The organism is endosymbiont of Galathealinum brachiosum, assembly GCA_003349885.1.
In the GTDB taxonomy this organism is placed as follows: domain Bacteria; phylum Pseudomonadota; class Gammaproteobacteria; order SZUA-229; family SZUA-229; genus SZUA-229.
This window is the reverse complement of sequence record QFXC01000002.1, coordinates 173,015-230,685: the sequence shown is the minus strand read 5'-3', so window position 1 is coordinate 230,685 and position 57,671 is coordinate 173,015. Positions and strand designations below refer to the sequence as shown.

The following is a 57,671-nucleotide window of genomic DNA, read 5'->3' as shown; positions in this document are numbered from 1 at the left end:
GAAACCCCAGCACTGGGCATTTGGTGGCGCTACGTTTTTACCTGTAATGGTGAGCGTACTGGGTTTGATTATCTTTGAGTCAGAATCATTACATCAGGCAAAAAATGCGATGTTGCCTGACTGGGTAAGTGAACGTTTTCCTGAAAATGCACCGACGCCTATTTCAGAATAAATATAAAACCAGAGTAAATATATAATATGAGCAAACATGCTTTCTTAAGTGTACTGGGTTTTACTGTTGTGGCTCTGGTTCTGGGTATATACCTGTCCTCTCTTAGTGAAAGAGAAGTGAGTTCTACCGGTTTTCCGTGGCAAATAGAAAATATGGAATCGGGGCATACCCGTGTGTTTAATTTAGTTATTGGTCAATCTACATTGAACGATGCAGAACAGTTATATAAAGAAAGAGCAAAAATAACCCTGTTTTCATCTTCTGAATCTGATGCAGTGATTGAAGCTTTTTTCAGTCAGCTTAAAATAGCCGGTCTTAAATCTAAAATGGTTATATCATTTGATCTTCCTGCAGATGAAATTCAGGCGATATACAATCGTGGTGCGCGTATTGCTACTTTAGATAGTGGTATACGTCAGGTTACTCTTCTGGATGAGGATGCAGAGCTTGTACGTCAATCAGCCATTGCATCAATTACCTATTTACCGGCTATTCACCTGGATGCTGAGTTAATTGAAAAACGCTTTGGTCAGCCAGCTGAAAAAATTCAGGATACTGAAAGTGATGCAGTGCACTGGTTATACCCGAATAAAGGCGTAGATATAGCGCTTAGCGAAACAGAAAAAGAAGTTATACAATATGTATTACCCAAAGATTTTGATGATCTTGTAAAACCTCTAAAGGCCGTTGTAAACAAAGATTAAAAAATCTTCTGTGGAGGACGAATTTTAGTTCGTGAACAATCCTTCAGAGTTACATAATAATAAAATAGCATAGGAGCCTCTCACGTGAGCGCAACAAATACTCCCCCTGATATTGAAGCCGTTAAAACCTACCTGTTACAACTACAGAAAAATATCTGTACTGCACTCGCAGAAGAAGATGGTGGAAAATCTTTTGAAGTAGATGAATGGCAGCGTGAGCAGGGCGGTGGCGGAAAAAGTTGTGTTATGGCTGATGGTGATGTTTTTGAAAGTGCAGGCATTAATTTTTCTCATGTGTTTGGTGGTAAGTTACCCGCATCTGCAACAGCGCATCGCCCCGAGTTGGCTGGCAGGTCATTTCAGGCGATGGGTGTCTCATTAGTTATACATCCTAAAAATCCTTACATTCCTACATCACATGCCAATGTGCGTTTCTTTGTAGCTGAAAAAGAAGGTGAAAATCCGGTATGGTGGTTTGGTGGCGGTTTTGATTTAACGCCGTATTATGGCAATGAAGAAGATGTTAAACATTGGCATCAAACTTCTAAAGACGCTTGTGATTCATTTGGTGAAGAAGTCTTTCCTAAATATAAAAAATGGTGTGATGAATATTTTTATTTAAAACATAGAGATGAACCACGGGGTGTGGGCGGTCTGTTTTTTGATGATTTAAATGAATGGGGTTTTGAGAAAAGTTTTGCTTTTATGCAAAGTGTTGGTGATAGTTATATTAAGGCTTATCGACCCATTGTACAAAAACGTAAAGATATGGAATATGGCGAACGCGAGCGTGATTTTCAGCTATATCGCCGAGGTCGTTATGTAGAATTTAATCTGGTTTATGATCGGGGTACATTGTTTGGCCTGCAATCGGGTGGTCGTACCGAGTCTATTTTAATGTCGATGCCACCGAATGTTCGCTGGCGTTATAACTGGCAGCCGGAAGCGGGTAGTGCAGAGGCTGAGTTATATGAAAAGTACCTTAAGTCGCAGGACTGGATTTAATGTAGTTATCCAGTACTTTAATTTTATTTTTAAAGAGAAAGGGTTTTTTCTGGTTTTCCGAGGAAATATCCCTGAGAATAATCAATTCCAATTTCTATCACTTTATCCATTACTTCCTGAGAGTCTACAAATTCAGCTATGGTCTCAATGCCGAGTTGATTCGAAAATTCTACCAGCGTTTTAGCGACAATTTCTGCATTTTTATCACTGGTTATATTTTGAATAATTGAACCATCTATCTTCAGATAATCTACATTCAGATGAATTAAATGTGTGAAGTTTGAATAACCTGTACCAAAGTCATCGATGGCTATTTTGCAGCCAAGTTTTTTTATCTCGAATATAAAATCCGCAATTTCAGAATAATTTTCTATGCCTTCGCTTTCTGTTAACTCAAGAATGACATTGTTGCCAACATTGTACTGGTTTACTTTTGATTTAAAGAAGTCGATTGTTTCCTTGTCTCTAATATCGTCAACGGTAAAATTTATTGAGATAGTTATATCCCGGTTCTTTATCATCTGAAATGATTTCTCAATCATTTGCATGGTTAATGCGGTGTATTGGCGTGTATATTTTGCAGCTTCTAGAAAGTAATAGGGCGTTATAGCTTTGTTATTATCATCTATTAGTCTAACGAGGGCTTCAAACTTATCTTTTTTTCCTGTCTTGTTATGTATTATGGGTTGAAAGTAGGGGACGATATGGTCAGTTGATAAAGCGTTGTTCAGTTTTTGAGCCCATAGAAGATTTTTCTGGTAATGCTCGGTTTCATCTTCAATACGATCAATAATAAACAGGTCTTTATTTAATTCTTTGGCCTTTTGTAACGCCTGCTCTGCTCTGGGTATTAATAACTCGCGTTCATTTTTACTAATGCCAGCAGTTATTGTCAGGCAAATTTCAAGATTTTTTATATTGTAACTGTTGTTTTGAATGTCTTTTAATAACTCAACTATATAACTATCAAATTTATCGGGTGATATCAGGTTTCGATTCAGGATGCCGAACTGATTTCCTCCAACCCGATAAAGTTTATAGTTTTTTGACAGGTTTTCGCTTACTTTAAGTCCGAAGCTGGCTAATAAATTATCACCTATTTTCATTCCATAAATATTGTTAATGGATTTAAAGTTTTTAATATCAATAATGCAAAGATTGGGGTCGATTGAGTGATTTATGTCGCGTATTAGCTTGATTCGATTTTCCAGACCAGTGCAATTGTCCCTGTATTGTGCCTTTAATAAATGACTTTTTCTTCGCACATTATATGTTACTCCGGTCAGGGTAATCAGTAATAGAGTAATTGATAACAGTAACCACTGAAGGATCTCAGGGTGCTGTTCAAGAAAAGGAGGGGGGCGATTGATGATGGTTGCCGTTTTAAGTAAATCCTGGTCCAGATTTAGTTCGAAATTATTGATTTCCGGCCAGCTTAATATGAATTCACTATTATTCTGTTTGTTTGTTTTTATATTTTCAGTTAACTCACCTCTTAATATCCTCTGTGCAATTTTCGCCGCAGATTTTCCCTGACTTTTTCCGCTTGTAATATATCCGCCCAGTATTCCCGGGAATAAATAGGCGTCTTCCATTACTATGATTTTACGGCCAGTGCTCGTTAATGCATTAATTGTTTTTTTCAGACTGAGGAGGTTGTTATTACGGTCGTGAATGCCTCCAATGGTTGTTAAGATGACAACCCCGGGCTCCATAGTGTTTAACCTGTTAAGTAATGTGTCCAGACTTGTATCGTTCAATTGACTTATATTGTAATCGTCAGAACTGTATTCTCCACTTTCTATTATTCTTCTTATGGCTTTGTCAGTTGTGCCGCCATCACCGAGGAAGGTGATATTTGATGTGTTTGTACTGATTGTTTTTGCCAGACTAATTGATGACTTAATATCTTTGTATTCAAATATACCGGCAACAGGTCTTTTTGTATCTGATGTGTCGAACTTGGTGTTGTTTATGCCTGAAAATACGATAGGTATAGTCCAGGGTAAGTCGTGATTATCTAAATATATAAATTTCAGTGCATTGTCGTCAGTGACATAAACCAGATCGGGTATGTTATGTTTGTATTTTGAGCTAAGGTAAAGTAAAAAATTATTTTTATAATTTTCAGAAGGTGAAATGTGTTTTGTATCGAGATATTCTGTTGAGTAATTTATATTGTATTCAGGTAAACCGCTGGTAAGTTGATTTTTAAATGCTTCATACTGTGACAGTGTCCATGGGTATTCCTGATGATAAGAGTGTATAACCAGTATGTTTAATTGCTGAGAATTATAATTTGCATATACTGGTGAAGAAATTAGTGTGAATATAATTAAAATAATAATATATTTGATATTTAAAGGATGCATGATTATGTTTAAAGCTCGTTATTTTTAAATATAATTTAAATTGCTAAAGTTATATAGCTGTTAAATTACAATAACCTTATCTTTCCCCGTGTTTTTAGCGGTATAACAGGCTTTATCTGCACGCTCTATAAGACTCTCATGGGAGTCGTCTTTTAAAGCATTAGTAACACCTATACTCATCGAAATTTTAAATTTTTTCCCTTTAAATAATGAAGACAGTTCATGAACACTTATTATTATTTTTTCAGCAATGTGCTGAGCTTCTACAAGGTCACAGTTACGTAATAAAATGATAAATTCATCACCACCCCAGCGTGCCACAATGTCGCGACTACGTACCTGCTTGACTAATAATTTTGCTGTTGAGACTAACAGTCTATCACCTTCTTTATGGCCAAGTTGATCATTAACTGATTTTAACTGATCAAGATCGATAAACAACAGGCATAAACCCTGATCCATACGGCGCATACCCTGAAGTGCATGAATTGTTTCCTGTTCCAGTACATTACGATTAGCAAGTTGAGTCAATGTGTCATGATGGGCAAGCCATTTCATTTGTGACTGGGATGAACGATCATGAAAGGCACCCGCCATTATTAACCCTGAAATGCTGACAAACCATAACTCAACAAGAATCAGGTAAAGGTATCCAAACGGTGCATGTTCAAATAAGTTATCGGGTAAGTTGCTGGATATAGAAAGCAGTACAATGGTGGCAATTAGAGGTGAAGAAAACGCCCCAAAAGAGCCAAAACGTATGGCACCGATCATTGTTAATGGAATGATGAATTTAATAAAAAGAGTCGATTCGATACCGCTGGACTGTAAAAAAGCAAGAGTGCAAATCAGCAGAGCAGCTAGTATAAGAGATATTTTTTCCCAGAAATGATTGAAGAAAAGTCCATTAGATACACCTGTACAGATGCTTAATATCATCCCACCAAATAATAAAATACCGATACTGTTGCCTAACCACCATAACATCATCACAGACAGTGAAGGCAGGGTTGCTGCTTCACTGAAGAAATACATTGATGTTGAGCCAATGAGAGCACTTATTATGGGCCCCAGAGTTACTATTGTTGCGAAAATAAGCGCTTCATGAAGAGAATCAAGTCGTCCGGTAAAACCAAATTTTCTGGCGATACTAAGTGGTATAACCGTTTCTAATATTGCCGCTATACCTGAAATTATCGCAACCTGGAATGGTAAACCGGTATAAAAACCTAATAACAGCATGCCAGCTAAAACACCTGGCCATAACCTGAAACCAAATATTAATAGACAGGCGAAAGTCAGACCAGATGCTGGCCAGATAGATGATACACCTGTTTGTGCTGATTGAAGTTGCAGGCCTGATACACCCATTAAGAAGAATAAAAGGGAAAAAATTACTATCAGACTCAGATTTTTGATGGTGAAAGGGACTGCAAATTCTTTTAGAAAGCCGGGGGTCTTAGTCATTTCCATATACATACTCTCTACATATAAAATAAGACTAGTTCAATATATGGAAATTTCCAGTATTAATAATATGAGTATAGGGTGGTGATTGCCTTATATTTAGCTTAATTCTGAGTTGGTATATGCATTGAATTATTTTTTAAAGCATTGAAATATAGATTACCTTTTCAGATAAAAGAAAATACATTCTGGTTATCTATATGAATAACAAGAGCATATGTTCTTCTGGAGTAATATGCAGTTAATAATTACTGATATATGAGTGAAGGTCTTTTGATTGTGCAGGTGAATTATTGCTATTACAGTAAATCTTCATGAAAGATAAGATCCTGTTTATCCTGGCAGTATTGGCCGCTGCTCATTGCTATTGTTGTTAAGTGTGAACTCAATGTACCCCATACCGATTAAGAGTATGGGATACATTATGCCGAGGTACATTATATTTTTTGTAAGGTATTTTGATCTGTGTGGTGAAATATAGCTTCATTGATGGGAATCCATAAACGGGTATCTTCTTTATAACTAAAACTACCTTCATCATGAATCTCTACATCCAGTACATATTCTTTAGTTTTATAGGTTTCATCTAAATACTTATTGGATAATATGCCATAGGTTTCAGAGCCAACTTTAGCTTCCAGATGAAAACTTTTGCTATTTTCTTCTGCATCGCCACCTGCATTAATTAATACGCCACGCGGCACCATAAAACAACGTAAAACCTGTTTGTTGCCAGCATCCCATAACCAGTAACCAACTTCTTCATGAAAGGCGTCTTCCTCTCCCAGGCGCCAGGCAGTCATTGAGTAACGCAGACCATATAACTGCTGCGGACCGTTATTTACTGGACCAAGAGGGGCAAAGATAACCCTTTCACGATATTTTGTCTCTGTTTCCTTACTTTTGATTCTGGAAATATCAATGCCTTTATCGCCTTCCCATGTGCCGGCAAGGGTAGCCAGTGGACCAAGATTTTTAATGATTTCATCACTCATGTCTTTTCCTTATGATCATATTATTGGTGTATTTTACTAGATTATTAAACATAGACGATAGACAGGGGAATTTCAAATTAAGCGTTTTAATGGAATGGCAATTTCTGCCACAGTACCACCATTTTTTCTTCCATATAATTTTATTTTAATGTTATTAATTTCAGCAAGTTGCAATGCAATACTGAGGCCGAGGCCGGTACCGCCGGTTTCTAAATTCCGTGATTGTTCAAGTCGGTAAAAAGGCCTGAATACGGCTTCAATTTCATCCGCTGGAATACCCGGGCCTCTATCTTTTATTTTTATAATTGCGAAGTTATCTTTTAATGAATAGTTAATATTAACCGGATGTTCTTCTCCATAACGTACGGCATTTTCTAATAGATTAACAATGATGCGTCTTATCGCCATGGGGTTATTTATCAGAGTGCAGGGCTCAGCGATTTTCCATTGTATCTCTGCGCCACCACGTCTTGCGCAATTAACCAGGTCATCGAGTGTCTCGACTATGTCAATATTCTGTTGCTCGCCTTTTTCAAGCGTTTTGCTTAATTCAAGAAACTGTCCAATCAGACAGTTCATCTGTTCTACATCGCCTCGTATACCATCCACCAGAACAGGGTCGGCATTCGCAGGTAACATTTCAAGTGCCAGTTGAATACGTGCAAGGGGGGTTCGTAGATCATGAGATATGCCCGCCAATAGTGTCGTGCGATTACTTAATAACTCCTTTACCTGTACGGCCATTTTATTAAAGCTTTTTGCCAGAGTTGCCATCTCTTCAGCTCCGGTTTCCGGAACCAGTTCAGGTTGTTCACCACTACCTATACGTAATGCATTTTGTGATAAACACTCTAGAGGAGTAGTTAAGTGACGAACGATTACAGCCGCAGTAACTAATATTGCCAAACCACCTACAGAAAGTAATAATATCAAAACTAATGGTGGTTGAGCATTTATATGAGAGCTGGAAAAACCTATACGTATATCCTGTTTATTAACTCTGAAATTAGCCCAGTACCAGTCAATATCGTTATCATCTTTTGAAATTTTAAGATGTACTTCCTGCCCCGTTAATGACTCAAGTGAAGATTCAAGAAAATAATAATAAGGTAGAGGTTTAAAGTTTACAGATCTTAGTTGCTGGCTTCCGGCAATATTTAGTTTATATTTTTCAAATAAATGGTGTTCAAATTCAATTCGTTCTTCCATGGATATTTCTGACCATCTATTTGCACTGAAAACCATTAATGCAGCAAGATCATTTGCAGATTGTTTACCCACGGGTACTAACATGAAATAGCCAATAATACTAAATGCAAATAATAAATAGGCAACTGCGACAGTTGCAATCATTGCTAATGTTCTGGCAAACAGGGTTTTTGGTAACATTATAAATTAGTGTTCTTCGGGGTTAGGTGTGAACAGGTAACCCTTACCCCATACTGTACGTATGTAAACAGGTTTTGTAGGGTCGGCTTCTATCTTTCTGCGCAGTCGTGTTATGCGTACATCAATGCTACGATCAAAGGGCTGATGTTCATAACCTTTAAGTAACTGTAGTAATAAATCACGGTTTAGTAATCGATTCGGGTTGTTAACAAAGACTTCTAATAAGGTAAATTCACCGCTTGTTAATATCACTTCTTCATCATTGAGAAATAATTGCCGACTTTGGCTGAGCATGCGGTAATGATCAAATTTCTTTCCATTAGTATCTGGTGCTGGTTTATCCTTACCAGTGTTACTGCGCCTTAAAACAGAGCGAATACGCGCTAGTAATTCTCTGGGATTAAAAGGCTTGGATAAATAATCGTCAGCGCCAACTTCTAACCCTACAATGCGATCTACTTCATCACCCCGTGCAGATAGAATAATAATGGGAATATTTTTGTTACTGCGAATTTTCTTTGCAAGTGTCAGGCCGTCATCACCTGGTAGCATAAGATCAAGAATGATCAGGTCAGGTGCCGATTTCTCCAGCTGTTGAAACATTTCGCTTCCATTTTTTACTGCCTGTATTGTGTAACCATTTTCAGATAGATAACGCTTAAGCAGGTCACGTAATGCCTTATCGTCATCCACTATCAGTATTTTTTCCAGTTTAACGTCAGAATTACTCATTAATCGGGCTCTTGTAACAATTTGTTACATTTTATTTAGTTTTAGAAATAACAGGGAAACATGTTTTCTGCATGCTTTAACAATGCATTTTTAAGCAAAGGTAGCATACAACTACCTGATACTAAAACGGAAGAAAAAACATGAAATCCAGCTCAATCAATAATTATGCACTTAAGTTGGTAAATAAAGTAATTCAAAAAATATAATTAAATGAGGATAGTAATGATGAATAAAAATTTGACCGGAGTAGCTGTATTTACAGCTCTTGTTAGCTCAGCTTCTGCAGTATATGCAACTAATGGTGACCAGATGTTAGGTACTACTGCAACCCAGTGGGGTATGGCCGGGGCAGTAGTCGCTGCGCCTCAGGATAGTGGTACCGTATTAACCAATCCTGCAGGGCTTTCGTTATTAAATATTGAAGATGTTCGTTTTGATATGGGATTTGGTTTTCTTAATCCACCGCGCAAAGCAAATGGCACAGATAGTGACTCAAATTTATACTTAATACCATCCGGTGCTTTTGCTTTAAAAATAGATGATAAGTTAACTTTCGGTATGGGTATGGCGGGTTTGTCTGGTATGGGGGTGGATTTTGCCGATATTATGCCAGGTGCTCCAGGTAATCAAAACGTGGTTACAACCAAACAGTTCTATAAAATTGCTCCTGGTTTTTCATATCAGATGAATGACAATCTGGCATTAGGTGCGGCTTTAAATATCGATTACCAGAGTCTGGCATTAGATAATTCACAAATGCACCTACCTCAAAATCAGGCTTATGGTTTTGGTCTTTCACTGGGTCTGATTTACAAGTTAAGTGATGCCATGCAGCTTGGAGCATCTTACGTTAGTAAACAGTCTATGGGATCATTTGACTGGAACGCAACAACGGGTTCGTATTCGATGACAATGGATGCACCGGAAACATTGAGCGTGGGTTTAGCTTATCAACCGGGTGATGGTTTGCTGATTGAGGCAGATATAAAATATATTGGTTTCTCAGATGTTTTAGATAAAGTCGCTTTTGATACACCTGCAGGCCCTGGAATTATGAATTTTGGCTGGGATGATCAGGTTGTTTTTGCGCTGGGTGTACAAAAACAGATTAATGAAAAAACGACATTACGCGCCGGGTTTAATTATGGTGAATCACCTATAGGTGAAGAAGATGTTGATAACAATATAGGTTCGCTGGCAATTACAGAAAAACACCTGTCTATTGGTGCTACTCATAAGTTAGGTAAACGCGTTGAAGGTTCAATTTCTTATCTGCATGCATTTAATAATGAAATGACATCTAGTAGTGGATCAGGAAATGTTATTGAGCTGGAACAGAATATAATTAATTTTCAAGTATCTTATAAAATGTAATTTTGGAGAAATAAAATATGACTGTAGATAAAATTGTACACCTGGTTGCTGGTATAATGATACTGGTTAGTATTGCATTATCACACTTTGTTCATCCTTACTGGATTGGTCTGGCCGCTTTTGTTGGTCTCAATCTGGCGCAAAGTGGAATAACAAATTTTTGCCCTTTATCCAGTATCTTAAAAAAAGCAGGTGTGAAAGACGGTAATTGTTGTTAAAAATTATTTAGATAAATCAGGATGATTCATGTTACAGAAAAAACTTAAAGTAATCGCTTCAATTCTCTGGTTTGTTACGGCGCTTATTATTTTTTATCTGATAAGTGCATAAGCATTTATCAGAAATTTAATTGTTAAATATATATGAGGAAAATTATGTGTAAATTATGTTGGGCATTATTGTTGGGGGCGCTTCTTATTGTTGGTGCCATGGCATATAAATTTATTATTTCTGGTGAAACACTTGAGTCAAGTGATGGCAGGCAGTCATTAATGCTGGAAGAGGGTGAAAGAGATCTGGTTTTAACAGAAATGCGAATGTTTCTTGATGCGGCGCAGAAAATTGTTCAGGCGGCAACAGAAGATGATGCTGAAGCGATTGCAAAAGCGGCTAGAGTGGTTGGTCGAGCCGCGCAGGAAGCTGTGCCCGGTTCACTGATGAAGAAGTTGCCACTGGAATTTAAAAAGCTGGGTTTTGATACGCATGCCAAGTTTGATCAGCTGGCAATGGATGCTGAGCAGTTTGGTGATCCGGCTACCAGTTTAAAGCAGCTTTCTGTTTTGATGCAAAACTGTGTTGCCTGTCATGCAGGTTATCGGGTTGACGCAATACCGGCTAAGTAAATAAAAAACACCGTAATTGCATGTTATGTAATTGCGGTGTTTTTACCGATAGCTGTTCTGGCTAAAGGTCTTTTCTGAAGTAGTTAAAATCATTACTTGATATTTTTTCAAACATTCTCTATTCTTTCTCTAATGAGAATGTTTAGAGAATATTATGCTTACCCATAGCCAACAGCGCACCCTTGATTTTATACAGGCTTATATTTTGAGAAATGGCCATGCCCCAACATACCCTGAAATAGCCGAAGGCATCGGTATACAGTCTCAGGGCACGGCACACCGTTATGTGAAAGCGTTATTGGAAATGGGTTATCTGCTTAATGAAGAAGGTTCTCATCGAGGTCTGCGTCTGCCGAATGATGAAATGGAGCAGGGCATGTCGATTCCTCTGTTAGGGCGAATAGCGGCGGGTCAGCCAATTGAAGCAATAGCGGGTCATGATGGTATCAATCTAAATCAGATGTTTGGTGGTGATAACCGTTATGCGCTTAAAGTCGATGGTGAGTCGATGGTTGAACTGGGTATTCTGGATGGTGATACGGTTGTGATTGAATCGTGCAGTACGGCCTCTAAGAATTCGGTCATAGTGGCATTGATTGATAATTATGAAGTGACCTTAAAAATTTATCGTCCGTTATCACATGGGCGTATTAAACTGATTCCTGCAAACTCAAGTATGGAGCCAATGACTTATCCGGCAGATAGAGTGCAAATACAGGGTGTGTTAGTAGGGACACTTCGTACTTATTAATTTAAAAATATTTCATCACGTACGCTTGTCATACTCGGGGACAGACCTTGCTTTTTAAGCTCTGTCCCCTGTGGTAATTCCGATCAAGCTAACAGTGTAGAGAACTGACTCCGAATCGTGTCTGTGGAATCATAACAGGGGGCAGGGCGCAAAAAAACAGCGACCTTTCCCCGAATATGACAAGCGTATGCATAATCACTTAATACCGTTAAAGGTTTTATCATGCAGGACTTTAACAAAGTTTGTCCTATTCACTGGCAACGAGCCATTGCGCTTATTGATATGAACTGTTTTTTTGCTGCAGTTGAAGCACGTGATTTTCCTGAATTACGCGGACGTCCTGTTGCCGTTACTAATGGTAATAAAGGAACATGTATTATTACCTGTTCATATGAAGCAAGAGCATACGGTATTAAAACCGGTATGCGTCTGAAAGAGGGGCGTAAGTTATATGCCGATTTAATTCAACGACCATCTCGTCCCCATGTTTACGCACAGACATCGGGGAAAATTATGCAGGCAATTAGTCGTATCTGTCCTGATATGGAAATATTTTCCGTTGATGAAGCTTTTATTGATATGACTTGCTGTCAGAAACTACACGGTTCACCCGGACGTATCGGGTATTTATTAAAACAGGCTGTATATGAAGCCTCGGGCCTGCTCTGTTCTATTGGCATCAGTGGAGATAAAACCACAGCAAAATATGCAGCCAAATTAAATAAACCAGATGGTTTTACTGTTATTCCACCCTGGGAAGCGCGTCAGCAGTTGGCAGATGTAGCGGTGACAGAATTGTGTGGTGTTGCCAGAGGCGTTGGCCGTTTTCTGGCTGAACGAGGTGTATTCGTTTGTGGTGACATGCAGCACTTACCAATAGGTGAACTAGCGCAGCGTTTTGGTAACCCGGGGCGGCGTATCTGGTACATGGCACAGGGAGAAGACCCGGAGCCATTACATCCGGATGTCGCTGATCCTAAATCAATCGGACATGGCAAGGTATTACCACCCAATACAGTCAATAAAGATATATTATTAACGTATTTAATTCATATGGCAGTAAGGGTGACTGCTCGTTTGAGGCGTCATCATTTGCAAGCATCAGAGTTTTTTATTGGTTTACATGCCAGTAATAACTGGGTAGGCCGAAAAGTGAAATCACCTTATTTAACAAGTGATACCCAGTTGCTTATTCGTCTGTGTCAGTTTGTGCTTAATGAATACTGGAGTAACCAACCGGTATATCAGGTACAGATAACCGCATTAAATCCGCAGCAGGAAAATGCTCAGATGGATTTGTTTTATGAGCCTGAAACAACTGAAAAACAAGCTAAAGTAGATGGCGTGATGGATGAAATTAATAACCGTTATGGTGAGTGTACACTCGGCCCGGGACGCTTAATTAATAAATCAGAAATGCCGAATGTGATAGCGCCTTCATGGAAGCCCAGTGGACATAGACAGTCGATATGAGGAAATAGATGCCGCTGTTACGACACGTTTCCCTCGGGGACAGACCGCTGTTTTTTGGCGCTCTGTCCTCTGATTGAGACCACCAATAGCTGACAGTGTAGTTAGCCTACTTTGTAAAACTCTTGATGGCACCATAACAGGGGACGGAGCTCAAAAAGCGAGGTCCATCCCCGAGGGAGATGGACCATAGCAGGGGGGACTTTTATCAGTTAATTAATCTGAAAGATACTCTTGTTTAGTAAGTAATAAATATAAAATTTAAGATGTAAATTATGTGTGGTGGTGTTGAATATATTTATCAGGGTGAAAAAAAGCGGGTTTATTTTCCTAATCCGCAGGCGTATTTACCTGTGCGTTTAAAAAATGCCGGAATTGATTATTTACCCTGGGGGCGGCGTAAGCAACAACTGGGGCAATTACCCATGGGGGGCTGGGCACGCCATGATTCGATTAAACAGGGTGTATGGGATAAGTGGTTCCCTAAACCCGTGAAAATAATCGTCTCCCGGTTTATGGAAAAAGACATGGAATCGAATAGTCACTGGTTTGAGTTACCCAAAGGGCAATGGATACAGGGCTTGATCGCACATAATGGAAATGAGAGACGAATTTATGTGGTGACTATCACGCCGATAATGGAAGATGCGGTGCATGATCGCTGGCCGCGTATTATGAGTTGAGAATTAAACGCTTATTGCCACCGAGACACAGAACTTTTCAGGTTGAGCTTCAACTCGACCTGTTTATAATTTATATATCTTTTTCTCTGTATTCCCGGTATCTCTGTAGCAAAATCCTTAATCTATTCACCTGCAAATCATCCGATGAAAATAGGTTCCTTTGCATTTAGCACACGGAGGAATATGGCCTGCTTTATGAAAATGCAGGTTTTCACCACATACATCACAAACGAGAACACCAGGTCCGGTAATTTCACCTGTATGATATCGTGCATTTTCTGCATCAGCCTTAAGCTGTGCCAGTTCAATAGTCGTCTGGTCGGCGGCTTGTTTGAAAAGATCAAAAAGATAGGTTTCAATAATATCAGTATCAATGGCAAGCCATTTTTTAAAGTCATTGTTACCTTCAGACATATAATTAGCAGCTTCTTTAAGATCTCGCTTAAGGTACTTTGAGATCTTTTCAGATTCTTCTTTTGTAAGTTCATCCAGCTCAGATAAAGCTTCACTGCTTTTATCAATTAATTTATGCAATAACGGGCCGGTTTTACCCTCAATAAGCTTGAATTCCTTCATGCTTAGCTTTAGCAGTTTTTCGTAAGCCTCGCTCATACCTTCAGTAGGAAACGAATCAGGTGATTTTTTACTCATGGCATTTTCCTCATTTACACACGTTAAGTTTAAGTCTGAAAAGGGCTTTTCTTATTGATCTTTGACAATATAATTTTGAGCTTAAAATCGTGTTTTAGCAAGAAGTTGCTACAAATCAAGGGAATGTTCACAAATGCAAAAATACGATATAGAAGGTCTATAATTTGAAGATGAATTAATATTCTTATATGGGGAAAATAGATGACAAATGATGCCAATTTCAGCATGCCAAAAATATCTGCAGACAGGGAAGATCAGACACTAACCGAATCAGCTAAAAAGTTAGGTAAAGGCAAGATATTTCCAGATGCTAACTACCCATATACATCAAAGATGAAACGAGATGAGTATGAATCGTTAAAGAAGGAATTACAGATAGAGCTGTTAAAAATGCAGGGCTGGGTGAAAGAAACCGGACAGAAAATTTTGATTTTGTTTGAAGGGCGAGATGCAGCAGGTAAGGGAGGCACAATAAAACGTATGATGGAGCATATGAACCCTCGTGGAGCTCGTGTTGTTGCACTGGAAAAGCCAACTGAATTTGAGCAGGGGCAGTGGTATTTTCAGCGATATTTACAGCATATGCCCAGTGCAGGTGAAATAGTGATGTTAGATAGATCCTGGTATAACCGGGCGGGTGTTGAGCGAGTGATGGGTTTTTGTAAACCGGGTGAATATCTCGAGTTTATGCGCCAGGCGCCAGAGTTAGAGCGAATGTTAGTTCGCAGTGGAATTAAGTTATATAAATTATGGTTTTCAGTGAGCCGTAATGAACAGTTTCGACGTTTTCAGGGGCGCAGACGAGATCCGTTAAAACAATGGAAATTAAGCCCGATTGATCTGGCATCTCTGGATAAGTGGGAAGATTATACAGAAGCCAAAGAAGCTATGTTTTTCTATACGGACACAGCAGATGCGCCATGGACAGTTGTTAAATCAGATTGCAAGAAACGCGCGCGTATTAATGCCATGCGTTTCCTTCTAAACGATCTTGATTACCCAAATAAGAATGTCAATATTGCCAACTCTCCAAACTCTTTAATTGTAGGGTCAGCTGAAACAATTTATGAAGCAGGAGAGCACAGGTTAGAAAAGCCACCTATTGTTACAGATTTAACCGATGAAATGAAAGCAGAGAGTGAAAAACCGGTTCCAGAGAAAGCCAAAATCAGGACTCGAAAAGACAATAAGAAAGCACCAGAGGTTGAAGATGAAACCACAACAGAAAAGGCTAAATAGTCATGCATAAAACAGAACATGCACAAAAAATTACAGATCGTTTCCGTGATTTAGTTCAACAGACAGGAGATTCTTTATCTGTAGAACATTATGATGAGCTAACACTGTTAATAGAGGCGGGTATTGATACCGCATTAGTCGAACACTTAGAAAAAATGGCAGATAAATTACAGAAATTATCTAATGAAGTAAGAAAAGATGCGGAGTACTTTGATTAAACCTGTATAGCTGTGATTGTCAGGTAAAATTAATATAAAAATAGGCATAAAAAAGTCTGAATAGAGACGAAATATGAAATATAAAACAGCTGAAAAATATCTGTTGAGTAAACCTGAATCGAGGAAAGATTTTCCGTTTGGGCCTGATGTAGCAGTGTTTAAGGTTAAAAGTAAGATGTATGCAACATTATCTAAAAGAGATGGTGTTGCTAATATGAATTTAAAATGTGAACCCTATAGAGCCGCAGCATTACGTGATGTATTTGAAGCGGTGATACCCGGTTATCATATGAATAAATTACACTGGAATACTGTAATTTTAGATGAAAGTATCCCGAAAAATGAAATTAAAAAGATGATTGATCATTCATACGCGCTGGTTGTAAATGGTTTGAAAAAAACGGAGAAAAATGCCTTACTTTTAGCTCATTCTGAAGCTGAAATATTCAAAGAATTGTAAGTTATTTAAATGTTATTTGATAAAGTTAAAAAACTAGCTACAATACATTCAATCGTATGCTTTTTAATTAGAGAATATGAGACCCAATTTTATTAACAACCCTGGTGTTTAAAATGGCCGCAAAGAAAAGAAAAGCTAAGAAAAAAGTTGCTAAGAAAGCAAATCCATTAGTAGCATTAAAAGCAAAACTAGCAGAAGTAAAAGCACAAGCTAAAGCTGTTTCAGCTGATGCTAAAGAAACAACTAAACGTGCTGATGCACTAGTTAAAGGTATGGGCGGCGCAGCTGCTGCTCCTGCTGCAGCTAAATCTGCTAAAAAGAAAACAAAGAAACGTCGTAAAAAGCGTGCTGCTAAGAAGAAGTAATTATTAGCAGAATATAAAAAAAGGGGCTTTTTAGCCCCTTTTTTTATGCCTGAAATTTATTCTTATAAATGGTAAAGATATTGTGATAGCTCGCTATAACAGCATTTTCTGATGCTAATCTGATTAGATTATATTGTTCAGGTGTGATTTATGAAATTAATAAGCTGTATTTTTTATTATCCTTGTTACTACATACCATCATGAAACTATACGAAATGACAAAATATCATGTATCAGGTGATGCAAATGTTATCGTGATAAGTCTTAATGATAAAATATGTAAAGATTCATGAGAGGTGAACAGTTTAAAACGACTGTTAAAGTTAAATTTTACTGAAAAAGTTATATATTGTGGTAACCCTTACATTAGAGAACGCAGTAAACAGGTATGAATAAAAAAATACGCAAGAGTATTCTTGTTTTTATAATTTATCTGCTTAATCAGCCAACTATAGTAGCGCAGGAACTTGAGCCCAGAGCGTATTCAAGTGCTCCGACAGGTTTAAATTTTGCTGTTATAGGTTTCCAGCATTCAGAAGGTGGTCTTTTATTTGATCCTGCACTACCTGTTACAGATGCAAGTTCACGGACAAATGTAAGCGTAACAGGTTATTTACGAACACTTGATGTAGCGGGAATGTCAGCCAAAGCCGGTATCGTATTACCTTATGCGACTTTATATGCGCAGGGTCTGGTAGATGGAGAGTTTCGTATACGAGATACTAAAGGCCTGGCCGATCCGGCACTATACTTTAGTCTTAATTTTTATGGTGCACCTGCTCTGAATTTAAAGGAGTTTAGAACATATAAACAGGATACGATTGCCGGTTTTACAATAAAAGTAACTCCACCATTGGGGCATTATGATAAGGATAAACTCATTAATATTGGAACAAACCGTTGGTCAATTAAACCTGAATTAGGTGTATCGAAAGCGATAAATCGCTGGATTCTGGAAGGCTCACTTGCAACAACGTTTTATACGAAAAATAATGAGTTTGATACCAGTAAAACGCGTCATCAGGAACCGGTATATTCAATGCAGGGACATCTGACATACACGTTCAAGAATAAAATATGGCTATCCTACGGAGTGACATATTTTACCGGCGGAGAAACCAGAGTCGATGGTGTTGTAAGTAATGATTTGCAGAATAATTCACGCACAGGCTTTACAGCAGCCATACCTGTTAATAAATACAATTCTATTAAAATATTGATGAGTGCGGGGCTGAGTACACGTACAGGTACTGATTACGATTCGATAGGTGTTTTCTGGCAATATCGCTGGGGAGCTAGTTTATGATAAAAAAAACAGATGAAAACAACCTGTTTTCAGAGGTTCCGGACAGTCTCGATAAAGAGCTTATAGAAGTTTTATTAAGCAGTGAGAATATCAAGGTTGAACGGATTGTATCAAAAGGTCATATATCGCCAGAAACAGGCTGGTATGATCAGGATCTGAATGAATGGGTGGTGGTTATAAAAGGTGAGGCAATTATTGCTTTTGAAAATAGAGAAGTCAGTCTGAAAGAAGGTAGTTATATCAATATACCAGCACATACAAAACATAAAGTCAGCTGGACACATCCTCAGTTAGAGACCATATGGTTAGCTATTCATTATTGAGCTAAAGTTAACCAAATGGTTTCTAATTGCGGGTGTGTAAGGATGATGCTTTTAGTGTGAGAAAATATTGTATAGAGTGGATTATAAATATAATTTAAAATGAGGAACAGGTTATTAAGTATCTCTGGAAATATCTCTGGGCATTTATGTTCTGTTCTACTTTACTCTGGTCCGGTATATCACCTAAAGATCAGTTCACCTGGGGTCTGGAAGTTTTTCCTGCTGTTACTGGCGCAATTATTCTGCTGGCGACGTATCAAACGTTTAGATTAACGCCTCTGGTTTATTTATTAATACTGATTCATTGCATTATCTTGATGGTTGGGGGGCATTACACCTATGCTGAAGTCCCGTTATTTGATTATCTGAGTGAGTTGACAGGTTCATCGAGAAACAACTACGACAAGGTAGGGCATTTTGCTCAGGGTTTTATTCCTGCATTAATAACAAGAGAAATAATTATCAGAAAACAGGTGGTGGCAGGTAAAGTATGGCAGTTTGTCTTTATCGTTTCGTTTTGTCTGGCTTTTAGCGCTTTTTATGAGCTACTGGAGTGGTGGGTTGCTCTGGCAACAGGGGAGAATGCAGAAGCCTTTCTGGGAACGCAGGGTTATATCTGGGATACACAGTCAGATATGGCGATGGCGCTACTTGGTGCGATTACAGGTTTAATTACAATGGCGAGAGTTCATGACCGTCAACTGGCTATAATAAACAGATAGTTAAGCTATTGTAAGTATTTAAAAGGTTTTAGACAGTCGTCGTAATTGAGTATTACGAATGTATGAAATTTCACCGGTTTTCTCCATCTCTTTTAGATGTGGAGTGATGACAGGAATTAAATGACGGTTTTTCTTATGTACAAAGTGATACAACTTCATTTTTTTTAATGAAGCACTCACCATTCTGATGTTTTTGTATTTTTTCCTATGAATAATACTCCAGCCAGCCAGTTTAGGTAAAACGACAATATCTACCAGGCCTTTATTCAGGCGATCAAATGCTCCCTGAGCACTTAACGCTTTTTGTACAGGGAGATGTTCAGTTGCTGTTTCTATGAATTTTGCACCTTTGATAATAACGACTTTATGATCACGTAAGTCTTCCCATTTATCTATTAATAATGATGGTTTTTTACTGAATGCTACCGCCTCAACTGAAACGATAGAGACAGGTACCTGCATCAGATTTTGATAGATATCTGATATTTTTTCAATTCGTGCAAGTTCGCCATCTGTTATTCCGGCATTTGATTGCTGAAGTGATTCTTCAAGATTAAGAAAAACAGGTTCTATATCTATTCCAGCATTTGAGTATGCTTTGATCAGTACTTCTGAAGCGATAGTCATAGCAACATTTCTGGAGCCACCAGAAAACAGATAAGACTCTGCTGTTAGGGGCAGTGGGAGCAATAATAATGTTAGGATTAACGTTCTGTACATAAGTGTAGAATAGCATTAATTGAAGATTTTTAATGTGTTTTGTATAGAATATTAAAATTTTATAATGTGCTTAGTTGTTGTTAACTTAATGATAAATAAGTAAAAATAAAAAATAGTATAAAATTTAAAATTAGGATCAGATTAATGGCGGAACCATTTAAAAATATTTATAACCAGCGTTTTTTCGATGGTTTTACTGATGTATTAAGGCGGGTCATACCAGATTTTGATTCGAGCGCTTTTCTGAAAGAGATATATGACGATGAGTGGGATAATAGAGAGTTAAAACAGCGTATGCGGCATATCTCTACGGTGTTAAAAAATTATCTTCCCGATAATTATAATCAGGCTGTAGACAAAATACTTGAATTAATAAACCATCTTAAAGAGAACCAGTGTACTTTAGCCCTGGAGTATATGTTTCTACCAGATTTTATAGAGCAATATGGTTTACAGAATTATAAAGTATCAGTAAATGCATTCGAAAAAATCACTCAATTTACCAGTTGTGAGTTTGCAGTACGGCCCTTTATTATTGAATATCCTAATAAGATGATGAAGCAAATGTTAGCCTGGTCAAAACATGAAAATCATGATGTCAGGCGTTTTTCCACTGAAGGCTGTCGCCCGCGCTTGCCATGGGCAATGGCTTTACCCTTGTTAAAAGAAAACCCGTCTTCTGTTTTACCTGTTTTAGAAAACCTGAAAAACGATGATTCTGCATACGTAAGAAAAAGTGTTGCAAATAACCTGAATGATATTGCAAAGGACAATCCGGAAGTTGTTATTTCTCTGATTAAAAAATGGCAGGGTAAAACTGAAAATACTGACTGGGTCATTAAACATGGCAGTAGAACACTTCTGAAACAGGGTGAACCAGAAGTAATGAAGGTATTTGGATTTGGCTCTACCAAAAATATTGATATAGATGAATTTGAAATTATTTCACCTGTAGTTAAAATTGGAGGTGTATTGGAATTCACTTTTCAATTATCAAATAACAATAATAAAGATACAAAATTAAGACTGGAATATGGGCTTTATTATCAGAAAGCGAACGGTACTCTTTCTAAAAAAGTATATAAAATTAGTGAAAAACTATATGAGAATAATTCGATAACACTAATCAATCGAAAACAGTCCTTTAAATTAATTACAACACGAAAGTTTCATGAAGGGCTTCATCAGGTTTCAATCATTGTTAATGGCAATGAGTTTGAAAAAAATAATTTTGAACTTGTAAAGTAATTATCCGGTATATTTCTGCTTACAAAAATTATAGCGCTGAATAATACTGTTATTCTTTATTCATAGTTATTAAATAAAAGTGTCATTTTCTTCTTCCCTTATTTCATGCAAGCTAAATAACTGGCTAAGTATGGCGGACTGGAAGTATGCTTATGCTACGGCATACTTTTTATAATCGCTTTGTCTGCAAATAGATCACTCGTTAACTCTAATTAGAATTCTATAATCAATAATGGTTGTTATGGACTATAATCGTACTATGAGTATTGTCGTTGAGTTTGGTTAACTTATTGATTTTATAGTTAATATACTAAACTTATATCGATACAATGGTAAGGCTGAATTCTCAATAATTGTCAGAATGAGGGCGATGTGAGCAGGTTACTGTTATTGTCATTACTGGTCGTTTCATCGTTACAGGCGGATGAATTTGATGAATATTTATCCATGTCTCTTGACGACCTTTTAAATGTTGAAGTTACCACTACGTCAAAGTACGTCGAAAATCTTAAAGACAGCCCCGCAAATATGTATGTTATTAGCCGTGAACAAATTTTAAAACGCGGTTATAGAAATATCGGTGATATATTAAAATCACTGCCTGGTGTAGATATTCAAAACTACTCTTTATTAAACTCCCCAACAACAGTAACAATGCGTGGTCATGCAGGAAACAATAAATTCCTACTGCTTCAGGATGGAGTTCGTCTTTCATCTGCTGGAGGAGAAGCAATTAACATGTCTTTTAATTTCCCGGTTTATTATGCAAAACAGGTTGAGATTTTAATGGGGCCATCTTCTGTAAGTTATGGTGCCGATGCATTTATGGGTGTGATAAATATCATAACAATGGAAGAAGAATTAGTAGAAACACAGATTTCAACTGGTGAAGACGGGTATAAACAGGGTTACTTTCATTTCAGTAAAAAAATGGATAATGGTGTACATCTGAGTTTGGGTGGGCAGGGATATCAGTCTAATGAATTTGAGTTCGCAGAGGATTTTCCGGAGTATTATCCTGCAGGTGATGTTTCACCTACAGGCAATCCTTTCGACTTTTCTCAGACAAAAGAGAATTCGTTTTTTGCAAAAATAAAAATAAAGAATCATTGGGATTTTGGTTTTAATTTTTCTCAGATGGAAGCATCTAACTATTACGCCCCCAGATCTGATGTTGATGCTTTTGATACATCGAGTATAGGAGAAACTACAATAGCTAATTTATATGGGAGTTTTCAGGCCGATATAACTGATAAACTTCACAGTACAAGTTTATTGACATTAATGTCGTTTGAACTGGGTAATGGGACAAACTTTAATAACCTGTTTACAGATTTTGTACCATTATATAAATATGAATTAACGGAACGGATTTCATTTAATCAGGACTTTATATATAACCTGAACGAAGATCATAAGATTTCGTTTGGTGCGGTATATGATGATATTAATACTATTCCTGTAGGTGCAGATCTACCCACGCCTTACAATACGTCATTATCAGTTAATCAGCAAAACTTTAATTACCCGGGCACAACACTGCCTCTGGTTTTATTTGAGAATAATCATGAAAATGTAGGAGTGTATTTACAGGATAACTGGATAATAAATGATCAATGGCGGCTGGTAACCGGAATACGCTATGATAATGATAGCTTTCATGGAAGTAGTACTAATCCACGTGTTTCCGCAATTTATAAACCGAACGATAAGAATCTTGTTAAATTGCTCTATGGGCAGGCATATTTAGCGCCCTCATCTGAAAATGCATTTATAAACTTTGGCGATTTTTCCGGTTTTAATAGCACGACTGGTTTATGGGAAAGTTTCTTTTTTCAGGCACCAAACCCTGAGTTACAACCCGAAGAACTTCAAACACTTGAATTTACATATGAACACTGGTTTGAGCATAATACTCATATTAAATTTGCACCTTATTACACACGTATAGATAGTGTCGTCAGGCTGAGTGCTGACCCTGTTCCACAGCAATTTATTCCCGGCGCTGAAATAGGTTTTACAAATAGTAATAAAAATTCAGGAGAACTGGATATTTATGGTGCTGATTTAAGTCTGGAAAATATAAGCAGTTTTAATTCTTTACATATTGAAAGCTGGCTTAATATTTCTTTTGTTAATGGACGACTAGAAGAAAATTCAGTTAAAACTAATTTGCCATTAATCTCAGAATATAAAATAAAAGGGGGGGCAAGTTTTATTTATAGAAATAAATATACATTAACACCCCAGATATATTGGGTAGATGATTCAAATAATAATCAGGCAGACCCAGCTGAACCAACGAAGCGGTTACAAACGGATAGTTATTTTGTAACAGACCTGCATGCTGAAGTCGTATTGACTAAAAATTTGAATATTGTTTCAGATATCTATAATTTATTTGATAAAAAGCATAGTCATGCAACACACTTTACAACTTTCACGACTCTTCCTGAAGCCCCACAACCTGGCCGTTTGATTACAGTGGGTTTATATTATAAATTTTAAAAAATAATTACTTATTAAGTAGACCTTTTAAATCAGCAAAGGGGTTATTAGTGGCTTCTTTTTGCTCATTTGTACCCATTACAATGCCATGTTCCGCAAGTTGTTCTTCATAACGCTGATGTTCATTATCGTGACAATACAGGCATAGTAACTCCCAGTTACTGCCATCGGCAGGGTTGTCGTCATGATCATGATTAATATGGTGTACGGTTAATTCATGCAGGTTGGCCCTGTCAAATTCACGACAGCAGCGGCCACATATGTGAGGGTACATTTTTAAGGCTTTTTCCCGGTACCCGTGCCCCCGTGTTTCAGCGTCCTTACGTGCCTGAGCAACTACTTTATCCAGTTTATTGTTATCTATCTTTTTCATTAAATGAAGGCCTGATTCGTATGGAATCTGTTTATATTTTAGTAATGTAAATGATATAGTCTTTGAGCATCTTATATCAATACATTATTAAGGCTTATACAGGCTGAATCAGATCTTATTTGATATTATCCTTCACTAATTTAGCCTGTTCTGTGACAATAGCCCTACTAAATCAGGAAATTCATGTGACAAACAACGATATATTACGCCGAATCCGTTATACCTTTGATTTCGATGACTCAAAAATGATGACATTATTGAGTCTTGAAGATGAACCTGTTACCCGTGAGCAAATGAGTGACTGGTTAAAGAAAGACGATGACCCTGCCTTTCAGGAATGTAAAGATATTCAGCTGGCTATTTTTCTGAATAACCTGATCGATGACAAGCGAGGGAAAAAAGAGGGTGCACAGCCCCAGCTTGAAAAACACCTCACGAATAATATTATTCTGAAAAAATTAAAGATAGCGCTCAATCTTAAGGATGAGGGTATTCTTGAGTTAATGGAATTAGCTGAATTTCCAATCAGCAAGCATGAGTTAAGTGCCTTATTCCGTAAGAAAGGTCATAAGAATCATCGAGTCTGCAAAGATCAGATGTTACGTAATTTTTTACAGGGTATGCAGAAAAAGTACCGGGCAAAAGATTATTATAAGCAGGAAAAATAATGGAACTGTTTGAACTTGAGGGCCGTGAGTATATTGAGTTAAATAACCTGCTCAAAATTACCGGTTTATGTGAAAGTGGAGGCAGGGCAAAAATCCTTATTTCAGAAGGTCAGGTTAAGGTTGATGACCAGATTGAGTTACGTAAACGATGCAAAATTAGAAAAGGACAGGTTGTAGAGTTTAATGCACAACAGGTGCAAGTTAGTTAAACAGGTTTAAGTTGTATGAACAAATCCCTGTTGATTAAGCAGATATTGCAAGAATTAGAAAATGTCCATCAGGTGGCAGCTGCTGCGGCTCAAAGAGCTTATGATACGGCTACCGATGAAGAAAACGAGGCAGAAAATAAATACGATACATTAGGTCTCGAAGCATCATATCTGGCTCATGGTCAATCTAAACGTGTTGCAGAGTGTGAGGCTGATTTAATTACGTTCAGTAAGTTAAAGATCGTTGAGTATTTGCCTGATAGTTCTATAGTCATTGGTACACTGGTGAGTATTGAGGATGAAGAGGGAACTGAGCAATTTGTCTTTTTAAGCCCGGTAGCCGGAGGCCTTAAATTTAGATTTAACCATAAAGAAATAACAATCGTTACCCCGTCCGCGCCACTTGGTAAAGCATTAATTTCCTCAAGAGTTGATGATGATATTGAGGTTCAAATGGGGCTGGACAAAAAATATTATCAAATAACCGCGGCCTACTAAGCTAATAAAATAAACAACTTTAAAAGGTTCACAATGAAATTATTAATACGTAATCTTGCTCGCACAACAACAGAGCTGGAGATAAAGAACCTGTTTGAACCATTTGGTGATGTACAGTCCTGCGTTATAGTAATGGACAAAGCATCAGGCGTATCAAAAGGTTTTGGCTTTGTAGAAATGCCTAAAGCAGGCGATGCTAAAGCGGCAATTAAAAGCCTGAATAATCAGGAAATTGCGGGTAATAAAATCAGGGTTAAAAAAGCAGATACTAACAAATAGTGATTATATAATGTATTAATTAGTAATCGATATTAATTAAAATTTGTATCATCTGTTCCTTATTTATTTCTTGATAAAAGTTAATAACAATGGTGTTTTAAGCTTGAAGCATCATTGCCCTGAGAGTGTCAGGAGTATTTAATTTTATAATCCAAAAACATAACCAAAACTCCATGTAAATCCAAAAGCATCATAATCATAGTTATCTTTTGTATGGCTTGTAAGGCCACCAGATATGCGTGTTACAAAATCACCTGTACGATAATCTAAAAATAAGGATATAGCTAAGGCCGTTCCATTTATATCAATATTGTGTAGTTCCTGTGTGGTTTCGGTAAAGATTACTTCCCCGGATGCATTTAAATAACCGAATCCTACTCCCAGTCCTGCAATTAACATTTGATTGTTGTTATAGGAGCTTACTCCATTGAATGAATAAAACAGGGTAGGTGTTACAAAAGTATAGTACCCTTTCACTGAAGTTCCGAGATCGGAAAGTTCATTATCTATGAGTTGTTGCTTTAAATTGAAACTCGAAAGACTGTATTCCATTAAGCCACCCCAATTAGAGTCTCCAAAGAATTTATAAGGGCTTTCAATAGAAATAAAGGGCGAGTATGAAAAGTCTTCTGACAATGTACCATTTGAACTGGTGCTATCTTTATTATAAACATCAAAATCTATAGCATTAACAGAAATTCCAACAATACTTCGATATGATGATAGAGAATCCCTTGTTCGCTCATCACTCCATGATGTTTCTGACATCAGAACTAGAAGGAAAAATAAAACTGGATTGATGCTTAAACGTTTCATCTTTTAACCCTTTTTAGCAAGTAGCATATGGGTAAAAACACTAATACATACTTAATTATGCTTAAGTTAAAAAATTAAGAATTGATTAGTATCAAATGTATTATGTTATTACAGATCCAGTGTGATTTTATTGCCTTTCGCCCTTGATACACAAAGGCACATGGAAGATTTTCTTTGTTCTTTTTCAAGGTATATATCTCTATGATCAGGTGTGCCTTCTAATACACTTGTTACGCATAATCCACATTCACCTCTTTTGCATTGATGGGGTACATTTATCTTGTTGTTGAGCAAATAATCAAGTATCGATATATCAGCTGGAACCGTTAATGTAATCTCGCTTTTGGCTAATTTTATTTCTATTTGTGAATTGCTTTTAATAGAATTAACTCCAAAATTTTCAAAGTGAACGTTTGCTTTGTTCCAGTTATTTATTTCTGAAACTTCTCGAATTGCATTAATCAAACGAACTGGACCACAAACATAAACATGCGTGCCTTTATCGGGTTTGGTTAGTAATATATCCAGATTAAGTCGTGAGTTTTTTTTAGCCGATGTATAAAAAGAACACCTGTTTCCAGCAATGGCTTTTATTCTATCAATATAGATAAAATCAGATAATGTTTTGACAGTATAATGAAATTCATATGATTTATTTTGTGATTCGAGTGACTCTAACATCGATAGAATAGGGGTGATACCGATACCACCGGCTATTAATATTGTGTGTTCAGCATTAGTGTATACGGGAAATTCATTTTTAGGAATTGAGCAATTTAAAATATCGCCTTGCTTAACTAAGTGATGCATAGCGTGTGAACCGCCACGACTTTCAGCCTGTTCCAGCACGGCTATTTCATAATGATTTAGATTATCTGGGTTGGATAGAATAGAGTAGTGTCTAATAAGGTTCTGATCGTTATTAAGTGTGATTTCCAGGTGTGCCCCGGCTTTAAATTCAGGTAGTTTATCGTCTGATGTTAATATGAATGATTTAACTCGATCAGACTGCTGAATGATTTTATCTACGGTTAAATTCAGCGTCTTGTTTTCTATTGTCTGATTCGAAGTGATTTCAGGGTTATGGGGCGATGCATCCAGGTATTCCCATTCAATATCAAAGTCGATAGTACTTTCTCTCCATGATTCTATATCAAACTGCCAGTAACGTAGCGTGCCTGCTGTTTCTATATCGGTATCTTCTATATGCCACAGAACTTTCGCCTGCCCCGTTAACTGAAGGATTTTTTTGTTTATAAAATCAATAAACACGAGACCTGCATTAGGATTAACGTCAAAATTGCCTAACGTATTAAACATACTGTTACCCGGGTAATCGGGTATGCGTAATTGTGAATTATTTATTATCTGAATGAAGCCGGGTTTACCTCCCCGATGAGATACATCATTACCATGATCCGGGTGCGCACTGGAAACAAAAAAGGTATCTGCATTTTCAATAATATTAATTTGGTTTAAATTAAGGCTGCAGCCATTCAAATCAGAAACTTTGTTAAGATCGTTATTTTTTCTAGCATGCATTATATGTCTACGTTGAATATACTGAGGACAGTTTGGATATGCCTGATCAATATTAATATGATAAATCTGTTCTGATATTTTTTCGATTTGGCCATTAATACGTAAACGTCGGCGTGAGCCAAGTTCAATGACGATCATACCGAGTTGTGCGTTAGACTGAATGTTTGACCAGAAAGGATCTGTTATTGATATAGAAGTATCGCTAAAATTTATTCTAACTGTCTCAGCATCCAGTGCTTCTATAAAACCGCTGCTACCAAATATTGCTGATGTCCAGATTCGGGAGTTTATGTCGGTGCTGCCGAGTATAACCATAGATTGTTGTGATATGAAATTTAATGCTGCACCAGGTATTCGGTTAGTAATAACTGTACCGTTAGATCGGGCGATGTCAGATACACCTAATTTAGTTTGAACAGCAAGTTCACCTTCATGGAATGGGCCAGTCTGTGACATATTGAACTCCTGTGGAGATTATTATAATTTTAGATGTTTAATAAATCAAAATGACAGGGCTAACTCCCTGTCATTTTGATAGTACTTATAATGTGGATTTAGAAAATCATAATTTCAAAACCATCATTACGTAAATTTCTCAAACTGGGTAAACCGGATGTGCCAGGAACGGCATTGTCCTTAACTAAATCAAATCCACTTTTTACAGCTTCTTCAGATGCACCAAATACATCGGCACAACCACAGGATACACCGGCAACTTTATCTTCAACAGCTTTATAAAGATCATATACAGGATGCTCTTCATTATTCATTTCACCAGCCCAGCGAGTACCTGCACCCTGGAATAATATTGTTACCTCATCACCATTTTCTTTATGATCGTATGCGGTTGCTAATGCATTAAAAAAACGACCTAAAGCTTCTTCTGAACCTGATTTTGGATCTGATAAAATAATTATTGCAGCTTTCATGTGTAAACCCTCTTGGTTTAGTTGTTAACGATTATTCGTTGAAGGTGATATTGCATTTGCTATGCCAGTCTGTATGTTTTATTTAACTCATTGATATTTATAAGTAAGTTGTATTTTTATACGGTATTGATATATACGAATAGTCGTGAAAAACGATTTATCGTGAGTTAGAAACGTGATTTCGTAAAAGATTCATTACTAATAAACTATTCAGAAAGAATAATTAAACTGTCTTTAAGATTTTCTTTTTAATTTAATTATATGGATGAGTAGTAAATCGATTAATAAATTTAGATTCGATTTCTGTACATAATGGTAACCATAACCAGAAGATCACTGCAAAAGTGCAGGGAATATCAGAAGTTTGAAACCCATCCATTAAAAGACCCGACAGGGTAAGCATGAAAATAATTATACGATTCAGATTGCTTAAATAGCTTTTTTGTTTCTGGCTCATGATAATCTCCTGGTGTATTAATAATTTGATCGCATAAGCCATGCCAGATATTACAAAAAAAAGTAAAGTGTGAGAATTATGTTATTTATCGCTCGTTGGGTAATGAAATAATAGTGATAGATTGTAAAATAATCAGGTTAAGGGTGAGGTATAGCTAAATACGGTATGTGTTTAAATTATAGGATGCAAAGTTAGATGAGTAAGAGGTGATATTTAATGAAATTCGCAACGATAAATCGTTAACAACGAGTTATCGTAATTGAATAACGTAATATAGTGGAATCTTAAATATGCTTAAGAGTATTTGATTGTTGATATATCGATTCATTAATTTTAATAGTTAGAAATAGCTTCATCAGCACTTTCAATGGCTCCTTCAAGATAACCCCCATGCTCACGAGCAAATTCAGTGCCCGTCAGTATTACTTTCCCACCCCAGAAATGTCTAGGTGCATCTTCAGGATATTGCGGGTGTTGCATGGGTGAAGTTAAATCTATTTCAGCGGTAGTGTTTTCGTCCAGACTCCAGTCCTTTAACTGTATATCGCAGGTGTTCTGGCTCTCATCGCCGAACAGACGTTGTAATTGCTTCATGCATGATTCAATTAAGCGTTCTTTATCAACCTGTTTACGCTGATGAGCATTTAAACCCACAAAAGCGGTGAGGGCGTAATATTCTTCACTTGAAGGGCTACCATCATAAATTTCTGACAATGGGCCGTAATGGCTGAAAACTTCGCCTGATAAGTTGTTATCTCGCCAGAAGGGTTTTTCATAAATAAACATAATTTTACAATGCCCAGACATCCAGGTCGGTATGCTTTTCCAGATGTTTGAAATTTCTTCTGGAATGGCAGGTGTGAAATCTATGTTCTGTTGTATTAATCTCGGTGGTAGTGCAAGAATAATTTTATTAGCCGTGTATTGGAATTTTTTACCATCACGTATGGTATAAATGCTCATGTCATCTTTATTAATAGACTGCACAAGTGTATTTAAATGAATGCCTGATTCGGGTAGCTTATTTTGCAATGTTTCAATTAATTGCTGGCTAGCACCGGCTATTCGATATGATTCACTATGTGAAGACTGACCAGTGTAATGTTCAATTTCATCTGGATTTTTTTCATATAACATCGCACCGCTTGTATGTTGTTTAAATGTGTCCAGATCAAGATTCTTCATTAACTGGTTTAAGCGAGGCTGTAAGTGTGGCCATACCCAGGCCGGGCCCATATCAAATCTACTGTTTTTATAATCGGCTGAGAATATTCTTCCACCCGCGCGATTACGTGCTTCCAGTAAAATGACATCCTGTTGTTTCTGTTGTAATTGCCAGGCGCTATATAAGCCACTTAAACCTGCGCCAATAATAATTACACTATGATGTTCACTCATAAGATACAGGCTCGAGTAGATGACCGGTTTTGCGTAATAATAAACAATCTTCTGTTACGGTAATATTTTGTCTGGAGCCTGCCGGTAGACGTAACCAGCTACCCTTGGTGTAGTTACCTTCATCATCATAAAAACGGCCGTGTAGTACAAAATACTCTACACCCGCATCGAAACTGAGGTTACTTAGTTTCAATCCGGCAGGCCAACGCATCATACATACTGATTCATAGTCTGCATTGAAAAGCGGCAATATTTCACCAGATGCCCTATTTTTTTTCCAGAGATTTTCATTACGAGTATTAATGGCTAGTTGATTTTGATCATCCGGATGCATTTGCCAGAGTTTAACCAGAATTCTACAACCTTCATCACTATGAGGAGCATGGCCTGTGCCTTTAGGGTTGCGTACATAATAGCCTTCAGGGTAATCAGCATGCTGATCTGAAAATGTGCCATTTAATACTAAAAACTCTTCACCACCACCGTGTACGTGACCACTGAAAGAGCTTTGTGGAGCAAAACTAACTATGGTTGTAACTCTTTCTACGGGCGGTTTTTCATCATCAGCTTCAAGTCGTAGGCGTTGTACACCCGCGGAAGGTGAGTTTTCCCATTTCAGGTTATTGATATTAAGGTTTGCTCTAAGGGTTAGGTCAGAATTTAATTTCATATGTATTAATAGTAGTCGTTTATGAAAGGCCTTAATAATTATCGATTGGGAGTAAAACTGAAAAGCAACTGCCCGAACCAAAATCAGAAGTAACTGTAATTATACCTTGATATTGACTGATAATGTTATACACAGTTGGCAGGCCTAACCCGGTTCCCTCAGTTTCAGGTTTAGTTGTAAATAGAGGGTCAAATATATTTTTCATTGTTGATTCTTTCATGCCATGTCCGGTATCTTTTATTTCCAGCAGGTGCCATATCTTTCCATCGTGATTTTTAAGATTTAGATCAATACTGAGTAAACCGCCTCGAACTTTCATTGCATGAATAGCATTAAGGCACAAGTTCATCACAATTTGAAAAATTCCTGCCTGATCAGCCAGTATTTTTCCCGTGTTCTGAAGGTTTTGTACAATAGTGATTTTTTTAGATACGCCTATTTTAACAAGTTCTATCGCTTCTGATACAGAATGATGTAGCAAGACTGACTCAGATTCAAGTTTGTTATGTTGTCGATTATAGCTCAGTATCTTTTCCGTAAGATGTTTTCCTAACTCGGCATTTTTGAGTATCTTTAATAGATAGTTATAAGCAGGATCATCGCGGGATGTTTTATGTATTGCGATTTCTGAAAAACCAATAATCAGGTGTAAAATATTGTTAAAGTCATGTGAAATTCCAGCTGATAATAAACCCATATTTTCCATTTTGCTTGCCAACAATAACTTATTATTTAAAATATCATTTTGGATTGTTAGTTCTACTTCTCTTTGAGTCGCAGATTTTTTATGTAAGTTTACATACTCCTTACTGGGCTTGTTATTGCTCAATGTGGTTTCTGATCTGGGTTTCATTATTTTCTCCGAATGTTAGAGTTTGTAAGTAACACCAAATGTGAATGCAACATCCGGGCTATTTTCAAAGTTAACAATATTTTCAACAAGACCTGCTTCAAAAAGGTAGGATTCAGTTCTCCATTTATATCCAATATGAATTTCATGGCTGAATTCTGATAGTTCACCCATACCATCAACCACGCCTTCACTGAATAAATACTGCAATATGAAAGCTTCGTCATGGTCCATATTGAACTCATATCCGAACATGCCACTGAATTGATGATCTTTCAGGGGTAAGCCTAAAACATCATCTGAACCAAATTCAGTATATGAAAGGTTGCCGTATGCATAACCGTTACTTTTTTTCTGAGCAATACTGAATTGCACACCATAATCAAAAGCACCATGTTCAATTAAACCGTCGTGTAACATTTCGTAACTCATATTAAAATTCACAGCAATGGCAGGCCATCCGATGCTTTTATCGGCTAGAACTTTTTGCACGCTGATGCCAATTGTTTGTGAGGTTTGACCACGAACTTCGTTTCCCAGATCAATTCCATATTCAGGTATTTGAATATGGGTGCCATCTTTTACTGTCTCGTCACGACCATTTTGATCAATGCCAAACAGGTCATGAAATTCAAGCGTTAACTGGTCAAGGTGAGCGTTGAGTATGCGACGTTCATTTATTGAAAACTCAGCAGACCAGTTATTCGCAAACCCCTGATTAATTGCAAAGCGAGTATCCGTAAAATGATAATCCAGAATAAATAAACCTTCCTGACTGCTGTAAACACTTGCAGCCGCAATATTAAACTGCAATTCAGTCTGGCCATCTGGCAAACCGTAGGGTGAGCGGGGAATAGGTGAAAGACGTAAAGACTGGGCTGGGGACAGGGAGCGAATAGTTAAAGGCCCTAAAGTACCTTGCCAGTATTCTTCAGGTTCAGCTTTGTATGCATAGGCTTTGTCCTGTGCAATAGCCGTAAGTAATAACAATACGAAAAACCTGAAATAGTATCGTGTGAATGTTTTCATATTAAGTCCTCAATCAAAGCTTTTATTTTCTTAAATAAGTATTTAAATTTTGATTAAGGAATTGCAGACTATGTGCCAATACGAATAATTCCCCTATCTTGTTGAAATATAAATAAAAATCTCCCTGTAACATCTATTAAATATTTCACGATATATCGTAACTGACGAATAGTCGTTGATCTTGTTACGTTATTCCGTTATATGTTAAGTTACTAAATCACGAAATAATGGATGTATGATCATGGCTCAAAGTGAACAGCCTAAAGTATGTAAAAATAGTTTTACGTCGGTTAACGCAATGGGGGATCTTATTCTTGAGGCTGCAGGAGAAGGAATCTTCGGTATAGATTGTAATGGTGTCACAATATTTGCCAATCCAGCAGCAGCAGAAATGACTGGTTGGAGCATTGAGGAGTTAACGGGTAAAAAAAGCCATGACATGTTGCATCATACAAAACCAGATGGTTCTACTTTTCATGCTTGTGATTGCCCAATACATGCGGCTTTTAAAGATGGTGCGGTACATCATGTTGATGATGAAATTTTCTGGCGAAAGGATGGTAGTCATTTTCTGGTTGAATACACGAGTACCCCGGTTAAAAAAGACGGTGAGCTGTTAGGTGCGGTAGTGGTCTTTAATGACATAACTAAACGTAAGCGTGAACAGGATGAAATTAGAAAAATTTATACTGAGAATCAACTCATTTTACAATCTGCAGGTGAGGGGGTTTATGGTTTATGTTGTGAAGGAAAAACGACTTTCGTAAACCCTGCAGCGGCTAACATGCTGGGTTATGAGGTTGAAGAGCTAAAAGGCCAACCGATGCATGCCCTTTTACATCATACCCATGCTGACGGTTCGGAATATCGCAATACAGACTGTCCCATCTATGCCGCATTTAAAGATGGTTCAGTTCACCATGTAGAAGACGAAGTTTTCTGGCGTAAAGACGGCAGTAGTTTTCCAGTTGAATATACCAGCACTCCGATAAGGCAGGATGGTAAGTTGTTGGGTGCAGTTGTTGTGTTTAATGACATAACAGAACGTAAACAGGCAGAGCAGGAATTAAAGCAGGCTTATGAAGAAGTAGAAAAAATGAAGCAGCGTCTGGAGGCGGAGAATACTTATTTACAGGAGGAGATTAGAACTAAACATAACTTTAAAGAAATAGTCGGTCAGAGTTATGCAATTAAGCAGGTGTTAAATCAGATAGAGCTGGTTGCACCGACTATGGCAAATGTTTTAATTATTGGTGAATCAGGCACCGGTAAAGAGTTAATCGCACGAGCAATACATGATAGAAGTGAACGTAGCGATCGCCCTTTAATAAGGGTTAACTGTGCTGCAATACCTCATGAGTTATTTGAAAGTGAATTTTTTGGTCATATGCGGGGTTCATTTACCGGTGCCATCAAGAACAGAACAGGTCGATTTGAACTGGCAGATGGTGGCACGATATTTCTTGATGAAGTTGGTGAGATACCGATAGATTTACAAAGTAAATTATTAAGGGTTTTACAGGAAGGTCAGTTTGAGCGGGTAGGGGATGAAACAACCCGTACGGTAGACGTACGTATTATTGCTGCAACAAATCGAGATTTAAGAAAAGAAGTTGAAAAAGGAAATTTCAGAGAAGATTTATATTTCAGATTAAATGTATTTCCCGTAGAGGCAGTGCCGTTAAGAGACAGACTTGATGATATACCATTATTAGCAGAGCATTTTATTGAATTAATCTGTAATCGTATAAACAGAGAAAGTCCAAAGTTAACAAATGCAAATGTAAAACAACTACAAACATATGCATGGGGTGGAAATATCCGTGAGTTACAAAATGTAATTGAGCGTGCCATTATTGTGGGTAAAGGTAATCGACTTATTTTTAATTTACCTAAGAATAAAAATGAACATATAGATGCGGTTCAGGATACTGTAAATATAGCAGATTCAGGACTTCCCTATAATGAAATCGAAAGATTGGCCAGGGATAAAGTTAATATTATTGCAGCTCTTAGATATACCAAAGGAAAAATATCTGGTGCTGAAGGTGCAGCTGAGTTGTTGGGGATTAAACCTACAACACTGGCATCGAGAATGAAATCGCTAGAAATTGATAAGAGGGATATTTAACGGTTAATTATTCTGTACAGCTCCTGGTGGTTATAATTAAGGGGACAGAGCGCCAAAGGTGGCGGTCTATGTTTGGTATAAAATTTGTTCGTATACTCGATGAACTTGAAAAGCTTCAGGATGAAATTAGTGATAAAAAGAATAATGGTTAGTATTAATCATCTATTTTATAAAAAGTGTTTCACGAATAATATGGATCCGCTTTTCACGAAATATTGCTATTGATATGCAGTATTTCGTTAATAGCGACTTCTCGTAAAGTATAAAATCATCAATAAAGTAATAAATAATAAGTATTTCAACTGGTTATAGCTTGTTTTAAAACTGGCATAAGCGCTGCAATGTTATCTATGACATAAATTATATTTTCCTACAGGAGTAGCGTTATGATTATAGATAGTTTAACCATTTCAGGTGTAGTTTTTTCAATTTTAATTATTTCAGTATTATTTGTTCTTAATAGTAGGCAGTGTATTCAACTAACTGATAGAAAAAGTATAAATAAATAGCTTGAAAATCACTTTAATAAATATTTTTAGATTATTTAACTAGTATATTAAAATATTTACGCACCCTAACGGGTGCGTTTTAGATTAGATGTGATGAATATTAAGTCGAATATTTTGATAATATTTTTTAACTATTCTCATCGATAGTGTGAAAACTGTAGAAGTTAACCATAACAGTTAATGACTTAACAGCTACAGGATATTGTATGATTACAGTTAAAAATTATCTTTAAATACTATATCTTCCAGTGATAACTGGCCGGGTCTTGGCCATGCGGGTTTGATCTCCTTTCCTATCGTAATAAACATAGTGATCACATGATCTTCGGGTAGATGTATTATTTTAGCAATTTCATCAAAATCAAAGCCATCCATTGGGCACGAATCATATCCCATTGATCTTGCGCTTAACATGAGAGTTTGGGCTGCAATACCACATGAGCGCATGGCTTCATCTCGCTGAACCTGATGTTTATTACGGTAATAATCATCCATGGCAGGTAACATTAAAGCACGTACATCATCGGGTGCGTTAACCCAGTAACGCTGAGGTTGCTTTTCCCATGCTTTTAAATCTGCGCAAAGTACGATAAATAATGAAGCATCTGTAATTTGTGCCTGATCCCATGAATGTGAGCGAATAGTGTTTCTTAATTCAGTGTCATCAATTATTACAAAACGCCAGTTTTGTTGGTTAAAAGCCGTTGGTGATAGTATGGCTAATGAAAGTAATTTGTTTATTTCAACTTCACTGAGTTTATGTTTCGGATCAAAGTGTTTAATTGATCTTCGCGTAATTATAGCTTCTTCTATTTTCATTAGGTTTCCTGTTTATTAAAGTGTAGGTTTTACTAAAACCATGATTTTGGATAGCTACGTTTAGATGAAATGTTAATAAAAACAAGAGCAACGGTAAGTAGTGCTATTGAGCCAATAAAACTGGGCATAATTAAAAAAGACCAGTCTGCATTTGCTAAAAATACAATTAATGGATTTGAACCTGCAGGAGGATGAACGGTTTCAGTTGCAATCATAAAGCCTAATGCAACTGATAAAGCTAAAGCCATGCTCCACCATTGAGGGCCAACAAAATGTAAAAAGCTAAGGCCAATAAAAGTGGATAATAAATGACCAGCGATTACGTTTTTTGGTTGTGAAAAAGGGCTTTCCGGATAACCGAATAACAAAACACATGAAGCACCAAATGAACCCATAATTAAAGGGTAGCCGGAGTAGTTTGCAAGAAATGAAATTATTGCTATAGCAATAAATCCACCAACTGATGCAAATACAACTTTCTTAAATAGTGAGTTATCATTGAATAATTGAATCTCCGTGTTATTTCTTTGGAAAATTTTCATACAAATTCCTGAATTAGGTTTTTAAATGTCGCAGGGTCTAATGTCCTGGAGTTAAATGTTTCCGGGGCGGATCCTTAGTGAATAAAAATCCGCCCTGGTCCATTTAATTATTTGATGTATTACTTCTCTACACCTACGTCATACCATGGTGTAGGGTTAATTGGGCAACGATAACGAAAACCATTTTCAGTGATATTCACGACATCAGTCGTACGTGTTTCATCTTTTTCTATTGGGAATTTATCTAGAAATTTATGGCTCTTGGCATCTTGCAACCAAAAGCCCACCAATTTTCCAGATTTGTTCTTGATAATGAATTTGTATTTACCGGGTTTGAGTTTTACAAGTGTTTCAGGGCTTGAGAAGTAACCGTTGTATTCAGTAAGGTGAATGGTGGTGACTCCATCAATAGTCTTAGGTGGAGCGGCAAATGTCAGGGCTGGTATAAGTAGTATCAGACTGACGACAAAAGCTGAAATAAGTTTCATGTTTTAATCCTTTTTCTACAAAGTTAATTTATAACGAGTAAATTCGTTAACTGTACTAGAGCATTAGCTGTGCCATAAAAGGATATTTATGTAAGTGCTTGATAAGTATTGATAATATATGTAATGTTAAGTATCTAAAGCAATACGGTAATTCGTGTTTTACGAATAGTCGGGAGTGTTCAACGAAATATCGTTGATATTAGAAAGCTTATATAAATTCTGGTTTAATAAGTTTGTGTATTACTATAGGGAAATATTTAAAAAGGAATTCTTAATGGTGATTTTATATCAGTTTCCAATTTCACATTTCTGTGAAAAAGCCCGTTGGGCACTCGACTATAAAGGTATTCCATATAAGGTTAAAAACCTGTTGCCCGGGCCACATGTAAAGCAGGTAATGTCTATAGCTAAGCGATCAGAAGTACCTGTGTTGAAACATGAAGCTAATATTATTCAGCATTCTGATAAAATCATTGATTATTTAGATGAAAAATTTACTGATCACAGGTTAACCCCGGTAGATGATGAAACTCGAGTTAAAGCTCTGGAGTGGGAGGCTTTCGTTGATAAGGAGGTTGGGCCGAATTTACGCACTTTTTTTTATCATTCATTACTTGATCATCCGAAACTCCTGATACCTATCTTTACATATAAGGGGCCCTGGTATGGGAAAATATTAATGAAGTTCTTTTTTCCTGCATTACGTTTAAAAATGATTAAACTCATGAGGATCAATGATGAAACTGCATTACAGGCAAAACTGGATTTAAAACTGGCAATCGATAAATTAAATCTTCATTTATCAGAACATAAGTTTTTGGCTGGTGATACTTTTAGCCGTGCAGATCTGGCAGCAGCTTCTTTATTGGCGCCATTAGTTCAGCCTGATAAATATGGATTACCCTGGCCATCGCCATTGCCTGCGGCATTACAAACAACCATAGATGAATGGAGTGGTGAGTTAGAATGGGTGAAACAATTATATATTGAATATAGATGATGGGCTGTCTTTAACCTTTGTTTTTTAATCATGATATTCGTTGTGGAATAGTTATCGGTTTGTATTTTTTAATTGTATATGTATTAATTAGTTTTATTAAATAAGTTATAAATTAGCAATATGAAAAGAATATTAAATCAATTGATTGACTCGATCGTTTACGAAGTTAAACGTTATTTAAGAAGAGGAGAGATAGCTGCTTACTGGAAAACGTCAGATTTTAATTATATTGCACTGGTAGCTACGGATAAGTTCAGTTGCTGGGGCGAGATTGAAATAAAAGGTTATGGTAAGTTTGATCGCTCATCTAGCTTTTTAAGATTTGATGATAATGGGTGTTTAATAGAAATACTGGATGGTCCTGTTAGTACCAGTGTAGAAGAGGATTTTCATATTACGAGTATTTATTTTGTATCTAATTTACAGTTACTTCATGCTAGTTTCGTAAATTATGATATGACCACTGGTGAGTCAAGGTGCAGGGTTGAGATTGATAGCTTAAAAGAGTGTAGCGAAAGAGAGGTTCCCCTAAAATTAATTGATGAGGTTGTCTTGTTTAATGAAAATCCAGAAAAATATAAAATTAATAATAGAATAATTGTAAATTAAGTTGTCTTTAAAAATACTAAGCAATATAAAAATCCTGCTGCGTTACATATTCAACCATGCGATCAATGAACAGGCGTGTTTTTTTCGGTATGTGGCTACGGCTAGGGTACATAATATAAGTCGATGAGAATGCTTTGAATTTAACATCGGCCAAAACTTCTACCAGTGTGCCATTATTGAGTTGTGCGTGGCTATCAGATAGCAGGGTCAGACCTATACCAATTCCATTTTCAGCAGACTTTAACAGGGCGGTTCCATCATTTACCTTGGTATGTACATTTACTGAATAACTTTTAATTTCTGATCCTTCGTAATACGCCCATTTATCCAGCACGCCACTGTCTCCAGCGTAAACAACAAAGCGATGACACGCCAGGTCAGCAATGTTTTGTGGTGTGCCGTGTTGATCAAGGTAGGCAGGCGAGGCAACCATAACCAGTTTATTGTTTGTTAACTTACGTGCAATTAGTGATGAGTCGACTGGAGAGGTAATACGTATGGCAACATCGAAACGCTCACCCACAATATCCACGTATCTATCTTCAAGACGTAAATCAATTTTAAGTTCAGGGTAATCTTCAACCAGTTTTTTTATAACGGGCATAACATGCTTTCGTCCAAAATGCGTGGTGCTCGATATACGTAGTTCACCACTCACATCTTCCCGTAATGAGGCTACCAGAGCATCGGTTTCCAGTAGTTGATTACGAATGTTGCTGGCATGTTGATAGATAGCATGCCCCGCATCGGTCAGGCTCAGGCTGCGAGTTGTCCTGTTTATAAGTCTCACTCCAAGGTGTTCTTCCAGCTGTGCAATCTGTTTGCTGACCATGGAGCGATTAACATCACGAAGGCTGGCGGCTTTACTAAAGCTGCCGCTATCTATGACATCCGCAAATAAGATCAGTTTGCTGGCAACATCCATAAGAGTCTCACTGTTTCTAAATTGGAAACATATATACGCTAATTTGCTGCCTATTGAAAGACAATCAAATCGTTATACTGAGTTTAGAATTATTAACTAACCCCTGTTAACGCTTTTTAAAGGAGATCACATGTCGACGTCTCAGTTGTTTACTTCCCTGAAAATGGGTGACCTTAATCTGTCAAATCGGATGGTAATGGCCCCATTAACTCGTAACCGTGCGGGTGAGGGAAATGTGCCTACAGACCTGAACAGGCTTTATTACACTCAGCGTGCCAGTGCAGGTTTATTAATTACCGAAGCCAGTCAAATTTCAGAAACCGCGTTAGGTTACCCGTCTACACCGGGTGTGCATTCAGAAGCGCAAATAAAGGGCTGGAAAAAGATAACGGATGCAGTTCATAAAGAAGGTGGTTTAATCTTTCTACAGTTATGGCATGTAGGTCGTATTTCTCATCCATCGATGTTGCCAGATAACATGTTACCGGTAGCACCGTCGGCAATTCAGCCACAGGGTGATGCGGTTACATATGAGGGTATGCAGCCATTTGTGACACCTCGAGCACTTGAGCTGGGTGAAATACCCGCTTTGGTAGCGGATTATGTCGATGCAGCAAAAAATGCAAAAGAAGCTGGTTTTGATGGAGTAGAGGTTCACTCTGCTAATGGTTACCTGTTAGATGAATTTTTACGTGATGGATCAAATACACGCGATGATATCTATGGAGGCAGTGTAGAAAATCGCATGCGTTTACTTGAAGAAGTGATTAATGCGGTTAAGGAAGTTTGGCCAAGTAAACGAGTTGGCGTTCGATTGTCACCAGAAAACCAGTTTAATGATATTCGAGACTCACAGCCTCAGGTTACATTTAATGCGGTCGTTGATATGTTGAGTAAACATGACCTTGCTTACCTTCATGTATTAGAAGGTGATATGTTGAACGGTGAGCGTAAGGTTGATTACGTTGAGCTTAAGAAACGATTCGGTGGTTTGTATATGGCAAATATGGGTTATACCCGGGCTACTGCAGAAGATGCATTAACACAGGGGCATGCGGATATGATTGCATTTGGCCAGTTGTTTATTGCTAATCCGGACTTACCCGAACGTTTTGCGCAGGGCGCATCGCTTAATGAGCCGGATCAATCTACGTTTTATGGTGGTGATGAAAAAGGTTATACAGATTACCCCGCATTAGAAGTAGATAAAAATATCGTGTAAAAAATTCTTTTAATATTTAGCTAGATGAAGCCCGGTAAATCAGTTATTTTACCTGGGCTTTTTTATGGAAAAGTTCGACCCAATTGATTCATAATACAGCCCATGTTACGGTCAATAAAATCTGATATTAGATTAGTTATTAACTTTATTATTATGAATACACGCAGATCCTTTTTACGTTCGACATTATCTTCATTAGCCGTATTATCCATTGGCTCGTTATTAGGATGCTCTAATAACAGAATCATAAAACCATCATCATCAACTAGTCTGCTTGATGAAGTTGGTGTTTTATTACCACCTGATGAAAATGGCTTAATGTTACCTGATGGTTTTACTTCGCGGGTCATAGCAAATTCAGGTGTAGCTCCTTATTCCGGTTCACCTTTTGTATGGCATGATGCACCAGATGGAGGGGCTACTTTTTTAACTAGTGATGGTGGTTGGATCTATGTATCTAATAGTGAAATAGGGCGTAACCTTGGTGGGGTTAGTTCAATTCGTTTTGATGCGGCTGGTAATATTATAAATGCATATTCAATACTTGATAACTCTAATTTAAATTGTGCAGGTGGAGCAACGCCATGGGGTACCTGGTTGTCCTGTGAAGAAATTAATAGAGGTTTTATCTGGGAGTGTGATCCTTACGGACAAATGATGCCGGTTAAACGGCCCGCGTTAGGTCGTTTTTATCATGAAGCTATTACTGTAGATTTAGAAAGTAATTATCTGTATATGACAGAAGATTTATATGATGGTTGTTTTTATCGGTTTGTACCCGATTCAATTAATAGTAACGGTTATCCGAATTTATCTGCTGGTACGCTGGAAGTCGCAGTGGTTGATTCGGTGCAATTTAAAGTTAACTGGATTCCTGTGCCTGATCCAGAAGCATCAACTGTTGCGACACGTCATCAGGTGGATTCGAGCACAGAATTTAAAGGTGGCGAAGGTATAGTTTATTATAATGGTACTGTCTCTTTTGCAACAAAAGGTGATAATCGTATATGGTCTTATAATACTAAGACGGAAACTCTTTCCGTTGTTTATGATGCGGGTGTAAATCAGAATCCAATTTTGACAGGTGTCGATAATATAACGCTTTCACAGGATGGTGAGCTGGTAGTGAGTGAAGATGGCGGTGATTTGCAGATTGTAGCAATTACTAATTCAAATAAGCTGGTTCCATTAGTTCAGTTGGTCGGACATGAAAATTCAGAAATAACCGGCCCGGCATTTTCACCGGATGGCAAACGATTATATTTTAGTTCTCAACGAGGGGCGAAAGGGGTTTCTAATGATGGCGTCACATTCGAAGTGACAGGTCCATTTCATAGTTAATCTCCTACTCAAACTTGCTACCGTTTGTCTATATAAATAGATAATTAGCATAATATATTTGCTGTTTTATTAATGTAGTTATTTTTATTTTATGTAATAAGTTTTTGAAAAATCAGGAGATATTGTTCTTACCTGTTTTTTTAATAAAGTTTTCTTCATGCCTATTAATCATAATTATCTAATCATCAAGTATTGTAATTTAATATTAATACTCGTTTCTAATATCCTTCTGGCCTCAGATCAGGTGCGGTATATATAAAATTCTGGCTGAATTATTTTGAGAAGTTTTTGATCGATTATGATTGATGAAATACACTTCAAAATTTTCAAAGACAGGGAAGTGACCGCAGCTAATAATATTTCATTAGACTGGTTGCTAACATAGTAGCTGAAGATTCTGAACGATTAAGTAATTATCATAATGTAATTAAAAATTCTCTTACTTAAATTTTTTATGGAGAATATAAATGATAAAACAAACTCTGCTGGCTGCAGGTTTTATATCGATGGCTTTTACAGGTTCAATTTCTGCAAATGAATATATTACCGGTGATATCGGTGATAGCTGGAATTTTTCAGATGATTCGTCTGATTCAATTACTCAATCCTATTACGACTGGAAAAAACATGAAAATTTTTCTTCTATGGGTGAAATGTGGGTTCATGCCAGTAGATGGGATAATGATATCACTGTATGGACACCAGGTACGGGGACTCAAAATTTTGTAAATTTAGATGCTGCTGTAGATACGATTCAAAATGTATCAGATAGCATTTGTAGTAACGGTCAAACTACCGTTGTATCCCGTGGCAGTGAGGTGATAACAGATGCGGGGACATTTACAGATACAGTAGGTGTTTCATGTGGTAGTTATACGACATTGTATTTTGCAAAGAATATAGGGTTTATAAAATCAGCGACTGTATATCCCTGTTTTGCTGCTCCTTGTCCGGAGATAGGTTCAGCCCTGATCAGTTCCAGTCTACTGGGTAGTACAGTGCCACCATCTACAGATAATATTGCTTTGAATGCTTTAGTTGAAGTGAAACAGAGTAACCAGCGTTATGGTACAGCTAATATGAATGACGGTGATGAAACAACATACTGGCGTTCGGGTGTGATGGATAATGATCAGTCAATTAATATGAGGTTAGGCTGGCAGACATTGCAAACCATGAGCACGATCGAAATTGAATGGATTCCAGCAGAGCATGCTCGTGAATTAACTGTCTGGACGTATGATGGCACTGATTGGGTATTTCAAAATACAGTATATCCTGATGATACCACTACAATCATTAATTTGAACGGAGATATAAGTGCAAATTATATTTATCTTGATTTGCGCGATAGTTATGATCGATATTTTGGAATAAAGGAGATTGTTGTTAAATAATCTACTTATAATAAGGCTGACTTCGTTTCTTAAATTTATTTTTTATTGTCTGTAAGTGTTAAGTTTAACAGGCGCTTTCAGATTTGAATCGAAGTTAGCCGTAATGTAATTAATTATTAAATGTCTTTTCGGCGAACTATATACTTTTCTAATTCTACAAGAAACATTACTGATGATGAAACAATAATAATACGTAACCACGTATTTAAATCTATGTTTGTTGTGCCAAATAAATGTTGCATTGAGCCAATGTAGGTAAATCCTATTTGTAAAATTAGTAGTATTGTTATTGCGATTAAAACATAAGGGTTACCGGTTAATCCTGCCCAGTTGAAAATACTATTTTTTAAATAACGGGAATTAAAGAGGTAAAATATTTCAAACATTACTAATGTATTTACAGCGACTGTACGTGCATATTCAATGCTTGCTCCACGATCTAATTCTATTATAAAAAGACCAAATGTTCCGCTCATTAAAATAACTGAAACAAACAGAATACGCCATACAAGATAGGATGTTAACATCGGCTCACTAGCTGCCCGTGGAGGGCGTAACATAACATTTTTTTCAGGTGGTTCAAAAGATAGTGAAAGCGCAAGAGTAACAGCAGTAACCATATTGACCCAGAGAATCTGTACCGGTGTTAATGGCAATTGATGAAAACCGAAAATAATTGCAGCAAGTATAATTAGAGCTTCTCCTCCATTAGTTGGAAGAATGAAAAGGATCGCTTTTTTTAGATTATCGTAAACAGTGCGTCCTTCTTTTACCGCCTGCGTAATGGATGCAAAATTATCATCAGCCAGTACCATTTCGGCGGCTTCTTTTGCTGCTTCCGTACCGTTATAGCCCATGGCCGTTCCAACATCTGCACGTTTTAGTGCTGGCGCATCGTTAACACCGTCGCCTGTCATTGCAACAATTAAGCCTAGCTCCTGCATAAGTTTTACAAGGCGTAATTTGTGTTCGGGGTTAACACGTGCATATACATCAATGTCCTGAACCTGTTGTCGTAACTCATCTTCACTCATTAAATCAATGTCTTCACCGGTCAGTGCATGATTTGTATTAAACAGATTTAACTGTCGCGCAATAGCAAGTGCAGTTGCTCCGTGGTCGCCGGTAATCATCTTTACGCGAATACCAGCATCACTACAGGTTTTAATTGAACTAATAGCTTCATCTCTTGGGGGATCAATCAAACCGAATAAACCGAGCATTATTAATCCATCGTCGACATCATCAAAAGATAGTTCTATCAGTTCATGGTTTGCTGGTTTAAGTGCAATGGCTAATACTCGTTGACCCTGGTGTGCCATTTTTTCTATTTGATTTGACCAGTATGTTTTATTAATTGGCTGATCACCATTAACGGTTTTCTGTTGAGAGCATAATTCGAGAATACGTTCCGGTGCGCCTTTAATAAAGATGAAAGCATCACCTGAGTGGCTGTGGTGAAGCGTTGCCATAAAACGATGTTCAGACTCAAATGGAATAAGATCTGTTCGCGGATACTGTTTTGTTTCAGTTTCAATATCAATTTCGCCTTTCAAACCAGCAATCAGTAAGGCGCCCTCCATAGGGTCACCATGAACAAACCATTCGTTGTTTTTCTGTTCTAATGAAGCATCGTTGCAAAGTACTACAGCTCTAAGTGCTTCAGAAAGAAGCGGGGAATTTTCTGTTGATATGTTTTTATTTGATACCGAAATTGCACCGTGGGGATCATAACCTGTGCCCGCTAGTTCAAACTGATCTTCGGTTGTGACAATGCTGCGCACAGTCATTTCATTTCGGGTGAGGGTGCCTGTTTTATCCGAGCATATTACAGTAACTGCACCTAATGTTTCTACAGCTGGTAAGCGGCGTATAATGGCATTTCGATGCGCCATACGTTGAACACCAATTGCCAGTGTAATGGTCATAATAGCAGGTAAGCCTTCAGGTATGGCTGCAACGGCCAGACTTACAGCGGCGAGAAACATATCTGTATATGCATAATCACGAACAAGTACACCAAAAGCGAAAGTAATAAGCGCAATACCTAAAATCGCTAATGTAAGCCAACGACTAAACTGAGCCATTTGATTTAATAGTGGAGTGGTAACAGAATCGACTTCGGAAACCAGCGTGCTAATACGACCAATTTCTGTTTGTGAACCGGTTGCTACAACAACACCTGTTCCCTGACCATGCGTGATAAGGGTGCCGGAATAAGCCATACATAAGTGATCACCAATCACAGTCTGTTGTGCAACTGTGTCAGTATTTTTTTCTACGGCTAACGACTCACCTGTGAGAACTGATTCCTGTATCTGTAAACCCTTAGTGCGTAACAGGCGTAAGTCAGCGGGTACTTTATCACCCGATTGCAGTAAAACTATATCACCTGGCACCAGCTCTTTTGCGCTAATTGAAACTTGTCGACCATCACGTAATACCATCGCATTTGCCGAAAGCATTTTTTTTATGGCTTTTAATGCGTTCTCCGCTTTACCTTCCTGTACAAACCCAATGACAGCATTAAGAAAAACGACACCAAAAATAACGCTTGCATCAACCCAATGTTCAAGTATGGCTGTTACAATACCAGCCATAATTAATACATAAATAAGCAGATTGTGAAACTGATATAAGAATCGTAAAATTGCTCCGCGTACCTGTACTTCTTCAAGTTGATTAGGACCGTACTTGTCCAGTCTGAGTGATATCTCTTCTCGATTTAAACCATCTGCCGTTGTATCGAGTGAGTTGAGAACGGTTTTTATGTCTTCGGCATGCCAGTTTTTAGATGTCGAAGTATGCTTAGTTGATCGAGTATTATGTTTGTCTTTGCTTTTAAATAAAAGTCGCGTAACAAATGCAGACATTATGAACAGTATGCAGATGCTGAGTAGCCAGCCTGCGAAAGTCATATTAAAATACTCGCTTATCCCTGTACCCATTTATGTACCTTTATGATGGAGTGATTTTAAGTTTCTAAGTAAAAAAGTCGGAAATTAATATGGTTTAATCGTTCATAGATTTATTGCTAATGAGCCAGTAAGTTATCCCTAAGGCTAATACAACAACGCCTGTTGCCAGAACGAACATTGGTGTGATTTCATCGAAGTCAAATATTATTACTTTACGTGAAATAGCCATCAGTGCAGTCGCTACAACTAATCTGACCGGAATAACATTGGTTTTGAGGTAGAGAGTTATATTTATGAAAATTTCAATAGCAATAAGTACCGCTAGAAATGCACCAAATGTAGCGAGGATATCACTGATGCTTAAAAGCAGGAATGGTGGAGCCGTCAGGCGCTGATATAAAACATAAACAACATCCCCCAAACCCCATACAATAACAACAACCATTAATGCCGCTAGCACTTTTACAGCCACACGTATTATTTTATGGAGAAACTCCATAAACTTATCATCAGAATCACCAATAAGTTCATGCCCTGGTTCAGCTGAGAGGACTTTATTATTTTTATCATTCATAACCATATCCTGTTAAGAAACAGTAAAATAACGTTATTACACTATACTCGTAACCTGTATTATGAGTATAGCTACAAATTGTTACTATCAGCTTAATCTAAAGCAAGAATGTCAACTGAACTCTGTGCTTTATTGATGGTGTATATTTAATTTAAAAATAAACGGGAAATAATCCATGGATTTTGAATGGGTTGCAATCGCACTAGGTGATGTTAGCTGGATCTCTCTGGCTTTTCTTCTAGGTTATCTGGCGAAAGTAATTAATCTGCCACCGATGGTTGGTTTTCTGCTCACTGGCTTTGTGCTCAATTATATGGGGTTCACAAGTGGTGAAACGCTGCAGAAACTGGCTGATCTTGGAATCACGCTATTACTCTTTACGGTTGGTTTAAAATTAAACCTGAAAGTGTTGATACGGCGTCAGGTCTGGGCAGTCACCGTACTCCATATATCTACAATTCTTGCAGTTTTTGGTACTGCTATTTTCATTCTGGCAATAATGAATGTATCACTGTTTAGTGGCCTGGATTTCAGGCTTTCATTAATGCTTGCTTTTGCATTGAGTTTTTCCAGTACCGTTTTTGTTGTTAAGTCACTGGAAGAAAAAGGTGAAATGCAATCACTACATGGGCGTATCGCAATCGGTATTCTGGTTATGCAAGATCTGGCAGCGGTTATTTTTCTGGCCGCGTCTACCGGTAAAATTCCTTCCCCCTGGGCTTTGTTGTTATTTCTACTCATTCCAGCTCGTCCAATATTTCATCATTTTTTACAGAAGACAGGGCATGGCGAGTTACTTATTTTATATGGTCTCGTGCTGGCGTTAGGTGGGGCAGAGTTATTTGAGCTGGGTGGCGTAAAAGATGATTTAGGTGCGTTAATTATGGGGGTTTTGATTTCTACTCATCCTAAAACAAATGAGTTAGCCAAATCGATGCTAGGTTTTAAAGATCTGTTCCTGGTTGGTTTTTTTCTTTCTATAGGTATGTCCGGCCTGTTAACGCTTGAAGCGCTCATGATTGGTTTATTGCTCGTACCCTTTATGTTTATAAAATCGGCTCTATTTTTTGCTTTTATGACCCGCTTTAGACTACGTGCACGAACTTCTTTACTGGCAACCCTTAATCTGACTAACTACAGTGAATTTGGTCTTATTGTCGCTGCGATTGGTGTAACAAATGGTTGGATAAGTGCAGAGTGGCTGGTGATTATTGCTATTGCGTTATCCGCGTCTTTTATTATATCTGCGCCTCTAAATGCAATTGATGACAAAATTTACAGTAGGTTTAGAGGCTCTTTATTAAAGTTTCAACGCAAGGAGAGGCTGTCAGACGATCAGTTGCTGGACACTCTCGGTGCCACTATCGCCATTTTTGGTATGGGCAGAGTTGGTAATGGGGCTTATAACAAAATGCGCGAATTGCATGGTGATACCGTCGTCGGCATTGATTTTGATGCCGATAAAGTCAAAAAGCATCAGTTGTCAGGACAGAATGCTCTGTATGGTGATCCGAGTGATGCAGATTTCTGGGAAACAGTTGAAAAGAATCATCATATCGATCTTGTTATGCTGGCATTGCCTAACCTTCAGGCTAACCTTGATGCATTAGAGCAGTTATGCAAGATTTCTTTTACAGGGAGAGTGACAGCAATAGCCCGGTATCCGGATGAGACAGTTTTATTGGAAAAAGCAGGTGCAACGGCGGTATTTAATATATATACAGAAGCGGGTGCGGGTTTTGCCGAGCATGTTGAAAATGAAGCGAACTGAAGGTTTGATGTTTAATCTGCAGTTTAAGTGAGTTCAAAAAAGTTCTGTTATTTAAGTAAGCATTATATAATGGGAACCAGTAATCGTAATTATAGAAGTAAATGTGATGCCACATAAAAACACATGGGAAACTGAAGGTCTTTATAGGGAATTCACAGGTGAAATAAATGGAGATGAAATTTTAGAAGCAAACTTTGAATTGCACTCTAGTCCTGAATTTAATGATATCAAATATATTATTAATGACTTCTTAGGGGTAACCGGTTATTCAATCGAAACAGCCCACACAAAAGCGTATGCAGTTACGGATGAAATGATATCGTTTTCGAAAGGTAAGCTTAAAATCGCACTGGTTGTAAATCAGGAACCGCTTATTGCTTTAGCAAATGGTTATCGTGATCAAATGTTAGGTAAACTATTTGAATGTGAAATATTTCCAGCTATTGAAGATGCTCGAAAATGGGTGCTTAGCGAATAATAGCTAAATAAACACACAGGAAATTAATATTACGCTTTAATATAAAAAGCATCTATTTTTCTTCCTGGTTTTCCTCCTGATTATCCGGTGTCTTTTTTGAGTGGCTATCAGGCAGTAATGGATCATCATCATCCATTAAAATTCGGTTTGCATCGCCTTCAAGATCTTCATATTGACCGCTTTTCACAGACCAGATAAAAATCACTACACCTATTAAGCCCAGGCCTATCATTAAAGGTATTAAACCGTAAATTACGTCCATAACTATCTCAATATTAATCTGTATTTTTAAAAAGTGTTCTTATCCTGGATGCATTACCAATAACGGCTAAAGAGCTAATGGGCATCGCAATGGCGGCAAATAACGGGGTTACAAATGCCATCATTGCCAGTGGTACCATTATAATATTATATGCAATGGACATGCTGATATTCTGCCGAATGGTGCGTAGCGTTCGTTTAGACAGGTCAGCAGCAAGGCGAATTTTATCCAGTTCGTTACTGAGTAATACGATGTCAGCACTCTCCATGGATACATCAGTGCCAGAGCCAATAGCAATGCCTACATCGGCACGAATCAATGCAGGAGCATCATTTACACCATCTCCAATCATTGCTACGTGTTGCCCCTGATTTTGCAGGTTTTGTATTACTTTATCTTTTTCACCGGGTAAAACTTCAGCTATTACATTCATGCCGCCCAGATCATTTGCAACTGCTTCAGCTACCGCCTGTTTATCACCGCTAAGTAACGTTAACTCTATGCCTGAATTTCGTAGATTAGAAATGAGGCTTTTAGCATCGGATCTTAGTTGATCCGCTATCGTTATAAAGCCGATATGTTTATTATCAATGGCAATGTGTACGCAACTAATACCCGTTACTTCCTTATCCGAAGACTGATCTAAATAATCAGTATTGAGTTTAATGTTATGTGTTTCTAATAACTTTGTTGTGCCAACCATTATTAACTGTTGATCAATTTCGCCACTAATTCCATAACCGGGTTTATTGATAACATTTTTAACTCTTTGTGAATCAGGGGTTATGTTGTTGTCTTCGGCATAATTTAAAATAGCGCTGGCAATGGAGTGCTCCGAGAGGCTTTCAAGGTGAGCTACTTTTTCTAATATGGCCTGTTTATCATTAGTTGAAATATTCATATCAGTAATGATTGCTTTTACCCGCATTTTTCCTTCGGTTAATGTACCGGTTTTATCAAAGACAAAATGTTGCACATCAGATAAATATTCAAGGACAGCACCGTTTTTAATTAACAGGCCATTACGTGCGGCTAAACCAGAAGCAACAGCAATAGACATAGGTGTGGCCAAACCAAATGCGCAGGGGCAGGTAATAATTAATACGGATGTGGCTGCTAACAGGGCGTATTCAATGCCGTCATTAAACCAGTAAATAAAAGTTAAACTTGCGAGTAATAAAGTAATGGCTACAAACCAGGGAACAATTTGATCAGCAATGCATTGAATAGGGGCTTTACTGGCCTGGGCTTCTTCAACCAGACTAATAATTTTTCCCAGTGATGTGTTTCGTAGTATTGCAGTTACTTTAACGGTTAAGGCATTTTCTATATTTACAGTGCCAGCGGATAAAATATCTCTGGCCTGTTTTTTAACCGGTGCTGATTCACCGCTTAATAAAGCTTCGTCTACTGATGAAGAGCCTGATGTAATAATCCCGTCAACCGGTACTTTTTCACCGGGTTTAATTAAAATTAACTCATCTTTCTGTATGCTTCGTATAGGTACAATATGGGTTTCATTATCACGTAGAACATGTGCAACTCGAGGTTGTAAGTCCATTAAACGTTGAGTGGCTGAAACAGCATGTCGTTTTGATTTTGCTTCCAGGAAACGCCCGACAAGAATTACGAAAATAAAATTCACAACCGTATCGTAATAAACCTCACCCACGCTGCTCTGGCCCATAGAGTGTGCGATTGTTACAAAAACAGAGTAACTGTATGTGGCGGTTGCACCAATAGCGATAGGCACATCCATGGTGAGATTCAGATTTTTAAAACTGGTCCAGGCACCTTTGATAAATGGCCAGCCGGAATAAAGCAGGGTAGGTGTGGCGAGAATAAAACCGATCCAGTGGAATAGGGATTTATACTCACCTTCATCTGCACCGCTATATAATGCAATTGAAATCCATAACAGATTCATCATGCTAAATGCAGCGAAAGCCATACGTAATAACAGAGCGCGATTCTGTTTCTTAATTGTGCCTTCAGCCGTTTCCGGGTTAAATGGTGTTGCGGAATATCCAATGCTGCCAAGAAATTCAATAATAGATGAAATTTTGTTTTGTGAGTTATCCCAACGAACCATTAAACGTTTATTCGCCAGATTTACTTTTACATCGATAATGCCCGGTTGTTTTGCCAGACTTCGTTCAATTAACCAGACACAGGCTGAGCAGTGAATGCCTTCAACGATTAAATGCATATCACGAATATTACCCAGAGCATTTCCCGTGCCATCCCCATGGTCGTGCACAAATTCGCTTTGTATTTCATCGATGTCGTAAAGTTGGGTTTCCTGAGGAGGCTCAGGAGGAGGGGCGAGTAACTGCCCATCAGGTGTGCGTTGGTAAAATCCTTCCAGACCAGAGTCGTAAATCATTTCACAAACTGAGCTACAGCCGTGACAACAAAATTGCTGGCTCTTTTTCTGAATAATTTTTTCTACACGGTTGTTATCATCTACGGGCAGACCGCAGTGGAAGCATGATGAGTTTTGTGAGGAGGTGTTTTGCATTAAGTATTATTTAATCTGTCATGCTGAGCGAAGCCGAAGGGTCTGGTATCGCAAAGTGGCAGGTATGAGTATGAAAGCAGATTATTCGGCTTCACTCAGCATGACATGATATGGTTTATTCAGTCACAATACTAGCGCGTCTCTTAAAGTCATATTTACTGTCTTCACGCTCAATAACAGTAGTGATTTCCCAGATACCCTTCAATGAGTATGTGACATCAGCTTCATATATGCCTGCATCAACTTCCGATAGCGCGATTTCAAAATCTGCGGAAGCATCTGAAGGGCGATAGGCAATTAGTTTTACTTTTGCAGCGGTTAGCGGCAGTCCTGCTTTATCAACTATGGTTAATCGATAAGGTGTTTTCTTATTGATTACAGGATTGTTTGGAAATGCAGCCTGATATGTCCAGCCAAGTGCTGCACGTGCAGTGCGATACTTAACCAGATTTTCTTCATAGTCTTCAGCGTTTTCATAATAATCTTCATCAACCAGACCGGGGTTGGTAATAAAAGCCAGGCTGATAAAACCAATGTTTACTACCAGTACAACAGCCACTAATGCCAGCCAGCCTAAAACCCAGGGGTTCTTCAAACCTTTAGGGTTGTCCTGTGATATCTTATGGGGGTAAGAATCTTTATTCATACTTAATTCGCTCATGTGTTACCAGATCTTTAATCTAAATATTTAGGGCCGTAGAACATACTTTGATATTCGGTTGAATCATCAAATTCTTCATACGAATCAATCGTAAAGTAAACAGGTGTTCGTGACTTTTTCAAATCCTTTTTAGGAATTGATAAAAAGACTGTAAACGATGTAAGTTTACTGGGTGCCAGTGACATTTTTTCACGAATGCCCTTGGTTGTAATATTATCGGTACCGGTTACTGAAATGCTGACATTCATTACTTTATCAGTTTTATTCAGAATTTTTAATTCATATTTGTTTTGAAAGTCACCACTACTCATTTGTACAAAGAGTGGTTGGCGTTCATGTATTACTTTCAGGTCAAATGTGCCAAGGTGAGTTAAACCATATAAAAGGCCAGTCACAGCAAATGCAATAATACCTAAATAAATTAATACGCGTGGTCGTTTATGTAAAGGTTTGACTTCTATGCCTTTCATTTCATTCATTGATGCATAACGTATCAAACCACGGGGTTTGCCGATTTTATCCATCACTGAGTCACATGCATCAAGACATAAACCACAGGTGATACAGCCTTCCTGTTGGCCGCCACGAATATCAATGCCGGTAGGGCATACGGCTACGCATTGATTGCAGGAAATACAGTCTCCGTTACCCTCAACTACATTGCCTTTTGTCAGTTTTCCGCGGGGTTCGCCACGAGCAATGTCGTAGGTAGGTAAAATAGTTTCAGTATCATACATTACGCCCTGAATACGTGCATATGGGCATAACCAGAAACAGGCCTGCTCACGCATAAATCCAGCGAGTACATAAGTGCCTAGAGTGAATACCAGTAACATAACATATATAAATACACTGGCCTGTAATGTTAATACATCAATCCATAACTGATATGCATCAGTGAACCAGGCAGAGAATGAAAAACCGGTGAGAAAACCGATTGAAAGCCATGCACTATGTTTAATGACTTTAATACGAATTTTTCGAGCATCCCAGGGGGCTTTATCCAGTTTGCGTCGTTTAGCTGGTGAGCCTTCGAGTAATTCTTCTATTTTTGTAAATGCATCTGTCCATATTGTCTGAAAACAGAAATAGCCACAAAATACACGCCCCGCAACCGAGGTAATGGCAGCAAGTAAGATAGCAAAGAATAATAATATTAATGCAAGTAACCACACATCCTGTGGCAGGATAGTAATATCAAATATTTGAAATTTACGATTAGGGATATCAAATAAAACAGCCTGTGAGCCATCCCAGCGAAGGTAGGGGCCAAGAAAAAATATTAACCACGTAGCCGCAGCTTTTAATTTAAGGTCTCGAAATTTACCACCCATACGCTTCGCATGAATAATTTCATCACCGGTATTAACATGCCAGTGATCGGCTTCTTCGTATAATTCTGCCGCGCTTTTTTCGCAATCAGTGTTTTCTTTTGAGACTTTAACGTCCACTCGTTTCTCCGCACAGTTTATATCTTAATAACATCATGTGTATCTTTGTATGGCGCTGTTTTTTTAATCTTATTGTGATGTCCCATCACTTAAAAATATGCATCGTCATTTTCCGCGATTGAGTTGGTGTTTCTGTATTTTAAAATACCAGCTATTGTTATCGGAATCCTATGTGAAACTACGTGAGGATGACGCTTAATTTATTGCCTGTTTTCGTGTCTTACTTTTTTATTTTCACATGATTGATTATGAAGATAAAAAAATATTATCACTATAATAATTATCAATTTACAAGATAAGTAATCTTAAAATCTAAGAGAAAATTCATATTTAAACTATGTAATTTTAAAAGCGTAAAAATAACGAAAGGGGCAAAAGCCCCTTTCGTTATTTAATGATCAACTAGCGCTCAATCATGACTGGGCGGGTGATTAATTATTTTGCGTAGCCAGTATCCAAGGAAACCGATAAACACAACAATACTCAACACTACAGCACCGATTGAACCAATAACTACCGCATCCATCATATACCTCCTCAGGTATTTTTATATTTAAATGGGCAGTAGTTATTCGCTTAATAGCTTATTGACCACCGCCTAGTTTATGTACATAAACAGCTAACTTTTTAATCTCGGTGTCGGATAATTTAGCGCCACCAAATGCTGGCATAACCGCAATACGACTTTGAGAATCAGCTGGATTATTTACACCATATTTTATAGTGTGTTTAATGCTGGAAAGTTGATCTGCCGCAGTAAAACGATAGATACCATCAACCAGATTAGCTGAGCCCATAAATGACAGGCCTTTACCGTCTGCACCATGACAACCAATACAACCTGCTTCTGTATATGAAGCGTTTTCAACTGCTTTTCCTTCAAAAATAGACGTTGAAAGTGCATCAATTTTCTCATCATCAAGCATTGCAGCATGACCCGGCATAATGCCCTGACGTCCAACATTGATTGAAGTTTCAATGTCAGTAATTGTGCCACCATATAACCAGTCATCATCAGCAAGTACAGGGAAACCAACGTTGCCCTGACCACCCGCACCATGACAGGCTGAACAGTTATCACCGAACAGAACTTTGCCTGATGCAGTTACATATTTAGACAGATTGTCATCGGCTAAAATATCAGCAGCTGACATGTCTTTTATTTTATTTTCATAAGGTGCACGTACACTTTCAATTGATTTTAAATCTTCTTTATATTCAGCAATTGAAGTCCAGCCCAGCAAGCCTTTGAAATGTGTATCTATCATTGGCCATGAAGGGTAGAGCAGTGTGTAAACTATTACAAAAATCCAGCTCGCGTGAAAACCGATAGTCCACCAGGTTGGTGGCTCGTTATCTAACTCGCGTAGATCATCGTCCCAGAAGTGCCCGGTGTTATTTTCACCAGGAAATTTATTTTCTTCGTCACTCATTTCTTTGAGTCCCCTTTAGTTGAGGTCGAATGTGTTGAGGTCAAATCATCCATATCATTATCTTCATCAAAGATCATGCTACTTTTTGATTCTAATTTCTCTTTGTTCTTTGGATTAAACGTAGAAACATACGCCCAAACCATTAAAAAGAACACACCAACAGTAATGATGAGGCCAGCCCAGTCATTAAGTGTCATAGCGGCCCAGTCTGTTTGGAGTATGTCCATCGTATATTCCCCTTAGCGGTAGTCTATGTTCTCGTCGAACTTAACCATGGTGCCTAACACCTGCAGGTAATCGACAATTGCATCCAACTCTGTTTTGCCTTCAACTTCTGCAGCAACAGATGCCATATCAGCATCTGTATATGGAGCAGGGTTGATAACCATGTTGCGCATAACTTCCATGTGCTTCGTAGTAAGCTCAGCATCAATTGGATTTTCAGCCAACCATGGATAGTTAGGCATAACAGATTCAGGAACTACGCTTCGTGGCGCTTCAAGATGAAGTTTGTGCCAGTCATCAGAGTATTTACCACCAACACGTGCCAGATCAGGACCTGTACGTTTTGAACCCCATTGGAATGGGTGATCGTAAATAGACTCTGACGCAAGGGAGTAGTGACCATAACGTTCTTTTTCATCACGGAATGGACGAATCATCTGAGAGTGGCAAAGGTAGCAACCTTCACGCAGATAGACTTTACGACCCATTAACTCAAGAGGAGTATAAGGGCGTACGCCATCACCTGCCTGCCAGTCATTCAGGGTTTGACCTTCCTGACGATCCCAGAGAATTTCTTTGTGCTGGTTGTGTTCCATTGTTTCATCGAGATAAAACAACGGTACGATTTCAACCAGGCCACCGATAGATACCAGACCAAGAGTGATCAGTACCATAGCAACGACGTTAGTCTCAAATTTATACTGAATAGGACCAGTTTGATTTTTCTTTTCAGACATTATATGAGCCCCCCTTAAGCTGTGGCTGTCGCAGCAGAACTAGCTGATTTCTCAGAAGTCGCCATGCGAATAGTCATAATTATGTTGTAAAGCATTACAACACCACCAGTCCAGTAGATCATTCCACCCACTGCACGCATTGCGTAGTAAGGGTGCATTGCTGCAACCGATTCTGCGAACGTATAAGTTAATGTACCGAACTCGTCGTAGTCACGCCACATCA

General features: G+C 37.8%; 59 protein-coding genes and 1 pseudogene (2 of these 60 running past the window's edge). 30 read left to right on the top strand and 30 right to left on the bottom strand.

Going from position 1 to position 57,671, the window contains the following annotated elements:
* From DIZ80_01120 to DIZ80_01110, 3 genes are all read left to right on the top strand, one after another.
* A protein-coding gene (locus tag DIZ80_01120) for a hypothetical protein (protein ID RDH86100.1) crosses the window boundary here: on the top strand, positions 1 to 172 show its final stretch. It extends 329 nt beyond the left edge of the window; 172 of the gene's 501 nt are visible here — the last part of the coding sequence; its start codon lies off the left edge, out of view; its stop codon occupies positions 170 to 172.
* Between the two features lie 26 nt (positions 173 to 198).
* A complete protein-coding gene (locus tag DIZ80_01115) occupies positions 199 to 876 on the top strand; it encodes a hypothetical protein (protein ID RDH86099.1) in 678 nt (225 codons plus the stop codon).
* A gap of 84 nt (positions 877 to 960) precedes the next feature.
* The gene (locus DIZ80_01110) at positions 961 to 1,881 is read left to right on the top strand and encodes an oxygen-dependent coproporphyrinogen oxidase (protein RDH86098.1); all 921 of its coding nucleotides are present in this window, start codon (positions 961 to 963) and stop codon (positions 1,879 to 1,881) included.
* A 29-nt stretch (positions 1,882 to 1,910) separates the two neighbouring features.
* Here DIZ80_01110 and DIZ80_01105 read toward each other — a convergent pair whose 3' ends face one another.
* From DIZ80_01105 to DIZ80_01085, 5 genes are all read right to left on the bottom strand, one after another.
* On the bottom strand, positions 1,911 to 4,253 hold the full coding sequence (locus DIZ80_01105; protein ID RDH86097.1) for a hypothetical protein: 2,343 nt from the start codon (positions 4,251 to 4,253) through the stop codon (positions 1,911 to 1,913).
* Between the two features lie 60 nt (positions 4,254 to 4,313).
* Positions 4,314 to 5,732 (bottom strand): hypothetical protein, encoded by a 1,419-nt coding sequence (locus tag DIZ80_01100; protein ID RDH86096.1) that lies wholly within the window; start codon positions 5,730 to 5,732, stop codon positions 4,314 to 4,316.
* Positions 5,733 to 6,157: 425 nt separating this feature from the next.
* The gene (locus tag DIZ80_01095; GenBank protein RDH86095.1) at positions 6,158 to 6,715 is read right to left on the bottom strand and encodes an FABP family protein; all 558 of its coding nucleotides are present in this window, start codon (positions 6,713 to 6,715) and stop codon (positions 6,158 to 6,160) included.
* 72 nt (positions 6,716 to 6,787) lie between these two features.
* On the bottom strand, positions 6,788 to 8,104 hold the full coding sequence (locus tag DIZ80_01090; protein ID RDH86094.1) for a two-component sensor histidine kinase: 1,317 nt from the start codon (positions 8,102 to 8,104) through the stop codon (positions 6,788 to 6,790).
* A gap of 6 nt (positions 8,105 to 8,110) precedes the next feature.
* Complete coding sequence (locus DIZ80_01085; GenBank protein ID RDH86093.1) at positions 8,111 to 8,836, bottom strand: two-component system response regulator OmpR; 726 nt, start codon at positions 8,834 to 8,836, stop codon at positions 8,111 to 8,113.
* A 225-nt stretch (positions 8,837 to 9,061) separates the two neighbouring features.
* On the opposite strand from DIZ80_01085, the gene DIZ80_01080 reads away from it, so the two are divergent.
* The 6 genes and pseudogenes from DIZ80_01080 to DIZ80_01055 all read left to right on the top strand — a co-directional run bounded on the left by DIZ80_01080 (position 9,062) and on the right by DIZ80_01055 (position 13,818).
* Positions 9,062 to 10,210 (top strand): long-chain fatty acid ABC transporter, encoded by a 1,149-nt coding sequence (locus tag DIZ80_01080; protein RDH86092.1) that lies wholly within the window; start codon positions 9,062 to 9,064, stop codon positions 10,208 to 10,210.
* A 17-nt stretch (positions 10,211 to 10,227) separates the two neighbouring features.
* Positions 10,228 to 10,428 (top strand): DUF2892 domain-containing protein, encoded by a 201-nt coding sequence (locus tag DIZ80_01075; protein ID RDH86091.1) that lies wholly within the window; start codon positions 10,228 to 10,230, stop codon positions 10,426 to 10,428.
* Between the two features lie 156 nt (positions 10,429 to 10,584).
* Positions 10,585 to 11,052, top strand: coding sequence for a hypothetical protein (locus DIZ80_01070; protein RDH86090.1), 468 nt, complete (start codon positions 10,585 to 10,587; stop codon positions 11,050 to 11,052).
* A gap of 154 nt (positions 11,053 to 11,206) precedes the next feature.
* Complete coding sequence (lexA, locus tag DIZ80_01065) at positions 11,207 to 11,803, top strand: repressor LexA (GenBank protein ID RDH86089.1); 597 nt, start codon at positions 11,207 to 11,209, stop codon at positions 11,801 to 11,803.
* A gap of 222 nt (positions 11,804 to 12,025) precedes the next feature.
* Entirely contained in the window at positions 12,026 to 13,276 is a 1,251-nt protein-coding gene (locus tag DIZ80_01060) for a DNA polymerase IV (GenBank protein ID RDH86088.1), read from the top strand.
* A 272-nt stretch (positions 13,277 to 13,548) separates the two neighbouring features.
* Positions 13,549 to 13,818: pseudogene (locus DIZ80_01055) on the top strand (hypothetical protein).
* A gap of 264 nt (positions 13,819 to 14,082) precedes the next feature.
* On the opposite strand, the gene DIZ80_01050 reads toward DIZ80_01055, so the two are convergent.
* A complete protein-coding gene (locus tag DIZ80_01050; protein RDH86087.1) occupies positions 14,083 to 14,607 on the bottom strand; it encodes a hypothetical protein in 525 nt (174 codons plus the stop codon).
* A gap of 201 nt (positions 14,608 to 14,808) precedes the next feature.
* Between DIZ80_01050 and ppk2 the strand changes: the two genes are divergently transcribed.
* From ppk2 to DIZ80_01015, 7 genes are all read left to right on the top strand, one after another.
* Positions 14,809 to 15,846 (top strand): polyphosphate kinase 2, encoded by a 1,038-nt coding sequence (gene ppk2 / locus DIZ80_01045; GenBank protein RDH86086.1) that lies wholly within the window; start codon positions 14,809 to 14,811, stop codon positions 15,844 to 15,846.
* Positions 15,847 to 15,848: 2 nt separating this feature from the next.
* Positions 15,849 to 16,064 (top strand): phosphatase, encoded by a 216-nt coding sequence (locus DIZ80_01040; protein ID RDH86085.1) that lies wholly within the window; start codon positions 15,849 to 15,851, stop codon positions 16,062 to 16,064.
* Positions 16,065 to 16,137: 73 nt separating this feature from the next.
* Complete coding sequence (locus DIZ80_01035) at positions 16,138 to 16,524, top strand: hypothetical protein (protein ID RDH86084.1); 387 nt, start codon at positions 16,138 to 16,140, stop codon at positions 16,522 to 16,524.
* Between the two features lie 113 nt (positions 16,525 to 16,637).
* The gene (locus DIZ80_01030) at positions 16,638 to 16,889 is read left to right on the top strand and encodes a hypothetical protein (protein RDH86083.1); all 252 of its coding nucleotides are present in this window, start codon (positions 16,638 to 16,640) and stop codon (positions 16,887 to 16,889) included.
* A gap of 388 nt (positions 16,890 to 17,277) precedes the next feature.
* Positions 17,278 to 18,195 carry a transporter gene (locus DIZ80_01025; GenBank protein ID RDH86082.1) on the top strand — a complete coding sequence of 306 codons (918 nt, stop codon included), beginning with the start codon at positions 17,278 to 17,280 and terminating at the stop codon, positions 18,193 to 18,195.
* Positions 18,192 to 18,518 carry a cupin gene (locus DIZ80_01020; protein ID RDH86081.1) on the top strand — a complete coding sequence of 109 codons (327 nt, stop codon included), beginning with the start codon at positions 18,192 to 18,194 and terminating at the stop codon, positions 18,516 to 18,518. Before DIZ80_01025 ends, DIZ80_01020 begins: the two co-directional genes overlap by 4 nt.
* A 146-nt stretch (positions 18,519 to 18,664) precedes the next feature.
* Complete coding sequence (locus DIZ80_01015; protein RDH86080.1) at positions 18,665 to 19,240, top strand: DUF2238 domain-containing protein; 576 nt, start codon at positions 18,665 to 18,667, stop codon at positions 19,238 to 19,240.
* 18 nt (positions 19,241 to 19,258) lie between these two features.
* On the opposite strand, the gene DIZ80_01010 is transcribed toward DIZ80_01015, so the two are convergent.
* Positions 19,259 to 19,960: a hypothetical protein gene (locus tag DIZ80_01010; GenBank protein ID RDH86079.1), complete on the bottom strand. Its 702-nt coding sequence runs from the start codon at positions 19,958 to 19,960 to the stop codon at positions 19,259 to 19,261.
* A 144-nt stretch (positions 19,961 to 20,104) separates the two neighbouring features.
* Between DIZ80_01010 and DIZ80_01005 the strand changes: the two genes are divergently transcribed.
* On the top strand, positions 20,105 to 21,208 hold the full coding sequence (locus DIZ80_01005) for a DNA alkylation repair protein (GenBank protein RDH86078.1): 1,104 nt from the start codon (positions 20,105 to 20,107) through the stop codon (positions 21,206 to 21,208).
* A 390-nt stretch (positions 21,209 to 21,598) separates the two neighbouring features.
* Positions 21,599 to 23,716 (top strand): hypothetical protein, encoded by a 2,118-nt coding sequence (locus tag DIZ80_01000; GenBank protein RDH86077.1) that lies wholly within the window; start codon positions 21,599 to 21,601, stop codon positions 23,714 to 23,716.
* 7 nt (positions 23,717 to 23,723) lie between these two features.
* Here the strand turns inward: DIZ80_01000 and DIZ80_00995 are convergent, their stop codons facing one another.
* Complete coding sequence (locus DIZ80_00995) at positions 23,724 to 24,080, bottom strand: HNH nuclease family protein (protein ID RDH86162.1); 357 nt, start codon at positions 24,078 to 24,080, stop codon at positions 23,724 to 23,726.
* 194 nt (positions 24,081 to 24,274) lie between these two features.
* On the opposite strand from DIZ80_00995, the gene DIZ80_00990 reads away from it, so the two are divergent.
* From DIZ80_00990 to DIZ80_00975, 4 genes are read left to right on the top strand one after another with little or no spacing between them, the layout of a single operon-like run.
* Complete coding sequence (locus tag DIZ80_00990) at positions 24,275 to 24,757, top strand: DUF1456 domain-containing protein (protein ID RDH86076.1); 483 nt, start codon at positions 24,275 to 24,277, stop codon at positions 24,755 to 24,757.
* Positions 24,757 to 24,966: an RNA-binding protein gene (locus tag DIZ80_00985; GenBank protein ID RDH86075.1), complete on the top strand. Its 210-nt coding sequence runs from the start codon at positions 24,757 to 24,759 to the stop codon at positions 24,964 to 24,966. The genes DIZ80_00990 and DIZ80_00985 overlap by 1 nt, the downstream gene beginning before the upstream one ends.
* 15 nt (positions 24,967 to 24,981) lie before the next feature.
* A complete protein-coding gene (locus tag DIZ80_00980; protein ID RDH86074.1) occupies positions 24,982 to 25,464 on the top strand; it encodes a transcription elongation factor in 483 nt (160 codons plus the stop codon).
* A gap of 33 nt (positions 25,465 to 25,497) precedes the next feature.
* Positions 25,498 to 25,743, top strand: coding sequence for an RNA-binding protein (locus DIZ80_00975; GenBank protein ID RDH86073.1), 246 nt, complete (start codon positions 25,498 to 25,500; stop codon positions 25,741 to 25,743).
* 144 nt (positions 25,744 to 25,887) lie between these two features.
* Here the strand turns inward: DIZ80_00975 and DIZ80_00970 are convergent, their stop codons facing one another.
* The 8 genes from DIZ80_00970 to DIZ80_00935 all read right to left on the bottom strand — a co-directional run bounded on the left by DIZ80_00970 (position 25,888) and on the right by DIZ80_00935 (position 33,434).
* Positions 25,888 to 26,559 carry a hypothetical protein gene (locus DIZ80_00970; protein ID RDH86072.1) on the bottom strand — a complete coding sequence of 224 codons (672 nt, stop codon included), beginning with the start codon at positions 26,557 to 26,559 and terminating at the stop codon, positions 25,888 to 25,890.
* A gap of 108 nt (positions 26,560 to 26,667) precedes the next feature.
* Positions 26,668 to 28,557 carry a hypothetical protein gene (locus DIZ80_00965; GenBank protein RDH86071.1) on the bottom strand — a complete coding sequence of 630 codons (1,890 nt, stop codon included), beginning with the start codon at positions 28,555 to 28,557 and terminating at the stop codon, positions 26,668 to 26,670.
* A gap of 98 nt (positions 28,558 to 28,655) precedes the next feature.
* On the bottom strand, positions 28,656 to 29,030 hold the full coding sequence (locus DIZ80_00960) for a hypothetical protein (GenBank protein RDH86070.1): 375 nt from the start codon (positions 29,028 to 29,030) through the stop codon (positions 28,656 to 28,658).
* A gap of 253 nt (positions 29,031 to 29,283) precedes the next feature.
* Positions 29,284 to 29,487 carry a hypothetical protein gene (locus tag DIZ80_00955; GenBank protein RDH86069.1) on the bottom strand — a complete coding sequence of 68 codons (204 nt, stop codon included), beginning with the start codon at positions 29,485 to 29,487 and terminating at the stop codon, positions 29,284 to 29,286.
* Between the two features lie 333 nt (positions 29,488 to 29,820).
* Positions 29,821 to 30,885 (bottom strand): amine oxidase, encoded by a 1,065-nt coding sequence (locus DIZ80_00950; protein ID RDH86068.1) that lies wholly within the window; start codon positions 30,883 to 30,885, stop codon positions 29,821 to 29,823.
* Positions 30,878 to 31,555 (bottom strand): cupin, encoded by a 678-nt coding sequence (locus DIZ80_00945; GenBank protein ID RDH86067.1) that lies wholly within the window; start codon positions 31,553 to 31,555, stop codon positions 30,878 to 30,880. Before DIZ80_00945 ends, DIZ80_00950 begins: the two co-directional genes overlap by 8 nt.
* A 31-nt stretch (positions 31,556 to 31,586) precedes the next feature.
* Entirely contained in the window at positions 31,587 to 32,408 is an 822-nt protein-coding gene (locus DIZ80_00940) for a hypothetical protein (GenBank protein RDH86066.1), read from the bottom strand.
* 15 nt (positions 32,409 to 32,423) lie between these two features.
* Positions 32,424 to 33,434 carry a hypothetical protein gene (locus tag DIZ80_00935; protein ID RDH86065.1) on the bottom strand — a complete coding sequence of 337 codons (1,011 nt, stop codon included), beginning with the start codon at positions 33,432 to 33,434 and terminating at the stop codon, positions 32,424 to 32,426.
* Positions 33,435 to 34,005: 571 nt separating this feature from the next.
* Here DIZ80_00935 and DIZ80_00930 point away from each other — a divergent pair.
* A complete protein-coding gene (locus tag DIZ80_00930; GenBank protein RDH86161.1) occupies positions 34,006 to 35,565 on the top strand; it encodes a histidine kinase in 1,560 nt (519 codons plus the stop codon).
* 725 nt (positions 35,566 to 36,290) lie between these two features.
* On the opposite strand, the gene DIZ80_00925 is transcribed toward DIZ80_00930, so the two are convergent.
* The 3 genes from DIZ80_00925 to DIZ80_00915 all read right to left on the bottom strand — a co-directional run bounded on the left by DIZ80_00925 (position 36,291) and on the right by DIZ80_00915 (position 37,923).
* Entirely contained in the window at positions 36,291 to 36,893 is a 603-nt protein-coding gene (locus DIZ80_00925) for a nitroreductase family protein (protein RDH86064.1), read from the bottom strand.
* A gap of 32 nt (positions 36,894 to 36,925) precedes the next feature.
* A complete protein-coding gene (locus DIZ80_00920; protein RDH86063.1) occupies positions 36,926 to 37,435 on the bottom strand; it encodes an HPP family protein in 510 nt (169 codons plus the stop codon).
* Between the two features lie 119 nt (positions 37,436 to 37,554).
* Positions 37,555 to 37,923, bottom strand: a complete 369-nt coding sequence (locus DIZ80_00915; GenBank protein RDH86062.1) for a hypothetical protein — start codon at positions 37,921 to 37,923, stop codon at positions 37,555 to 37,557.
* A gap of 274 nt (positions 37,924 to 38,197) precedes the next feature.
* Here DIZ80_00915 and DIZ80_00910 point away from each other — a divergent pair, with 274 nt between their 5' ends.
* Both DIZ80_00910 and DIZ80_00905 read left to right on the top strand, forming a co-directional pair.
* On the top strand, positions 38,198 to 38,923 hold the full coding sequence (locus DIZ80_00910; GenBank protein RDH86061.1) for a glutathione S-transferase: 726 nt from the start codon (positions 38,198 to 38,200) through the stop codon (positions 38,921 to 38,923).
* A 120-nt stretch (positions 38,924 to 39,043) separates the two neighbouring features.
* Entirely contained in the window at positions 39,044 to 39,532 is a 489-nt protein-coding gene (locus DIZ80_00905) for a hypothetical protein (protein ID RDH86060.1), read from the top strand.
* Between the two features lie 16 nt (positions 39,533 to 39,548).
* Here DIZ80_00905 and DIZ80_00900 read toward each other — a convergent pair whose 3' ends face one another.
* Positions 39,549 to 40,457, bottom strand: a complete 909-nt coding sequence (locus DIZ80_00900) for a LysR family transcriptional regulator (protein ID RDH86059.1) — start codon at positions 40,455 to 40,457, stop codon at positions 39,549 to 39,551.
* A gap of 130 nt (positions 40,458 to 40,587) precedes the next feature.
* Between DIZ80_00900 and DIZ80_00895 the strand changes: the two genes are divergently transcribed.
* The 3 genes from DIZ80_00895 (at position 40,588) to DIZ80_00885 (ending at position 44,417) form a co-directional block, all read left to right on the top strand.
* Complete coding sequence (locus DIZ80_00895) at positions 40,588 to 41,679, top strand: alkene reductase (GenBank protein ID RDH86058.1); 1,092 nt, start codon at positions 40,588 to 40,590, stop codon at positions 41,677 to 41,679.
* Between the two features lie 153 nt (positions 41,680 to 41,832).
* Positions 41,833 to 43,020 (top strand): translocation protein TolB, encoded by a 1,188-nt coding sequence (locus tag DIZ80_00890; GenBank protein RDH86160.1) that lies wholly within the window; start codon positions 41,833 to 41,835, stop codon positions 43,018 to 43,020.
* A 467-nt stretch (positions 43,021 to 43,487) separates the two neighbouring features.
* Complete coding sequence (locus DIZ80_00885) at positions 43,488 to 44,417, top strand: hypothetical protein (protein ID RDH86057.1); 930 nt, start codon at positions 43,488 to 43,490, stop codon at positions 44,415 to 44,417.
* Positions 44,418 to 44,533: 116 nt separating this feature from the next.
* Here the strand turns inward: DIZ80_00885 and DIZ80_00880 are convergent, their stop codons facing one another.
* On the bottom strand, positions 44,534 to 47,290 hold the full coding sequence (locus DIZ80_00880; GenBank protein ID RDH86159.1) for a carbonate dehydratase: 2,757 nt from the start codon (positions 47,288 to 47,290) through the stop codon (positions 44,534 to 44,536).
* Positions 47,291 to 47,429: 139 nt separating this feature from the next.
* Entirely contained in the window at positions 47,430 to 47,909 is a 480-nt protein-coding gene (locus DIZ80_00875) for a hypothetical protein (GenBank protein RDH86056.1), read from the bottom strand.
* 175 nt (positions 47,910 to 48,084) lie between these two features.
* Between DIZ80_00875 and DIZ80_00870 the strand changes: the two genes are divergently transcribed.
* A complete protein-coding gene (locus DIZ80_00870) occupies positions 48,085 to 49,680 on the top strand; it encodes a potassium transporter Kef (protein RDH86055.1) in 1,596 nt (531 codons plus the stop codon).
* Positions 49,681 to 49,786: 106 nt separating this feature from the next.
* A complete protein-coding gene (locus DIZ80_00865) occupies positions 49,787 to 50,158 on the top strand; it encodes a hypothetical protein (protein ID RDH86054.1) in 372 nt (123 codons plus the stop codon).
* A 52-nt stretch (positions 50,159 to 50,210) separates the two neighbouring features.
* Here the strand turns inward: DIZ80_00865 and ccoS are convergent, their stop codons facing one another.
* The 8 genes from ccoS to ccoN all read right to left on the bottom strand — a co-directional run.
* Positions 50,211 to 50,420 (bottom strand): cbb3-type cytochrome oxidase assembly protein CcoS, encoded by a 210-nt coding sequence (gene ccoS, locus DIZ80_00860; GenBank protein ID RDH86053.1) that lies wholly within the window; start codon positions 50,418 to 50,420, stop codon positions 50,211 to 50,213.
* Between the two features lie 13 nt (positions 50,421 to 50,433).
* On the bottom strand, positions 50,434 to 52,941 hold the full coding sequence (locus DIZ80_00855) for a heavy metal translocating P-type ATPase (GenBank protein ID RDH86052.1): 2,508 nt from the start codon (positions 52,939 to 52,941) through the stop codon (positions 50,434 to 50,436).
* A gap of 115 nt (positions 52,942 to 53,056) precedes the next feature.
* The gene (locus DIZ80_00850; protein RDH86051.1) at positions 53,057 to 53,602 is read right to left on the bottom strand and encodes a hypothetical protein; all 546 of its coding nucleotides are present in this window, start codon (positions 53,600 to 53,602) and stop codon (positions 53,057 to 53,059) included.
* Between the two features lie 14 nt (positions 53,603 to 53,616).
* Positions 53,617 to 54,936 carry a cytochrome c oxidase accessory protein CcoG gene (gene ccoG / locus DIZ80_00845; protein ID RDH86158.1) on the bottom strand — a complete coding sequence of 440 codons (1,320 nt, stop codon included), beginning with the start codon at positions 54,934 to 54,936 and terminating at the stop codon, positions 53,617 to 53,619.
* Positions 54,937 to 55,637: 701 nt separating this feature from the next.
* The gene (gene ccoP / locus DIZ80_00840; GenBank protein ID RDH86050.1) at positions 55,638 to 56,486 is read right to left on the bottom strand and encodes a cytochrome-c oxidase, cbb3-type subunit III; all 849 of its coding nucleotides are present in this window, start codon (positions 56,484 to 56,486) and stop codon (positions 55,638 to 55,640) included.
* Complete coding sequence (locus DIZ80_00835; protein RDH86049.1) at positions 56,483 to 56,713, bottom strand: CcoQ/FixQ family Cbb3-type cytochrome c oxidase assembly chaperone; 231 nt, start codon at positions 56,711 to 56,713, stop codon at positions 56,483 to 56,485. Before DIZ80_00835 ends, ccoP begins: the two co-directional genes overlap by 4 nt.
* Positions 56,714 to 56,725: 12 nt before the next feature.
* The gene (ccoO, locus tag DIZ80_00830) at positions 56,726 to 57,448 is read right to left on the bottom strand and encodes a cytochrome-c oxidase, cbb3-type subunit II (GenBank protein ID RDH86048.1); all 723 of its coding nucleotides are present in this window, start codon (positions 57,446 to 57,448) and stop codon (positions 56,726 to 56,728) included.
* A 14-nt stretch (positions 57,449 to 57,462) separates the two neighbouring features.
* Positions 57,463 to 57,671, bottom strand: partial view of a cytochrome-c oxidase, cbb3-type subunit I gene (ccoN, locus tag DIZ80_00825; protein RDH86047.1) — the end only. 1,219 nt of this gene lie beyond the right edge of the window; 209 of the gene's 1,428 nt are visible here — the last part of the coding sequence; its start codon lies off the right edge, out of view; its stop codon occupies positions 57,463 to 57,465.

Excerpts from the sequence above, each read along its gene's own strand:
- DIZ80_00935 (RDH86065.1), bottom strand. The coding sequence starts at position 33,434 with ATGAAAACATTCACACGATACTATTTCAGGTTTTTCGTATTGTTATTA.
- DIZ80_00850 (RDH86051.1), bottom strand. The coding sequence starts at position 53,602 with ATGAGCGAATTAAGTATGAATAAAGATTCTTACCCCCATAAGATATCA.
- DIZ80_00960 (RDH86070.1), bottom strand. The coding sequence starts at position 29,030 with ATGAAAGCTGCAATAATTATTTTATCAGATCCAAAATCAGGTTCAGAA.
- DIZ80_00945 (RDH86067.1), bottom strand. The coding sequence starts at position 31,555 with ATGAAATTAAATTCTGACCTAACCCTTAGAGCAAACCTTAATATCAAT.
- DIZ80_00900 (RDH86059.1), bottom strand. The coding sequence starts at position 40,457 with ATGGATGTTGCCAGCAAACTGATCTTATTTGCGGATGTCATAGATAGC.
- ccoG (RDH86158.1), bottom strand. The coding sequence starts at position 54,936 with ATGGGTGGTAAATTTCGAGACCTTAAATTAAAAGCTGCGGCTACGTGG.
- DIZ80_00875 (RDH86056.1), bottom strand. The coding sequence starts at position 47,909 with ATGAATGATAAAAATAATAAAGTCCTCTCAGCTGAACCAGGGCATGAA.
- DIZ80_01010 (RDH86079.1), bottom strand. The coding sequence starts at position 19,960 with ATGTACAGAACGTTAATCCTAACATTATTATTGCTCCCACTGCCCCTA.
- DIZ80_00895 (RDH86058.1), top strand. The coding sequence starts at position 40,588 with ATGTCGACGTCTCAGTTGTTTACTTCCCTGAAAATGGGTGACCTTAAT.
- DIZ80_00985 (RDH86075.1), top strand. The coding sequence starts at position 24,757 with ATGGAACTGTTTGAACTTGAGGGCCGTGAGTATATTGAGTTAAATAAC.
- DIZ80_01050 (RDH86087.1), bottom strand. The coding sequence starts at position 14,607 with ATGAGTAAAAAATCACCTGATTCGTTTCCTACTGAAGGTATGAGCGAG.
- DIZ80_01070 (RDH86090.1), top strand. The coding sequence starts at position 10,585 with ATGTGTAAATTATGTTGGGCATTATTGTTGGGGGCGCTTCTTATTGTT.
- DIZ80_00965 (RDH86071.1), bottom strand. The coding sequence starts at position 28,557 with ATGTCACAGACTGGCCCATTCCATGAAGGTGAACTTGCTGTTCAAACT.
- lexA (RDH86089.1), top strand. The coding sequence starts at position 11,207 with ATGCTTACCCATAGCCAACAGCGCACCCTTGATTTTATACAGGCTTAT.
- ccoP (RDH86050.1), bottom strand. The coding sequence starts at position 56,486 with ATGAGTGACGAAGAAAATAAATTTCCTGGTGAAAATAACACCGGGCAC.
- DIZ80_00970 (RDH86072.1), bottom strand. The coding sequence starts at position 26,559 with ATGAAACGTTTAAGCATCAATCCAGTTTTATTTTTCCTTCTAGTTCTG.
- DIZ80_01115 (RDH86099.1), top strand. The coding sequence starts at position 199 with ATGAGCAAACATGCTTTCTTAAGTGTACTGGGTTTTACTGTTGTGGCT.
- DIZ80_00980 (RDH86074.1), top strand. The coding sequence starts at position 24,982 with ATGAACAAATCCCTGTTGATTAAGCAGATATTGCAAGAATTAGAAAAT.
- DIZ80_01040 (RDH86085.1), top strand. The coding sequence starts at position 15,849 with ATGCATAAAACAGAACATGCACAAAAAATTACAGATCGTTTCCGTGAT.
- DIZ80_01035 (RDH86084.1), top strand. The coding sequence starts at position 16,138 with ATGAAATATAAAACAGCTGAAAAATATCTGTTGAGTAAACCTGAATCG.
- ccoS (RDH86053.1), bottom strand. The coding sequence starts at position 50,420 with ATGGACGTAATTTACGGTTTAATACCTTTAATGATAGGCCTGGGCTTA.
- DIZ80_00975 (RDH86073.1), top strand. The coding sequence starts at position 25,498 with ATGAAATTATTAATACGTAATCTTGCTCGCACAACAACAGAGCTGGAG.
- DIZ80_00920 (RDH86063.1), bottom strand. The coding sequence starts at position 37,435 with ATGAAAATTTTCCAAAGAAATAACACGGAGATTCAATTATTCAATGAT.
- DIZ80_00880 (RDH86159.1), bottom strand. The coding sequence starts at position 47,290 with ATGTCTGCATTTGTTACGCGACTTTTATTTAAAAGCAAAGACAAACAT.
- DIZ80_01105 (RDH86097.1), bottom strand. The coding sequence starts at position 4,253 with ATGCATCCTTTAAATATCAAATATATTATTATTTTAATTATATTCACA.
- ccoO (RDH86048.1), bottom strand. The coding sequence starts at position 57,448 with ATGTCTGAAAAGAAAAATCAAACTGGTCCTATTCAGTATAAATTTGAG.
- DIZ80_00890 (RDH86160.1), top strand. The coding sequence starts at position 41,833 with ATGAATACACGCAGATCCTTTTTACGTTCGACATTATCTTCATTAGCC.
- DIZ80_01100 (RDH86096.1), bottom strand. The coding sequence starts at position 5,732 with ATGTATATGGAAATGACTAAGACCCCCGGCTTTCTAAAAGAATTTGCA.
- DIZ80_01015 (RDH86080.1), top strand. The coding sequence starts at position 18,665 with ATGTTCTGTTCTACTTTACTCTGGTCCGGTATATCACCTAAAGATCAG.
- DIZ80_01020 (RDH86081.1), top strand. The coding sequence starts at position 18,192 with ATGATAAAAAAAACAGATGAAAACAACCTGTTTTCAGAGGTTCCGGAC.
- DIZ80_00910 (RDH86061.1), top strand. The coding sequence starts at position 38,198 with ATGGTGATTTTATATCAGTTTCCAATTTCACATTTCTGTGAAAAAGCC.
- DIZ80_01085 (RDH86093.1), bottom strand. The coding sequence starts at position 8,836 with ATGAGTAATTCTGACGTTAAACTGGAAAAAATACTGATAGTGGATGAC.
- DIZ80_01025 (RDH86082.1), top strand. The coding sequence starts at position 17,278 with ATGAATAAAAAAATACGCAAGAGTATTCTTGTTTTTATAATTTATCTG.
- DIZ80_00835 (RDH86049.1), bottom strand. The coding sequence starts at position 56,713 with ATGGACATACTCCAAACAGACTGGGCCGCTATGACACTTAATGACTGG.
- DIZ80_00950 (RDH86068.1), bottom strand. The coding sequence starts at position 30,885 with ATGAGTGAACATCATAGTGTAATTATTATTGGCGCAGGTTTAAGTGGC.
- DIZ80_01090 (RDH86094.1), bottom strand. The coding sequence starts at position 8,104 with ATGTTACCAAAAACCCTGTTTGCCAGAACATTAGCAATGATTGCAACT.
- DIZ80_01095 (RDH86095.1), bottom strand. The coding sequence starts at position 6,715 with ATGAGTGATGAAATCATTAAAAATCTTGGTCCACTGGCTACCCTTGCC.
- DIZ80_00915 (RDH86062.1), bottom strand. The coding sequence starts at position 37,923 with ATGAAACTTATTTCAGCTTTTGTCGTCAGTCTGATACTACTTATACCA.
- DIZ80_01075 (RDH86091.1), top strand. The coding sequence starts at position 10,228 with ATGACTGTAGATAAAATTGTACACCTGGTTGCTGGTATAATGATACTG.
- DIZ80_01030 (RDH86083.1), top strand. The coding sequence starts at position 16,638 with ATGGCCGCAAAGAAAAGAAAAGCTAAGAAAAAAGTTGCTAAGAAAGCA.
- DIZ80_00885 (RDH86057.1), top strand. The coding sequence starts at position 43,488 with ATGATAAAACAAACTCTGCTGGCTGCAGGTTTTATATCGATGGCTTTT.
- ppk2 (RDH86086.1), top strand. The coding sequence starts at position 14,809 with ATGACAAATGATGCCAATTTCAGCATGCCAAAAATATCTGCAGACAGG.
- DIZ80_00940 (RDH86066.1), bottom strand. The coding sequence starts at position 32,408 with ATGAAACCCAGATCAGAAACCACATTGAGCAATAACAAGCCCAGTAAG.
- DIZ80_01080 (RDH86092.1), top strand. The coding sequence starts at position 9,062 with ATGAATAAAAATTTGACCGGAGTAGCTGTATTTACAGCTCTTGTTAGC.
- DIZ80_00905 (RDH86060.1), top strand. The coding sequence starts at position 39,044 with ATGAAAAGAATATTAAATCAATTGATTGACTCGATCGTTTACGAAGTT.
- DIZ80_00870 (RDH86055.1), top strand. The coding sequence starts at position 48,085 with ATGGATTTTGAATGGGTTGCAATCGCACTAGGTGATGTTAGCTGGATC.
- DIZ80_00865 (RDH86054.1), top strand. The coding sequence starts at position 49,787 with ATGCCACATAAAAACACATGGGAAACTGAAGGTCTTTATAGGGAATTC.
- DIZ80_00855 (RDH86052.1), bottom strand. The coding sequence starts at position 52,941 with ATGCAAAACACCTCCTCACAAAACTCATCATGCTTCCACTGCGGTCTG.
- DIZ80_00925 (RDH86064.1), bottom strand. The coding sequence starts at position 36,893 with ATGAAAATAGAAGAAGCTATAATTACGCGAAGATCAATTAAACACTTT.
- DIZ80_00955 (RDH86069.1), bottom strand. The coding sequence starts at position 29,487 with ATGAGCCAGAAACAAAAAAGCTATTTAAGCAATCTGAATCGTATAATT.
- DIZ80_01005 (RDH86078.1), top strand. The coding sequence starts at position 20,105 with ATGGCGGAACCATTTAAAAATATTTATAACCAGCGTTTTTTCGATGGT.
- DIZ80_01060 (RDH86088.1), top strand. The coding sequence starts at position 12,026 with ATGCAGGACTTTAACAAAGTTTGTCCTATTCACTGGCAACGAGCCATT.